Genomic DNA, 56623 nt, shown 5'->3' on the forward strand with positions numbered 1-56623 from the left:
CTGCCGGGGTGAGTGCCGGCCTATCCGGCTACGAGCCGCTCGGCCGCTTCCGCGCCGGCCCCATCGGTATGGCGCAGAAGGAAGACGAACTGCAAATCAGCCTGCGTTACAGCTTCTGATCAACCACGAGGGACAGATATGAATAACAAGACAACACTCCGCCTTGCCGCCCTGAGCCTGGCCCTGGCTGCTGCCACCACAGCCGGCGGCGCGCTGGCTGCCGACGAGGCGGTGATCGACAAAGCCTTCCACCCCTATAAAACCGAGAAGCCCAGCTTCAACGGTTTGAGCGCCGGCATGACCATCAACAAGGGCAACGTCGCCCAGTTCAAGGAGATTCTCGACCCGGCCTTCTACGGCTTCATCGAGAAAGGTTGGGCGGAGCTGAAGGTCGGTGAAACCACCTCCTTCGACCTCCCTGCCAGCTACATCGAAGCCACCCGCCAGCACATGGACAAGGTCCAGCTGGGCGCCAAGCCCGGCGAGATCAGCGGCGCCGTGGCCGGCCGGCCCTTCCCTCAAGAGCCGGATGCCAGCGACCCACGTGCGGGTGAGAAGCTCGCCTGGAATTTCAAGTACGGCTACAACTGGGGCGACGGCGCCGCCGTCTCGCCGTTCTACTGGAAGTTCCGCGACATGAACTCCGGCAAGGTCGAGCGCACCATCAAGTTCGACTTCCACTACCTCAACTTCACCCGCCGGGTCGACCAGGATCCGAAACCGGCCATCACCCCGAACCCCTCGCAGCTGTTCCGCGGCATCTACGTCAAGGTGCTGGAGCCGTATGACGTACGCAACACCCAGCTGTTGATCCACCGCGCCGAAGACGACCTCAAGCGTGACAACTCCTGGCTGTACCTGGGCTTCCAGCGCCGCGTGCGGCGCCTGGCCACCGGCCAGGTGACCGATGCCTTCCTCGGCTCCGACTTGATGATCGAGGACTTCGAGGGCTACAACGGGCGCATCTCAGATATGAAGTGGACCTACAAGGGCACCCGTTTCATGTTGATGCCCTTCTACAATCACAACGAGCTGGCACTGGACAGCGAGACCCACAAGGACAGCGACGGTTACCAGATGGTGGCGTTCGGTGGCCAGGGCGGCTGCTTCCCCAACATTACCTGGCAATTGCGCAAGGTCTACGAAGTGGAAGCGGCGCCGGTGGAGGCCAGTCATCCCCTATCCAAGCGGGTTCACTACTTGGATGCACAGACCTTCGCCGTGTCTCGCACCATTTCCTACGACCGCAAGGGCGCGCAGTGGAAGACATTCACCATCGGCAAGGCGCATCCCGACCACCACCTGCCCAAGAACAAGGGCACTGGCGTCGCACTGGATGACAGCTTCTCGATGATCGACGTACAGGCTATGCACTGCACCACCGGGCAGCTCAAGGGTCAGGTCGACCCGACTCTCAGTCCGCCGGAGATATTCAGCGTGCAGCACATGCGCGCCACCGGTAACTGAGCCCCCGCGGCCGTTGCTCTGCCAGGCCGCAACCTTTTGTCATGTCGAGCAAGGCGCACTGGCGGTTTCCCGTCGGTGCGCCTTGTTTCGCTCCTGCCGCGTACGAGGAAACCATGCAAAAGAACCACCACGAACCGGACCCACTTCGCGACCAACTGGTGCTGCTGACCGACAGCAAAGCCAACATTCTCTACGCCAGCCCGGCGCTGTGCCGGCAACTCGGCGCATCCGCGGCGTCGCTGGAAGGGCGTCCGGCATCCCTGCTGCGTCATCCGGACATGCCGGCCGGCCCGATCGCAGACCTGTGGAATACCCTGGGCCGCGGCCAGCCGTGGATGGGCATAATGAAGAACCGTAGCGCCGATGGCCGGCCATTTTGGGTCGATGCCTTCATCAGTCCGGTGTTCGATGGCGATGCGGTCAGCGAATACCAGGCGATCTATCGCTTGCCGGACGCCGACACCATCCAGCGGGCGGCGGACATCTACCGGGTCCGCAGCCAAGGCAAACAACCGGCGGCGCTGCGCTGGCAATGGCTGGGCCGCACCCGTGTCCAGGTGCTGCTGGCCGCGCTATCGTTCACCCCGCTCGGCCTGCTGGCCGCGAACACCGCGCCAGCCTTCGCACTGGTGCTGCTGGCGGGCGGCGTCGGCTTGTGTTGGCTGCTGCTGAGTCTGCATGCGCGCCCCTTCGCCCAACTGGTGGCTCACAGCAGACGGCTCGTCGAACATCCGATCAAGCAACTGATATACACCGGGCGGATCGATGAAATCGGCCAGTTGCAGCTGGGCAATCGCCTGCTGGAGGCACGCCTGGCATCGATGGTGGCGCGCCTCGGCGACAGCAGCGGCCGGGTCGCCAGCCATGCCGAGCGTACCCGCGAGCTGCTCGGCAGCGGCAACCGCGCGGCCGAGCGGCAACAGCAGGCCCTCGATGCGATCAGTGCGGCGGTGGAACAGCTCGGCGCCACCATCCGTGAAGTGGCCCGCAGTACCAGCGATGCCGTCGGGCTTACCCTGCAGGCGCAGGCACTCAGCGCCGAGGGGCAGCGGCGGGTGGAGGCTGCGCACCAACGTATTGGCGCCTTGGCCGGGACGCTGGATCATTCGGCCGAGGCGATCGGCGTCCTGAGCCGGCACAGCCAGACCATCGGCGGCATTCTTGCGGTGATTCGCGGTATCGCCGAACAGACTAACCTGTTGGCGCTGAATGCCGCCATCGAAGCGGCGCGGGCCGGAGACAATGGTCGTGGATTCGCCGTAGTCGCCGACGAAGTGCGTTCCCTGGCCCGGCGCACCCAGGCGTCCACCGACGAGATCCAGCAAATGATCGAAGCGCTGCGCCAAGGCACGGGCGAGGTGGTCAGTCGTATGCAGCAGGGCTTGGAGCAGTCGCGAGCCAGCGTCGAGCAGGTCGAGGCCACCTCTCAGGCCCTCACCGACATAGCTCGTCACGTCAGCGAAATCGCCGACATCGGCGGCCAGATCGCCGGGGCGGGTACGCAGCAGGAGCTGGCGGCCGAAGAGATCAGCCAGAAGCTTTGTGCTTTGCAGGAGCTGGCCCGCCATGGCCTTCAGCTGCAGCACGACACCTATGGTGTGGCGGACGAGGTGAGCCGCCAGGCGGGAAGACAGCGTGCCTTGCTCGCGCAGATGAATTAACGACCAATACGGAGAAACCGAGGATTCGTTCGGAAAACGTTACGTCTGGCGTAACGCTTGCTCGCTCAACTTGATTGATGACCTGTCGGTCATCTCCCTACTGTGCGCTCCACATCGCGGAAATCTGTGGAGTCGTCATGACAACAACAATATCCCCACCGCCGCAATGGTCGCGTCGTCGTGCTGAAAAAGCCCGCCGTCTCGACCAGGTGCGCAGCCTCGCCGATGGCGTGGTATTGCCGAGTGACAAGATCGTCGCGGCGCTCGAAGCGTTGATCGCTCCGGGTGATCGGGTGGTGCTCGAAGGCAACAACCAGAAGCAGGCGGACTTTCTCTCCCGTTCGCTGGCCCAGGTCGACCCAGGCAAACTTCACGATCTGCACATGATCATGCCCAGCGTCAGCCGCGCCGAGCATCTGGATCTGTTCGAGCGGCAGATCGCGCGCAAGCTCGACTTCTCCTTTGCCGGCCCGCAGAGCCTGCGCATCAGCCAGTTGCTGGAAGACGGCCTGCTGGAAGTCGGCGCCATCCACACCTACATCGAACTCTACTCGCGCCTCTTGGTGGACCTGATCCCCAACGTCGCGCTGGTCGCCGGCTTCCAGGCCGACCGCCACGGCAATATCTACACCGGCCCCAGCACCGAAGACACCCCGGCGCTGGTCGAGCCCACCGCCTTCAGCGATGGCATCGTCATCGTCCAGATCAACGAGATCGTCGACGAGCTGCCACGCGTGGACATCCCGGCGAGCTGGGTCGATTTCGTCGTGGTGGCGGACAAGCCCTTCTACATCGAGCCGCTGTTCACCCGCGACCCGCGCCACATCAAGCCGGTGCACGTGCTGATGGCGATGATGGCGATCCGCGGCATCTACGAAAAACACAACGTGCAGTCGCTCAATCACGGCATCGGTTTCAACACCGCGGCCATCGAGCTGATCCTGCCGACCTACGGCGAATCCCTCGGCCTGAAAGGCAAGATCTGCCGCAACTGGACGCTCAACCCGCACCCGACGCTGATCCCGGCGATCGAGACTGGCTGGGTCGAGAGCGTGCATTGCTTCGGCACCGAGCTGGGCATGGAGAACTACATCGCCCAGCGCCCGGACGTGTTCTTCACCGGCCGCGACGGCTCCATGCGCTCCAATCGCATGATGTGCCAGCTGGCCGGGCAGTACGCCGTGGACCTGTTCATCGGCGCCACCCTGCAGGTTGATGGCGACGGCCATTCCTCTACCGTTACCCGCGGGCGTCTGGCCGGCTTCGGCGGCGCGCCGAACATGGGCCACGACCCGCGCGGTCGCCGTCACCCGACCCCGGCCTGGCTGGACATGGCCATGCCCGGTGGCGAAGCGCCGGTAACCATGCTCGAGCGCGGCAAGAAGCTCGTGGTGCAGATGGTCGAGACCTTCCAGGAAGGCGGCAAACCCACCTTCGTCGAGCAGCTCGATGCCATCGAGGTGGCGAAGAAGAGCGGCATGCCGCTGGCACCGATCATGATCTACGGCGACGACGTCACCCACCTGCTTACCGAGGAAGGCATCGCCTACCTGTACAAGGCGCGCTCGCTGGAAGAACGCCAGGCAATGATCGCTGCGGTGGCCGGCGTCACCAGCATCGGCCTGCGGCACAACCCGAAGGACACCGAGCGCATGCGCCGCGAAGGGCTGATCGCCCTGCCGGAAGACCTCGGCATCCGCCGCAACGATGCGACGCGCGAACTGCTGGCGGCCAAGAGCATCGCCGAACTGGTCGACTGGTCCGGCGGCCTCTACAACCCGCCCGCCAAGTTCAGGAGCTGGTGATGAGTGCCCTCATTGCAAGACAACAGCCCTCGCTGGCCGAGCGGCTGGCGGATCTGGCGGTGCAGGCGCTGGTCGACGAGGCCGACCTGTCGCCCAAGCCCGGCCTGGTGGATCGGCGCGGCAATGGCGCGCACGACGACCTGCATCTGGGCCTGATGCACGCCTCGGCGAACGCCTTGTGGCCGACCTTCAAAGCCATGGCCGACGCAGCGCTGGTGATTGGTGAAGTCGGCCAGCCACTGCGCGAGACGCTCGGCCAGCTGGGGCGTGATGGCGAAGCCGAGATGCTGCGCGTCACCGGCGGGGTGAATACGCACCGTGGTGCCATCTGGGCGCTGGGGCTGCTCAGCGCGGCAGCGGCACTCGAGAGCGCTGCGCGCAGCGCTCGGCCGATTGCCGCCAGCGCCGCAGCGCTGGCGCGCCTGAGCGATCCGGCCGCGCCGGCCAACCCCGACAGCCATGGTGCACGGGTCTGCCGCACCTACGGCGTGCTCGGTGCCCGTGAACAGGCGCAGCACGGCTTTCCCGCGGTCATCGAACAGGGCCTGCCGCAGCTGCACGCCAGCCGCCGCGCCGGTGCCGGCGAGCAGAACGCCCGGCTCGATGCGTTGCTGGCGATCATGAGTGACCTGACCGACACCTGCGTGCTGCACCGCGCCGGCCGCGAAGGTCTGACCCGCATGCAGGCCGGTGCCCGCGCCGTGCTCGATGCCGGCGGTTGCGCCAGCCTGGCCGGCCGTCGTCGGCTGCGCGCACTGGAAGGCGAGATGCTGAGCCTTCGCGCTTCGCCGGGCGGTGCCGCCGACCTGCTCGCCGCCACCTTATTCCTCGACCGCCTGACGCCAGCCGCGTCGGCGCCGATTGGGAGCTATTGATCATGGAAACCCTGTCTTTCGAATTCGCCGCCGGGCAGCCCGCCCGCGGCAAGGCCCTGGTCGGCGTGGTCGGCTCGGGCGATCTGGAAGTGCTGCTCGAACCCGGCCAGGCCGGCAAGCTGGCGATCCAGGTGGTTACCTCGGTCAACGGTGCCGAGCAACGCTGGCAGCAACTGTTCGAGCGGATGTTTCGCGAACAGACGCCTCCGGCATTGAACATCGATATTCACGATTTTGGGGCCACACCCGGCGTAGTGCGTCTGCGCCTGGAGCAGGGACTGGAGGAGGTCGGCCATGACTGATGTGTCCGCTAACACCGTGGCCCGTCTGCTGCAATCGCGCAGCTTCGTCGAGCTCGGTGCTCGCCAGCGTGCCCGCGCACTGCTGGATGAAGGCAGCTTCCGCGAACTGCTCGATCCGTTCGATCGCGTCACCTCGCCCTGGCTGCCGAAGCAGGGCATCGTCACCCAGGCCGATGATGGCGTGGTGGTTGCCAAGGGCACGATCGACGGCCAGCCGGCGGTGATCGCCGCCATCGAAGGCGCTTTCCAGGGCGGCAGCATGGGCGAGGTCGGCGGCGCGAAGATCGCCGGCGCGCTGGAGCTGGCCGCCGAAGACAACCGCAACGGCATTCCCACCCGCGCCGTGCTGCTGCTGGAAACTGGCGGCGTGCGCCTGCAGGAAGCCAACCTGGGGCTGGCCGCGATCGCCGAGATCCAGGCCGCCATCGTCGAGCTGCGCGCCTACCAGCCGGTGATCGGCGTGGTCGCCGGCTCGGTCGGCTGCTTCGGCGGGATGTCCATCGCCGCCGGGCTGTGCAGCTACCTGGTCGTCACCCGTGAAGCGCGGGTCGGCCTCAACGGCCCGCAGGTGATCGAACAGGAAGCCGGTATCGAGGAATACGACTCGCGTGACCGTCCGTTCATCTGGAGCCTGACCGGCGGCGAGCAGCGCCACGCCAGCGGTCTGGTGGACGCCTACGTCGCCGACGACACCGACGCCCTGCGCGCCGAGCTGCGGCGGTTGTTCGCCCAAGGCAAGCCAGCGCAGCCGCGCAGCCGCCGGCATACCTGGTTCCTGCAACGCCTGGCCGATGCCGACACCCGCGCGCAGCTCGATGCCGCGGCGGTGCGCGCCCTCTATCAAGGAGATGCCCAATGAGCCGTGGACTGAACTGGTTGCAAGCCCTGGCCGGTGGTCAGGCCCTGGCGGGCTATCCCGCCTCGGTGAAGGTGGTCGACGGCGAACTGGCCGGCCGCGCCGCGCGCTACATCGCCGTGGTGCCGGACGCCGAGAGCCCTTTCCCACGTGCCCGTCATGGCGAAGTCGGCCTGCTCGAAGGCTGGGGTCTGGGCAAGGCCGTGGATGAAGTCATCGAGGCCGACCGTGAGAAGAGCGACAAGCGCGTACTGGTCGCCGTGGTCGACGTGCCGAGCCAGGCCTACGGCCGCCGCGAGGAGGCCCTGGGCATTCACCAGGCGCTGGCCGGCGCGGTGGACGGCTATGCCCGTGCCCGCCTGGCGGGGCATCCGGTGGTTTCGCTGCTGGTCGGCAAGGCCATGTCCGGCGCCTTCCTCGCCCATGGCTATCAGGCCCAGCGGATCATCGCCCTGCGCGATCCGGGCGTGATGGTGCATGCCATGGGCAAGGCCGCCGCGGCGCGCATCACCCTGCGCAGCGTCGAGGAACTGGAAGCGCTGGCCGAGTCGGTGCCGCCGATGGCCTACGACATCGACAACTACGCGACCCTCGGCCTGCTTTGGGAAACCCTCTCGGTGGACAACATCGAGCAGCCCGCCGGCGGCGACCTGCAGCGGGTGCGCGAGTGCCTGCACAAGGCCGTCGAAGACATCGGCAGCAGCAGCGACCTGCGTGGCCGCCTCGGTGCGGCGAACCGCGAGGCGTCGTCCAGGGTGCGCGAGCTGTTGCGCGCGCAGTGGTAACGGCTGGCGGCCGTCGAAGCGGCCGCTGACCCCGCCGGTAACCCGGCAACCAACAACAAGAGCAGGAGACTGCCATGTACCAGCCTCAACATCCGCGGCCCCACGACCTGCTCTGGGGCATGCGCCCCGAGGAGTTGCCCGCCGATGCCCCGGCCTGGGCGCTCGCCGTGCTCGCCGCCGGCCAGCCGGTGGTGGTGCGGCGTGCGGTCGTCGCGGCCGGGCAGGTAGCGGTCGGCCTGCGTGGTGCCACACGCGACCAGCGCCTGGCCGCGACGATGCCGCTCACGGCGATCAGTCGCCGGCTTGCGCCGGAGGATTTGCGCGGACGCCAGGCGAGCGAGGACCTACCGGTGTTCCTCGTGCTCGCCGAACTGCGGCCGTTGCTCGATGCGCTGGGGCACGTCTGGGGCGTCACCGGCTCGGCGGGCTTCCAGCTCGCCAGCGGGCTGCCTGCGGTGCATCCGGACAGCGATCTCGACCTGCTGCTCAGAGCCGAACAACCGCTGCCGCGCAGTGAGGCGCGCCCGCTGTTGCAGCTGCTGGAAGGTCGCGCCTGCCGCGTCGACCTGCAGCTGCAAACCCCGCTCGGTGGCGTCGCGCTCTCTGAATGGGCCGGCGGCGCCGCGCGGGTGCTGCTCAAGAGCGCCACCGGGCCGCGCCTGGTCAGCGATCCCTGGGCCGAGGAGCGTGCCGCATGAGCAGCCTGTTTGCCTTTCCCGGCCAGGGCGCGCAGAAGCCCGGCATGCTCCAGCGTCTGCCGCAGGAGCCTGAAGTGCTCGAATGCCTGGCGCAGGCCAGTGCGGTGCTGGGCGAAGATGCGCGGCTGCTCGATTCGGCTGAGGCGTTGCAATCCACGCGTGCCGTGCAGCTCTGCCTGCTGATCGCCGGTGTGGCCGGAGCGCGGCTGCTGATGCGTGATGGCCAGCGGCCGGACTATGTCGCCGGGCTGTCCATCGGTGCCTACGCCGCGGCGGTGGTCGCCGGGGCGCTGGACTATCGCGATGCGGTGCGACTGGTTGCGCTGCGTGGCGAGCTGATGCAGCGGGCCTACCCACACGGCTACGGCATGACCGCCATCCTCGGCCTGTCGCTGGGCACGGTCGAGGGCCTGCTGACGGAGGTCGCGGAGCCCGCCTACCTGGCCAATATCAACGCCGACAACCAGCTCGTCATCGCCGGCAGCGACGCCGCCATGGCCGCAGTCGCCGCCCGCGCCAAGGCTCTCGGCGCCTCCTGTGCGCGGCGCCTGGCGATGAGCGTGCCCTCGCATTGCGCGCTGCTTGAGCAGCCGGCACAGCGGCTGGCCGAAGCCTTCTCCGACGTCAGCCTGCGCGCTCCGCAAGTTCGCTATCTGAGCGGCTCATCCGCACGCCCGATATTCGATAGCGAGCGCCTGCGCGACGACCTGGCCTTCAACATGTGCCGCGTCGTCGACTGGCACGGCACCCTGCGCACCGCCTACGAACGCGGCGTGCGTCTGCATATCGAACTGCCCCCGGGCTCGGTACTGACCGGCCTGGCACGACGGGTTTTCGAACAGGGTACGCTGGCCGCATTCGACGGCGCCCGGCTCGATACGCTGGACGCCTTGCTGCGTCAGGAGGTAGGTCGAACCGAGTAGAGCGTGCACGGGCTTGCCGGACCGGACGGTGCGGCAGGCTGCGGGAAACGGTCGACGCCGGCCGTCCCGCTCGATGGATAACAACAACTCACTTCGACAACAGGCGCATCGGGCCGGTACTGCCGGGCATCGGGCGCCACTGGAGGACAACAACAATGATCATCTTCGGTGTGGCCTTTCTGGCCTTGTGCACGCTGAGCGGGCTGTTCGCCGGCGAACTGCTGGGCAAGCTGCTCGGCGTGCCGGCCAACGTCGGCGGCGTCGGCATTGCGATGGTGCTGCTGATCCTGCTCGGCAGTTATCTGAAGAACCGTGGCCTGTTCAAGGCCGATACCGAACAGGGCGTGAAGTTCTGGAGCGCGGTGTACATCCCCATCGTGGTCGCCATGGCCGCGCAGCAGAACGTCTACGGCGCGCTGTCCGGCGGACCGATGGCAATCCTCGCCGGCGTCGCGGCGGTGGTGCTGGCCTTTGCCCTGCTGCCGGTGCTGGACCGCATCGGGCGAAAAAAGCCTGAGGCCGAGCCGGCCGCAGCCGTCAAACCTGTCGTCGGCGCGCGGGGGTAACGGCCATGTACGAATCTCTGATGAAAGTGGTGTCCGGCTACGGCCTGATCAGCGGCTTCGCCCTCATCGGCGCGACCATGTGGCTGTCCTACTGGCTGTCGGACAAGCTGACCAAGGGCCGTCTGCACGGCTCGGCCGTGGCGATCCTCATTGGCCTGTTGCTCTCCTACATCGGCGGGGTGGTGACCGGCGGGCAGAAAGGGCTGGTCGATATCGCGCTGTTCTCCGGCATCGGCCTGCTCGGCGGCGCCATGCTGCGCGACTTCGCCATCGTCGCCACCGGCTTCGGTGTGAGTGTCGATGAACTCAAGCAGGCCGGCTTCGTCGGCGTGCTGGCGCTGTTCGTCGGTGTGTTCGCCTCGTTCGTCGCCGGTGTCGGCGTGGCGCTGGCCTTCGGCTACACCGATGCGGTGAGCCTGACCACCATCGGCGCCGGCGCGGTGACCTACATCGTCGGCCCGGTGACCGGCGCGGCGATTGGCGCCAGCTCCGAGGTGATGGCGCTGTCGATTGCCGCCGGTCTGGTCAAGGCGATTCTGGTGATGGTGGCGACGCCCTTCGTCGCGCCGCTGATCGGCCTGAACAACCCGCGCGCGGCGGTGATCTTCGGTGGCCTGATGGGCACTTCCAGCGGCGTCGCCGGCGGCCTGGCGGCGACCGACGCCAAGCTGGTGCCGTATGGCTGCCTGACCGCGGCGTTCTACACCGCGCTGGGCTGCCTGCTCGGACCGTCGCTGCTGTACTTCGTCATGCGCGGATTGTTGGGCTGAGCTGCCCCCCGCTGTAATTCCCCGCCATACGCAGCGCGCCCTTCAGGGCGCGTTTGCGTTCATCAAGGAATGCCGAAAGATGAACTCTCTCAAGGTCAGCCACAAACTGGCCCTTGGCTTCGCCGCCGTTCTGGCGCTGACCATCGCCGTCGCACTGATCGGTATCTATGGCATGGATGCATTGATCTCTCGCAGCGACAAGGCGCAGAGCGCAGCCAAATTGCTCGACGAGGCCAATCGCATCCGTTACGCCCAGGTCAGCTTCGAGACCCGCGGCGATCCCCGTCATGTGGAAGTGGTCGAACAGTCCGTGGCCCGGGTTGTCGAGCTGGTGCAGGAGCAGAAGGCTGAATTCAGCGATCCGCAGGACCTGCAGCGCCTGGACGTCATCGCCAGTGAGGCCCAGCACTACCGCCAGCGCTTCCTTGAACTGGCCGGGCTCTGGGAGCGCAAGGTGAAGACGCGTAGCAGCTGGGTCGCGGCTGGCAACACGTCCGATGCACTGATCGCCGAGCTGGAGGCGCGCTGGGCCGGCACGCCGGACGCACCGGTCATGCATGAGGATCCGCGTAGCGCAGCCATCGGCCTGCAGGCCGGTGAAGTCTCCAAGCACAACCGCATGGTGCGCTTCATGGTACGCGGCTACCTGATGACCGAGACCGAGCAGTCGCTGCAGCAATTGCAGCAACAGTTCAGCACGCTGCAAGCGGCGGTGGACAGGCTGGATGCCCAGCTGGCCGGTACCCCCGGCGTCGATCTGCAGCCTCTGCGTGACTCGGTGGCGACCTATATCCGCCAGTTCGGCCAGCTGCCGCCGATCGTCGCCGCCCAGGCGCAGGCGCGCGAAGAGATGCAGAGCATCTTCGACAGCATCTACCGCAACACCAGCGAAATCGTGCAGACCCAGACCGACAAGCGCAGCGCCGAAGCCGGACAGAAAAAGGCGCTGCTGCTGGCAATCACGCTGCTGGCGGTGGCGCTGGGATCGCTGATCAGCTGGCTCATCGTGCGTCAGCTGACGCAACCGCTGGCCCAGGCCGTGGCGATCGCCGCGCGCATCGGTGCAGGCGACATGACCGAGCAGCCGCGGCAGCGGCGCAGCGACGAGTTTGGCCAGCTGCTCGATGCGCTGGACCGCACCCGTGACAATCTGCGTGACCTGATCGGCCGCATGAGCGGCATCACCGGCCAGCTGGCCAGCGCGGCGGAGGAGCTTTCGGCGGTGACCGAACAGACTAGCGCGGGCATCCAGAGCCAGCGCCTGGAAACCGATCAGGTCGCCACCGCCATGCACGAGATGGCCGCGACCGTGCAGGAGGTGGCGCGCAATGCTGACGAGGCGTCCAGCGCCGCGCAGCATGCCGACCGCCAGGCGGCGCAGGGTGATGTGGTGGTGCAGCGGGCCCTGACGCAGATAGACCGCCTGTCCTCCCAGGTCGGGCTGTCGGCCGAGGCAATGGCGCAGCTGAACCAGGAAACGGCGGGTATCAGCACCGTGCTCACGGTGATCAACGGCATTGCCGAACAGACCAACCTGCTCGCCCTCAATGCCGCCATCGAGGCGGCCCGCGCTGGTGACGCCGGTCGCGGGTTCGCCGTGGTGGCCGACGAGGTGCGCGGCCTGGCGTTGCGCACCCAGCAGTCGACGGCGCAGATCGAGGAGCTGATCGGCAATCTGCAGAAGGGCGCGCTGCATGCCTCGTCGCTGATGGACAGCAGCCGCGGCCTGGCCGATGAGACGGTCAGGCTGGCGCGTGATGTCGGCGACGAGCTGCAGGCCATTACCCGCACGATCTCGACCATCCAGGCGATGAACATGCAGATCGCTACGGCGTCGGAAGAGCAGAGTTCGGTGGCCGAAGACATCAACCGCAGCGTGCTCAGCGTGCGCGATGTGGCCGAGCAGTCGGCCGCGGCCGCGCAGCAGACCGCGGCCTCGACGGTGCAGCTGGCGCGACTGGGCAGCGAGCTGCAGGAGCTGACCGCGCGCTTCCAGGTCTGAAGCGATCCGCACAGCCGGTGCGGGGTGCGAGCTGCTGCGCCCTTCGCCCGGCCTCTCGTCTCCTCGGCCCAACGTCGGGGGTTACAGCGGTAGGTTTTTCTGGCAGGGTGTCTCTGCGATTGCGTGACGATTTGCCACAGCTGGCGGTCGACGCGAATCGATGTGATTGCGGGAGAGACTGCCGCATGGCAGCGCCGAAGGAGCAACCGCCCCGGAAACTCTCAGGCAAAAGGACCGCTATCACTGCTGACACTCTGAAGAGCCGCCCGGTTTTCGTCGCCGGGCGCACCGAAGGAGCAAGCGAGCCGTCACGCGCTCGTGAATCTCTCAGGTCCAGAACAGAGGGGGCGCCCGCCGCGCGTTGGGCGCACGGGCTATGACCCCCTTGACGTTCTGGAGCGACAACAATGAAAACAATCGCAGTCATCGGTGGCGGTATCACCGGCGTCACCACCGCCTATGCCCTGGCCAAGCGCGGCTTCTCCGTCACCCTGCTGGAAAAGCACCGCTACGCGGCGATGGAAACCTCGTTCGCCAACGGCGGCCAGCTGTCCGCCTCCAATGCCGAGGTCTGGAACCACTGGTCGACCATCGTCAAGGGCCTCAAGTGGATGCTCAAGAGCGATGCGCCGCTGCTGGTCAATCCCAAGCCTAGTTGGCACAAGCTGTCCTGGTTCGCCGAGTTCATCGGCTCGATCCCCAACTACCGGCAGAACACCATCGAAACCGCACGCCTGGCCATCGCCGCGCGCGAGCACCTTTTTGCCTGGGCCGAGGCGGAAGGCATCGACTTCGACCTGAAGAAGAAGGGCATCCTGCACATCTACCGCGACAAGGCCGGCTTCGAGCATGCCGGGCTGGTCTCGCGCCTGCTTGCCGAAGGCGGCCTGCCGCGGCGCAGCGTGACGCCGGAAGAGATGCGCGCCATCGAGCCGACTTTGGCCGGCACCTACTACGGTGGCTACTTCACCGAGTGCGACTCCACCGGCGACATCCACAAGTTCACCCATGGCCTGGCCATGGCGATCGAGCGCCTCGGCGTGCGTTGCCTGTATGGCGAGGACGTGCAGGCGGTGGCTACCGACGGCAAGCGCGCGACCGTGACGCTGGGCGGCGTTGCCGGTGGCGAGCGTCTGGAGTTCGACGGCCTGGTGATCTGCGCCGGCACCGCCAGCCGTGGACTAGCCGCGCAGCTCGGCGACCGGGTGAACATCTATCCGGTCAAGGGCTATTCGATCACGGTCAACCTGGCCGACGAAGTCAGCCGTGCCTCGGCACCCATCGTCAGCCTGCTCGACGACGAGACCAAGCTGGTCAGCAGTCGCCTCGGTGATGATCGCTTCCGCGTCGCTGGCACCGCCGAGTTCAACGGCTACAACCGCGACATCCGTGCCGATCGCATCCGCCCGCTGGTGGACTGGGTCAACCAGTGCTTCCCCGGCGTCAACACCCGCAGCGTAGTGCCCTGGGCCGGCCTGCGGCCGATGATGCCGAACATGATGCCCAAGGTCGGCCGCGGCAGCGCGCCATGCGTGTTCTACAACACCGGCCACGGCCACCTGGGCTGGACGCTGAGTGCAATCACCGCGGACATGGTCGGTGACGTCGTGGCGCAAAGCCTGGGCCGGCCGGCTCCGGTTGCGTCCGGGCAAACAGCCGTCGCATAACGCAGTCGGCCGTAGGGTGGAAGACGGCGAAGCCTCTTCCACCGTTGCGGCGCCGGCTCTGCACCCACGGTGTGGCTACCTTCACGCTCGGCGCAGGCCGTGCTTTCCGGCGTGCGGTTTTGAGTGGCCGTATCGCGCTCGGCGTCGTTGCGAAAGACTGCGTGGATAAGCTTCGCGTTATCCATCCTACGTCGCCCAACACAGCGGTCGTAGGGTGGAAGACGGCGAAGCCTCTTCCACCACTGCGCCGCCCATCGAATCATCTTTCCGTCCCGCTCGGCCGCATGCGGACGCTGCTTCAACTCGGGTGTTTCAGGCTGTACATCCGGCATTCGGCGAGCAGCGCCAGTAGGTTGGGGTCGCGCTCCTTGGCCTTGAGGAATACCACGCCGATATGCTGCTGCAGGTGATAACGCGCCTGCAGCGGGATCAGCCGCACCCGCGATTCGTAGACCATGCCCACGCGCCCCGGCAGCAGCGCGTAGCCGACCCCGGAATTGACCATGCTGAGCAGGGTGAAGATGTCGTTCACCTGCATCGCCACCTTCGGCTCGAAGCCCGCCAGCTGGAACACCCGGTTGCCGTCCTGGTGGGTGGCGAAGCCCTGCGACAGGGTGATGAAGGTGGCGTCGCGCAGGTCGCTGAGGTCCACCTCGCTCTGATTGGCGAAGGGCGAGTCGGCCGGCGCGGCGAGGAAGATGTCGTCGGAAAACAGCTGCACCTGCGCGCAGTCCGGGTCTGCGACGCTTTCGTTGAGCGACACCAGAATGGCGTCCAGCTCCATGTTCTTCAGCTTGTAGAGCAGGTCGACGTTGGAGCCGAGGATCAGGTCGATGTTGAGTTCGCTGCGGCGCAGTTTCAGACCCATGATCAGCTGCGGCACGGTCTTCACCGTCAGCGAATACAGCGCGCCGAGCTTGAAACGCTCGGCCGAGAAGCCGGCGGCTTCGCGGGTCTGGCGCACCGTCTCGAGCACGTCCTTGACCAGCTGCTGGGCGCGCTCTTCCAGCACGTAGGCGCTTTCCAGCGGGATCAGGTTGCGCCCCTCGTGCTTGAACAGCGGGCAGCGCAGCGCGCTTTCCAGGGAGTGGATGGCGCGGTGCACGCTGACGTTGCTGGTGTTCAGCTCCACCGCGGCCTTGCCCAGATTGCCGCTGCGCATGAAGGCCAGAAAAACTTCCAGCTTCTTCAGGGTCAGTTCTTCGTCGATCTGCATGGCTTCGGCTCCGCGGGCGGGTCGACGATTATGCCGGACGAGGGCGCACTGCGGCGCCTCACCAGCGCAGCAGGCGCGGCCCGAGGAGTGTACCGAGCACGCCGGGCAGCAAGATACCGAGCAGGTACCAGAGCGCCCAGAACGGCACCGCCATCTCCGGGCAGTGCAGGCTGTAGGCGAGGGCTGCGATGCTACCGGCGAGCAGGCCGGCAGCGCCGCCGGCCAGGCGCGGGCGCGTCGGCGCCAGCCCGCGCAACGCCCAGAACGCGGCGATGAAGGCGGGGATCGACAGCAGCGCGATGTTTGCCAGGCACTCGCGCCAGGTTTTGCCGAGCAGCAGCGGCATGCGTGCGTCGGCCGGGGCGGTAATCAGAATCACCACTGCGGCGACCCAGACGATCACTACCGGCGCCGCCAGCAGCAGCCAGCTGCGATCTACCCGCGTGCCGGGGCGGGCCATGCGCATGGTCAGCAACAGCGCACCGAAGAGCAGGGTCGCCGGCAGTGCCAGCTTGGCCCAGAACAGCGGCGTGGTGGCGATCACCGCCAGGTCTGCGCGGATGTCATAACCCGTCCCGATCAGCAACAGCGCGCCGGCCAGGCCGCACAGCAGCGCCGTGGCGAAGCGCTTGGCGACGACGTGCCGGTCCACCGGTGCAACCTCGCTGGCGAGTAGGGCGATCAGGTCATCGGTTTTCATGCGCCACCTCGAATCTTCTCCGCCAGGGCCTTGAGCCCGCGATGGATGCCGACCTTGATCGCCGAGCTGGAAGGCCCGGTCAGACGCGCAGTTTCTTCCACCGAGCGGCCCTCCAGTTTGACGTGAACGATGGGTAGTCGCTGGCGTGGCGGCAGCTGCTGGAGCAGTTTGCCCAGGTCGCGGCGGGCCTCGGCCTGCGCGTTGTCCTGTACGGCCAGCAACTCGTCGGCCTCGTCCAGCCAGCCCCTCTGCGCGGCCTGACGGCCACGGGTGCGGTAGTGGTCGGCCAGCTTGTAGCGACAGATCGCCTGCACCCAGACCGTCAGCGGCTGCTCAGCGCGATAGGTCTGCCGCGCATTGTGCACCGCCAGCAGTACCTCCTGCAGAACGTCCTCCAGCTCGCTCGACTGCGACAGGCGGCGACGCAGAAAACCGCGCAGATGGCCGCCGAGCTGATCAAGGAATGCCCGATAGGCCCTCGCATCGCCATCCAGCCCGCGCAGCAGCAGCGCGCGCAGCTCGTTCTCGCGGGCCTGGAGTGTCTCCTGAGAGGTAGTTCGTTCCATCGGCTGCTCTGGTTACAGGTGGAACCGCGAAATGTCCGCCGCCCGTCGGCCAGGGTCACGGTAGGGACGTCGCGAGGAAATCTCAAAATTATTTTTCGCTGGCTGTAACCACCACGACTGACGCAGCGAATTACCTGACGAGCCATCTGCAGATTCGCCGATGGCCACTCAACGATTGCGGAGAATCCAACATGAAGACTCTCAACCTTGCGGCCGCCGCCATTGCCCTGGCTTCGATCGCCGCGGGCGCTCAGGCAGGCGAGAACGACAAAGGCGATATGGAGAAATGCTACGGCGTCGCGCTTGCCGGACAGAACGATTGCAAGGCTGGTGCCGGCACCAGCTGCGCCGGCAGTGCCAAGCGCGATTATCAGGGCAACGCCTGGAAACTGGTGCCCGCCGGCACCTGCACCTCGATCGAGACGCCCAAGGGGATGGGCTCGCTGACGCCGGTCGAACGCTGAGCGTAGCGTGCCGGCCATGCAGATTCTCGGAGCAGGACTAGGGCTCAAACCCGAGCATTACACGGACGCCTGCGACTGCGTGGCGGACGGGCTGTGGTTCGAGGTCCATCCGGAAAACTACATGGTCGGCGGCGGCCCACGGCTCGACTGGCTGGAAGCAGTGGGCGCGCGGCACCCGCTGTCGCTGCACGGTGTGTCGCTGTCGCTGGCTGCCGACTGTGCGCCGGATGAGACGCACCTGCAGCGGCTCAAGGCGCTGGCCGAGCGTGTGCGGCCTGCGCTGATCTCCGAACACCTGGCCTGGTCGAGCTGGCGCGGCAATTACCATCCTGATCTGTTGCCATTTCCGCGGAAAACGGCGGTGTTGATGCGAATCGCGGCGAACATCGAGCGCACCCAGGAGGTGCTTGGGCAGCGCATCGCCATCGAGAATCCCAGCCATTACCTGCGCTTCGAGCAGCATGAGTGGGACGAGATCGATTTTCTCGCCGAACTCAGCCAACGCAGCGGCTGCGGCCTGCTGCTGGACGTCAACAACGTGCAGGTCAGCGCGCACAACCTGGGTTTCGATGCGGCGGCCTATCTAAAGCGCTTTCCGGCCGCGCCGATCATGGAGATCCACCTGGCCGGGCACAGCCGGGATGACGCGTCTTCGCTGCTGGTCGACTCGCACGATGCGCCGGTGGACGCGGCGGTCTGGGCACTCTATCGGCAACTGATCGAGCGTATCGGCCCGCGCCCGACGCTGATCGAGCGCGACGACAAGCTGCCCCCCTTCGAGACGCTGCTGGCCGAGCGCACCCGTGCCCAGCAGGTGCTCGATGAAGTGAGGGCCTGGCAATGAGCGGCTCGCTGGCGGCATTTCAGGACGCCTTCGTCGCCGCGCTGACCGACGCGCCCGATAGTGCAGCGGGCGAGGTCGCTGCGCTGGTCGCGCAGCCCGGTTTCGCGGTGTACCGCAATACGCTGGCGAAGGGTTGTGTCGATGCGCTGCGCGCCAATTTCCCTGCCATCGAACGACTGGTGGGGGAGGAGTGGTTTGCTGCCGCCGCGGCGCTGTACGCGCGCGAGAAGCCGCCGCGCCGTGGCCCTTTGCTTGAGTACGGTGAGGATTTTCCGGCCTTCCTGCAGGATTTCGAACCGGCGCGCGAGCTGCCCTATCTGTCTGGCGTCGCGCAGTTGGAGCGGCTCTGGCTCGAGGCATTCAGCGCCGTGGAGCAACCCGTTCTCGCCCTCGCTGCCCTGGCGACGCACACCCCGCAGCAGCTGGCCCGGCAGACGCTCGTTCCGCGCGCTGCGCTGCGTTGGCGGTGGTTCGCCGAGCTGCCGGTTTTCAGCATCTGGAGTTGCACCCGTGAAGGACGCCAGCTGCCGGCAGAGCTGGTCTGGCAAGGCGAAGGGGCACTGCTGAGCCGAAGCGCCGGCCGCATCGGCTGGCAGCCACTCGAACGCGGCGGCTGTGCATTTCTCGACGCCTGTGCCGCTGGCCGCTCGCTGGAGCAGGCCTCGGAACAGGCGCTGGCGGCTCAACCGCAACTCGACTTCAACGACCTGCTAGGCCGGCTGCTGGCGGCAGGCGCGTTCGCCGCGCTGGTGCCGACGACGCCGTCCACATGAGGAACCGTCATGAACGCCATGCACAACCTGCCGCTGCGTCTGCGTCAGCAATGGAACGCGGTCGCGCAGCGGTTGCAGCAACTGCTCGGCGATTCGCTGCTGAATCTGCTGGCACGCTTGGCCATCGCGGCGATCTTCCTGCTCTCCGGGCGCACCAAGGTGAGCGGCGTGCTGGACATCACCCCGGGCACGTTCGAGCTGTTTCGCAGCGAATACGCCTTGCCGTTGCTACCGCCGTCCATCGCGGCGCATCTGGCGACCTATGCCGAGCATCTGTTCCCGCTGCTGCTGGTGCTCGGCCTGTTCACGCGGCTGTCGGCGCTGGCGCTACTGCTGATGACGCTGGTGATCCAGCTGTTCGTCTACCCCGACGCCTGGTCGACTCACCTGAGCTGGGCGGCGCTGCTACTACTGCTGATCGGCCGTGGGGCCGGCCGACTCTCGCTCGATCACCTGTGGAGAATTCGCTAGCACCGACCTTAATCGCCACCTCAGGCAGGCACGACGTCCTCATCCTCGGGAATCTCATCGGTGACGAACACAGTGGCGTGATCGCTCTGCGCGTCTTCGATGCGCAGACCAAAGTAAAGGGCATCATTGGCGTCCCAGAACGCCTCGACCTGCTCAAGCGAGGCCTGCTCGAGCAGGACCTGGCCGGTGTGTTCGAGAATGATGGAATAGCGGCGATTGGCGGACATGAAAGTGACTCTGATCATCGGAAGGGCTGCATCCGCAGCTGTGATGTCATTTTGTCACTTCAGCAGGCTTAATCCCTGCCCGTTCATCGGCCGCCAGCCTTTGGCTGCCGAACGGTTGTGCCTGCTTGGATGGGTAACCTTCGAATCGCTAGTCGCGCGTTCGGTTTTCAGCTATTGCGCCAGAAGAAGTTAAACCTGCCGATTATAGAAGTGTCGCTAACGTATTTTCTGATAGCAATTCAATTCAAGATGCTTATTCCAAATTGATGGCCAAGAAAACCAATAAACATGCTGATCCAATAAACTATAAGGCTAATGCAAGTGAAGTAAAGCCATACGGCTAGGCCGTTACCAATAGCTGGTCGTTTTAAGCCGAGGGTATATTGAAAACTATATCTATGCATTCGGCAAAAACTATCAAAGGGACTATGCGACTCCCATTCTACATTGCGTTTAGTAGAAAAATATGGGTCGAGTCGGCGAATTCCATGAAAGCAAATATATATTCCGTTAAAGCCGCCGGAAAGCGCAAGAAACACCCAAGAAAACACTAAGATACGTTCTAATAGCGTTGCGTCATTCATGATTTATCCACGTATAAATTTCATTGCCTAAATACTCGCCGAAAGCACCGCCGCTAGAACCGGCTAAATATGCTCCTGTGGCTGCGCCAGTAATTGCTATTACCGCTAGAGCAGGCGCTCCAACCGTAACGCCGAATGCGATTGCTACCCCGCCTAATACGGCCGTAGCCAGTTTGGCACCTGCAATACCACCCACCGCGCCACCGCCGGCGCTCCATGCAAAGCCGCCCACCTGTTGATAACTAGTCTGGCTACAAGTTTGGCTGCTCCCCACGGAACAGGCGTCATGGATTCTGTTCAACCGAACGCCGCCGTCGATGGCGATGCCCAAATAGCCCAAGCGGCCGGCGCCTTTTGCCCAATTTGAAACCGTATTGATCCGTTGCCCAAGCTTCGGAATTTCCCCTCTATCAGCAATCGCAGAGGCGTTATGCAAAATCGATTTGGTCGATAGGCCGAGCGTGGTCTTGATGCTGTCGTAATTACGGATATTGACGGTTGAAAGGGTCAGGCGGCCAAGGGAATGATTCAGCTGGCCGAAGAGTTGCTGACGCTTTGCATAGAACTCCGGCGAAAATCGGTTGGGGTTTCCGGCGTGGCGCAGCTCCTCGACATACGCGACATTGATCTTCTCCAGCATGCTTTTGACGTCCCCTAGCTGGCGTCCGGCTGCTGCACTCAGTACACCCAACGCAGTGCTTTGATGGGATGCAACGGTTTCCAGCGAGACGTAGTCCAGAACTTCCAGGTGTCGCTTGACCGTCATGGCTTCGGCGGGTGTCAGCTGTTGGATGCCTTCACTTGCAAGCCGCGCCTGTTCCCTGAGGGCTTCCAGGCGTTGTCGGTCGGCGTCGGTGCGCGGCATGTTGGAGATGATCACGATCTCGCCAGGCAGTACCGTCTCGTTGAGATGCTCGTTGTTACGCTGGAACAACGAGCGGTGGAGGAAGTGCATTTCACGTCCGTAGATCGCCTCATAGATCGCTTGGCGGCTCTGCACCTCTTCGTTCCAGTAGAAGGCGACGTCGAATGCAGCCCCGCTACATTGGCTGTCCTGCATGATCTGTCCCGCGGTGCAGCCGGGGCGTGCCGGGCTGCTCGTTGCAGGCATGCGTAACATCTGGCCAGCCTGGATCTGGTTGGGGTCTTCAATCTGCGGGTTCAGGCGTAGCAGGCTGCTGACGGTGGTGCTGTGATCGCTGGCGATCCGGGTCAGGGTGTCGCCCCTCTGTATCGTGTATTCCATTCGCTTTATCCATGCAGTCCAAGCAGGCAGGCTTCGATACGAGCCAGCCGGTGCTCGGCAGGTTCTTCCTTGTTGGTCAGCCCCGTTCGAACCTCGGGGCTGTCGATGGCATCGGGAAACTGCAGCGCCAACTCAACGTAGGCGAACAGGTGCTGTTCGGCCTCGATACCGAATGCCTCGGCTTCGTGCACGCGCTGCTTGACGACCGCTTCCAGGTCCGGGGCGGACTTTTCATGAAAGTCATCCGCAGAAAAGTGGTTGATCAGGCGCTGGATGAAGCGCTGTCGTTCCTGTTGTTGCCAATGAACGAGGTGCTCGGGATGGATCGAAAACCAGCCCTCGTCGTCAGCAGTTCTGCCGGGAGAAATCTGGTTTGTGGTGAAACCTCGCCATTCGCTCTGCTCGGTGGTCAGTAAGATGCCGCTGACAGGGCCGAGCCAAGCGCTCAGCTCCTCTTGCGTGAGGCTGTCGAAGAAGCGTTCGCTCAAGGCCGGGTCGTAGAATCGGCAGAACGCCAGTTCACCGGAGGGCAGACTGACGCTCAGCAGGCTGCGCAAATGGTTCGCCAGGTCATTGATGCTTGCGGCGCTTTCCAACAGTAGCCCTGCCGATTGCCAGCGCTCCCGGTTCTGCCACATCAGATGCTGCCCCGCGAGGCTGTACAGGACGGGGCTGCATTCCAGCATGGACTCATGGCGCGTACCTCGGTACAGCGGCTCCAGGCGGGGTTCGTCGTCGTGCTGGTAGATGATCTGCAGAGCCGGTAATGCGGCACCATCGAGCAGCAGGTAGAGGTCGTCTCGCTCGATATCCGGTTCTTCTACAGCCTGCATCAGGCGGTGCTCGCGTTCTTGCCGCATGGGCAAACCTCCAACTGGCATGAGCCATCGGCTTGCATTCCGCACTGCTTGACCAACAGCAGTTTGGCGGCCGCGGCCTGTTTGAGTTGCCGCGACATGTTGATCAGGGCAGGCAAGGTGAGGCTGCCGGCAACGGCGCTGGTTGCCAGCCATGGCATTACCGGCGCCAGAATCTTCAGCCCCGACCCCTTTCCGGCAGCGCCACCCGAATTCATCCGGATCGTCGCACCGCTCAGCGTCACGCCGCTGGGGTCGAGCTTGAGAAAACTGCCGCCGCCGGAGGCGGTGAGCTCCATGCCGGCGTCGATGACGACCTTGCTGCCGGCGTAGTAGTGGATCTCGTTGCCCGCCTCGATGAATTGCCCAGTGCCGATCTTCAGGTGCTGGGTATTGCCCACGGTGAGGTGGTCGTTGGCGCGGATTTCAGTTTTGCGGTCGGCGTGGGTGGTGCGGTGTTCTTCGGCGCGGAACTCGCTGTAGCTATTGGCCTCCACCGTGTCGTGACGCTCGTGGCCAACGCGGATCTTCTGGTCGTGCTCGATGTTCTCGTCCCAGTCGCGCTGGGCGTGGAGGTAGATCTGCTCGGCGCCCTTGCGGTCTTCGATGCGCAGCTCGTTGTAGCCGCCACCGCCTGGGGAACTCAGGGTCTTGAACACCGTGCGGGTCTTGTTCGCCGGCAGGTCGTAGGGGACCTGGTGTTCCTTGTGGTACAGGCAACCGGTCACCAGCGGTTGGTCGGGGTCGCCTTCGAGGAAGGTCACCAGCACTTCCATGCCGACCCTCGGAATGGCAATGCCGCCATAGCGGTCGCCGGCCCAGCTGGAGCCGACGCGCAGCCAGCAGCTGGTCTTGTCGTCGGCCTGGCCTTCACGATCCCAGTGAAATTGAACGCGTACTCGGCCGTACTCGTCGCAGTGGATTTCTTCGCCGGCCGGGCCGGTGACCACTGCGGTCTGGCTGCCGAGGACCTTCGGTTTCGGATGGTTCAGCGCCGGGCGGAAGGGGATGTCCCAGGGGGTGGCGGTGAAGTGGTTGCGGTAGCCTTGTTGGAAGTCGGAGCTGGTAAGAGCCCCCTCACCCCAGCCCTCTCCCCATAGGGGAGAGGGGGCCAGTCCGTGGTGAGCTGGGACATTGGTAATTGATTCCTCCAGCACCTGTGGCTGCTTACCTTCATGCAGCACTTCGGTCAGCAGCCAGAGCTGGTTCCAGTCGCTGCGGGGGTGTTCGCCGAGCGGGAGGAAGTGCCCGCTCGCCAGCCGCGGCTGGTCGCTTTCGCCTTCGGCCAGTTCGTAGTCGTGGCGGTGGCGCTCCAGGGCGCGTTGCGACAGGTGCTTGCCGCGGGCGCGCTCGGTGAAGCGGCCGGGGTAAACGTAGTCTTCAAGGTCGGGCTGGAAGTCGCTATGAAACGCGGCCTCCATGGTCAGACGTGGCTTCTCGAAATCGTAATCGCGGCGCGTGACGCGGCTGGGGCGGGTTTCCAGGCGCAGGCCGAAGCGCTTGATCACCGGCTGGTCGGCGACCAGGCCGCTGTCCTGCTGATAGGCGGTGGCAGCGAGCCTGGGGAAGACGGTCTGGTCATCGCCGAAGACCAGGGCATGACCGGCCGCGCTGTGCTGGAAGTGATAGTGGATGCCCTCTTCCTCGCACAGGCGCTGGATGAAGTGCAGGTCCGATTCGTCGTACTGCACGCAATATTCGCGCGGCGGATAGATCACCGGGCCGAGCTGGAAGCGGTAGGCATCGGCCTGGATGCCATGCTCTTCGAGCACCTGGGCGACGATCTGCGGCACGCTAAGGTGCTGAAAGATGCGCTGGTTGGTGCGATGGGCGAGATAGGCCAGCTGCGGCACGAGCGTGAGCCGATAGCGGGTCAGGCGCTGGCCGGATTCACCCTGAGCGGCCTGATGCACCAGCCCATGAATGCCGCTGCCGTCCGGGGCGAAGGCGAGGAAGGCCCGGCGATGCAGCAGGCTTTCCAGGTCCAGATCGGGGCGCTCGCTGACCAGTTCCAAGTCGAAGCGATAAGGCTGGCTGATGGCCTCGCGACCTTGGAATTCGAGCACCTTGAAGTCGTGCTCGATGCCTTCGAGGGAAAGCGTGAAGTGGGCCTGGTTGGCGGGGTTGAACATGGCGTCTTTCCTTCCTTAGAGATCGGCCGGGCTGATATTCAGCCGCTCCATGCGATACAGCAGCGTGCGCCGCGGCAGGCCGAGTTCGCGGGCGGCCTGGCTCTGGTTGCCGCCGTTCTTGCGCAGGCAATCCATGAGCAGGCTGCGTTCGACCCGCTCCATGCGTTCGCGCAGGTTCAGGCTGCTGTCCAGGCTCGCCTCCACATGCAGATTGAAGTGCTCCGGCAGCAGTTCACCGCCTTCGCAAAGCAGCACCGCGCGCTCCACCAGCCCCTTCAATTCCCGCACGTTGCCGGGGAAGGCATAGCCTGCCAGACGTTCGAGCGCGGCGTCGGACCAGCGACACAGATCGCGCTGCAGGAAGGCGCAGGCCTTGTCGGCGAAATGCCGGGCCAGGCGCAGGATGTCCTCGTCACGCTCGCGCAGCGGCGGCAGTTCGATGGGGAAGTGCGAGAGGCGGTAGAAAAGATCCTCGCGAAACAGGCCGTTCTCCACCTGGCTGCGCAGGTCACGGTGGGTGGCGGCAACGACGCGCACGTCAACCTTGTGGGTCTCGGTGGAGCCCAGCGGGCGCACTTCGCCTTCCTGCAGCACGCGCAACAGCTTGGCTTGCAGCAGCAGCGGCATGTCACCGATCTCGTCGAGGAATAGCGTGCCGCCGTTCGCCGCATCGAGCAGGCCGCTGCGGTCGCGGTCGGCGCCGGTGAAGGCGCCCTTGCGGTAGCCGAACAGCTCACTTTCCAAGAGCTGCTCTGGCAGCGAAGCGCAGTTTTGCACGATGAATGGCTTGCTACGGCGGAAACCGCAGTCATGGATGGCGCGCGCCACCAGTTCCTTGCCGGTGCCGGTTTCTCCCGTGAGGAGCACATTGACCGGGCTGTGCAGCACCTTGCCGATCAACTGGTAGACCGTGCGCATGCGCGGGCTGTCGCCGATCAGGCCGTAACCGCTGGCGCAGGGGCTGACCGGTGCGGCGGGCGGCGCGGTGCTGCCGGGTGAACGCAGGCGCTGGAGCAGATGCAGCTGGGCGAGGCCGAAGGCACCGAGTTGGGCCAGCGAGCCGCTGAAACCGTGCAGCTCGCGCGACTCGGTATTGGCCGTGAGCAGCAGGCCGGCGACGCGCTGTTGCTCGTCCTGCAGCGGCAGGCAGAGCAGGCTACGCCACGGTTTCGGGCTATCCGGCAGGAAACCCGAAGCATGCAGGCTGCTGTCCAGTTCGCTGAGGCAAAGGGTCTGGTTCTGGCACAGGCAGTATTGCAGCAGCTGCTCACCGTCATAATCGCTCGGCAGACTGGTGGCTTCACGTGGCTGCAACAGGCCGTTGTGCCACTCGGCCGAGAGCGTCAGGCGGGTATGGGTGGCGTCGAGCAGATAGAGTTGGCTGAGCTGACAATCGCTCAGCTGCGCCGCGGTTTCCACCAGCCCACCGAGCAGGCTGTCGGCGTTCGCTGCGCGTGCCAGCCCGGCGAAGCGACCGAGCAGGGCTTCGGCATAGCGCAGCGGCTGTGGCACCTGATTGAACATCGCGGACATCTCAGGCGAACTCACAGACCAGCGCGCCGTCGCCATCCAGCGTGGCATGCACCCGCTGCAGCGGCTCGCCACTGGCCATGGCATCGAGCAGGCGGTCCACCACCAGTGGTTGCAGGTGCTGCTCGATCAGATGGTCGATCAGGCGCGCACCGCTGTCGCTGTCGCAGCAGCGCTCGGAGAGGTGCGTGACCAGCGCCGGGCAGTGGCTGAACTGCAGCTGGCGACGCTGCAGGCGCTCACCGAAGCGTGCCAGCTTGAGCGCAACCAGCTCGTCGAGCACCTCCCCGGCGATCGGGTAATAGGGCACCACGCGCATGCGCCCGAGCAGGGCCGGCTTGAAGTGCTGCGACAGTTGCGGGCGGATGGCCAGTTCCAGATCCTCGGCTGCCGGCCGCTGCCCGGCGGTGCAGAAGCTGGCGATGCGCTCGCTGGCAAGGTTGCTGGTCATGAGGATCAGGGTGTTGCGGAAGTTGATCTCGCGGCCTTCGCCGTCATTCGCCACGCCCTTGTCGAAGATCTGGTAGAAGACGTTCATCACATCGGGATCGGCCTTCTCCACCTCGTCGAGCAGGATCACTGAGTAGGGTTTCTGCCGCGCCGCTTCGGTGAGCATGCCGCCTTCGCCGTAGCCGACATAACCTGGAGGCGCGCCGATCAGGCGGGAAACGCTGTGCTTCTCCTGGAACTCGGACATGTTGATCACGGTGAGGAAGCGTTCGCCGCCGTACAGCAGGTCGGCCAGAGCGAGGGCGGTCTCGGTCTTGCCGACGCCGCTGGGGCCGACCAGCAGGAAAACGCCCACCGGAGCGTCGGGCTTGTTCAGCCCGGCCGCTGCCGCGCGCATGGCACGATCCAGCGCCTCCACGGCCTGTTCCTGACCGCGCACCCGGGCGCGCAGATCGGCGGCGAAATTGGCGACCTGGGCGTTGTGTTCACGGGCCAGCTGCGCCAGCGGCACGCCGGTCCAGTGGCTGATTACCTCCGCCACCAGGCGCGGGCAGACCTCATAGCTGACCAGTCGCTGCTCGGCCTGGACTGCCGCAAGTGCGGTCTGCAAGGCGCGCAGCTCGGCCTCCAGTTCATCGAGCGATGTGGCCACGCCGTCCTCGATCGCATCGCCGCGGGCTTCGGCCGTGCGCTTGCGCAGGTCGAGCAGTCGCTCAGCGAGCTGGCGCTGCTTGGACCAGCGGGATTCGAGCAGCTCGATCTCGTCCCCCGCCGCGATCAGGCGTTGCTCCAGCCGCTCCAGGGCAGCCGTGTCGACCGGCAGGCCGGCGGCCAGATCGCGCCGCATGGCTTCACGCTGGCGCTCGCCTTCGGCGATTTCGCCACGCAGGCGTTCCAGCGCCTCGGGCGCGGCGGCGAGACTGATGCGCACCCGCGCGCAGGCGGTATCCAGCACATCGACGGCCTTGTCCGGCAGCTGCCGGCCGGCCAGGTAGCGTGCCGACAGCTCGGCGGCGGCCGTGACCGCATCGTCGCGCAGGTAGATGCCGTGGCTCTTTTCATAGACCGGCGCCAACCCGCGCAGGATGGTGACGGCTTCCGGAACGCTCGGCTCGTGCAGTTGCACCGGCTGGAAGCGCCGGGCCAGCGCCGGGTCCTTCTCGAAATATTTCTTGTATTCGCTCCAGGTCGTCGCCGCGATGGTGCGCAGCTCGCCGCGTGCCAGGGCCGGCTTGAGCAGGTTGGCCGCATCGCCACTGCCGGCCTGGCCACCGGCGCCGATCAGCGTGTGCGCCTCATCGATGAACAGGATGATCGGCTTGGGCGAGCCTTTCACCTCGTCGATCACGTCCTGCAGACGGCGTTCGAATTCGCCCTTCACGCTGGCGCCGGCCTGCAGCAGGCCGAGGTCGAGGCACAGCAGCTCGACGCCCTTGAGTGCCGCCGGCACTTCGCCGGCGGCGATGCGCAGTGCCAGGCCTTCGACGATGGCAGTCTTGCCGACCCCGGCCTCGCCGACCACGATCGGATTGTTCTTCCGCCGCCGGGCAAGGATGTCGATCATCTGGCGGATCGCCGAGTCGCGGCAGAGCACCGGATCGAGCTTGCCGTCGCGGGCCTGCTGGGTGAAATTGTGGGTAAAGCGCGCCAGGCTGGATTCGCCGCTGGCTGCCGGCTTGCCGTTCGCGGCCTGCGGCTGCTGGCTTAGGGCGAAGTCGCGCAGGCGCTCGGCATCCAGCCGGGCCAGCAATGGCTGGTAGTGGCTGCCGGCATAGCGCAGCGGATTGCGCAGCAGCGCGAGAATCAGCGCGGCCTGGTCGATCTGGCTCTGGCCGAGCTCCAAGCTGGCCACCAGCAGGGCATCCTGAAGCCATTGCACCAGTTCGGTGGAAAACACCGGGTTGCGCGACTCGCTGTGCTCACCTCGCGGTTGCAGCGCCTGCGCCAGTGCGCCGGCATCCACTTCGGCATCCAGCAAGGCTCGCTTGAGCAATCCATCGGGACGCTCTAGCAGGCCGAGCAGCAGATCCTCGACGAGAATCTTGCTGCCGCCACGTACCACGCAGCGTTCGGCTGCGCCTTCCAAATCGCGCTTGGTTTCGGCGTCCAGCGCCTGTACCAGCTGTTGCAGATCGACATTGATCATTTTCATCTTCCTTAATGGGTCTGGCTGCCGAGAGTGACCAAGCCGTCGGCGCGTTCGCGTCCGAGCCAGCTGGTCCAGCCGAGGCGGCAGTTGTTGTCGGCGCCGATGCGCAGCTCACGGATCTCGTCCGGGCGAAGCTCCAGGCGCAGGTCGTAATCCAGCGGATCGCGCAGGGTGAAGCGCACCAGCGCACAGAGCGGCTGGTAGCCGCTGCCGATAGGCAGGAATTCGTGGAAGCGATTCCAGTCCAGCTGGCGGATATGGATGCGAAACTTGCCGCCGCGGTCGCGGACCCGCTCGCCGAGCACCAGGCTTTCGCCCAGCTGGCTGTTGGCCTGGCCGAGACGGTTGCGTTGCTCGCCGAGGATTTCCACCTGGCGCTCCAGGCATTGCTCGATGTTCAGCTCGGCGTGCTTGAAGTAGTAGCGCAGCACCGATTCGATCAGTGCTGCCGAGTGGGCGCGCAGGCTGAGCAGACCGAGATAGGGCAGCAGGCGCTTCCAGTTCAGCTCTGGCGCGTTGCGGATGGCCTCGCCGCTGAGTCCGACCAGAGCGAACAGCTGCTCCGAGAAGGGGTCATGGGCGCCGCTGGTGAAGCGGGCCCGGTAGCGGTATTTCTGCCAGATTGGCAACAGGAGGCGCTGCAGGCGATTGTTGAACAGGTCGAGAAAGTCGCGGGTCGGGTTGCCGTCCTCGCTGTCGCCAAGTGCCTGTTCACCGTAGAAGGCCGGTAGCGGCGAGCCGGCGCCGAACAGGCTGACCAGGTTGATGCGCAGGCGCGCGCGCCACTCGCCATGCTCCTGGAAGAACTGCACCTGCTCGATATCGCTGCCGGGAAAGCCCAGGCTCGGATTGGCCTGGAACTCCAGGCGCTCGTAGAGCGATTCTTCGTCCAGGCCAGGGTTGAGCTGGCGCAGGCGATCGAGCACCAGCAGCACGCCCTGGAACAGGCTGTACTCGCGAATGCCGCGGTTGAGCGGTTTCAGAGCAGCGGTTGCTGACCCATGCGCGGCGTCCATTGGTACACCTCTCCCTGTGTGCTCTGCACGCGCAGCTCGTGATACGAGTTGAGGCTGGCGTAGAGGGCGAAGAATTCGTTGAGCACCGAGGCGAAGAGGAACAGGTCGCCCTCACCGATGAAGCCGTCCTGGTTCATGGTCAGTTCGGTGCGTACGCCGCGCACCGGCAGCCCGCGATGCAGGCGATCGACGTGCTGGTGGGCGATGTGAGTCAGGCCGCCGAGGCGCCGCCGGCTGACGTTCTCGGCGTGCTTGTCGTAATAGCGCGGCAGGTCGTAAGTCTCGAGGATCACCTTGAGCGCCTCGACGTTGGCCAGCGACAGGTAGTTCAGCGACATGTTGCTGATCAGCTTCCACAGATAGTCACGCTGCAGCGGCGGCGCGTAGCTCGGGGTGACCGCCGAGATGTTGCGGAAGCTGAGGAATTCCGGCGTGTCTTCGCAGGGCTTGCAGATGTCGCCGAGCTTCAGCTGGCGCGGCAGGTTCTGGTTGGTACAGGTCAGCTCGATGGACAGCGTCTCGTGCTGGTCGAGGTTGCGCAGGCCGAAGCTGAGCCAGGTTTCCTGCCCTTCTCCGAGCAGCGAAGGTTGCTGGCGCACGCTGTAGTGCGGGCGCGCCACCGGCACATCGAAGCTGGCGTCGTGCTCGAAGGATTCGAACGGCACGTATTCTTCGTAGCCCATGCCGCCGGGTTTCCAGCCGGTCACCCGGTCCACCGAGAACACGCCGCATTGCTGCGCATCGTACTCGGCTGGCAGCAGCAGGTACTGGTCCTGCTTGCCGTCCAGGCGGATCGGGATGGCATCGTGCGGGAACAGGTTGACCACCGGCGTGCAGTACAGGCGCACGTTGTCCAGCGTCGGGCGGATGCGCTGCACGCCGGCCTTGTGAATGTCGAAGCGCAGCTCCAGGCCGCGGGCCTGCTTGAGCAAATCCTCCGGGATGCGCTGGATGACCTCCAGACCCTTGAGGTCGACGAAGAGGAACTTGTCCGGGAAGGCGAAATATTCCTGCAGGTAGCGATAGCCGCGGAATGTATTGAGCGGGTAGGGGATCAGCGCCTCATCCTCGGCGAATCCCACCGGTTCGACCTGCTTGGCGTTGAGCTGCAAGGGGGTCAGCGGTCGGCCATCGGGACCTGTCAGCGGTTTGCCCTGCGCGTCCAGCGGCACCAGCTCGATGCCGCCCAGATGCCGCAACAGGCTGAGGTAGAGCAGCTGACTGATGTAAGGCTCGCCCGCCAGGTGCAGGCGCAGATGACTGAGGCCGATCTCGCCGAGATGACCATCGGCGCTCATCTGCAGGCGCAGGCTGAGCAGCGCGCCGGTGCCCTTGACCGAATACTCCAGCGCCTGCAGCGCCAGTGGCAGCACTTCTGTGGCGTAGGCTGTGCGAAAACAGCAGCTGACGCCTTGCACAGGATTGGATTCCACCGGCGTGTTGCGTGGCACCGTCAGCGCCGGGCCCGGGCGTTTCAGCGGATCGAACTGCAGCATGCTGAACGCCGGCAGCGGGCGCATGTAATTCGGCCACAGCAGATGCATCAGCGAGTGAGTCAGCTCCGGCAACTCGTCATCGAGCTTCTGCCGCAGCCGCCCGGTGAGAAAGGCGAACCCTTCGAGCAGCCGCTCGACATCCGGATCGCGCCCGGCCTGCCCGAGGAATGGCGCCAGTGCCGGACTGCGCTCGGCGAAGCGCTTGCCCAGCTGGCGCAGGGCGGTGAGTTCGCTCTGGTAGTAGTGGTTGAAAGACATGTCTAACGATTCATCCTTGTCGTTCCGTGTCCGGCGCTGTGCGGATTGCACCTAGCGTCGGCGGTAGCATCCCGTGGTGGTGTCCATGTTCACGAGCAGGCAGTTGCCGCTTGGCACAAGTCTCATCCCGTCGAAAAAGGCCCTCGGCCCGCGTTCGCGTAACTCGATCTGCCCGTCCACCATTGCCCAGCGCCCTCGACCCTGGATGTCGAGGCTGCCGTAGTAAAGCACCGCCTCGAACGTGCCCTGTTCATGGAGCAGCAGCTGTGAGCCCATTTCCATCACGCCGACCAGTTCGTAGCGCCCGGCCAGTTCGCGTGGTGGCGGCGTGGAAGTGTTGGTGCAGGCGGCCAATGTCAGCGCGAGGGCGGCGAGTGCCAGGCGGGCGCGGCGTGGGGAGGGTTTACCACGAGTCATAGGGCACCCCGTGTTGCTCGACATAGGCCTTGGCCTCGTCCGAGATGAAGTAGTAGTGCCCATCGGATTTCCCGCCATAAGGTCCGACTTTGCTGATCGCGGCGTGGAACCGACCGATTTCGATGGACCGGACGCAGGGACCGCCGACCCAGGCCTTGGCGACACCGCCGGGGGCCAGCCCAATGGTGATGTCTTTGCGAAATTGTCCATCCAGCCACTTGCCCTGAAAGTGACAATAGCCGCGTTGAGGCTTGAGCATTTCCTCGCGCACCCACTCGGGAATATTGATGCGTACGTTGTAGGTCTGCGGTTCGACCAGCGATTGCCAACGCACGAAAATGATCTCCGGCAGATCAATACCTGGCAGGTCCTTGCCTGCGCCTCCTGCTGGATGTTCAGGCCAGCCGCTGACCTTGCCGGAGTAGGAAGGGATCCCGCCACTGACGCGCTCGTAGGCCAGCCCCCTGCGGTCGATCACATCCACGCTTTCCACCCAGATTTCCATATGCTCAGGCGCAAAGACACCCACAAACCAGGCGTTATAGGGGAGTTTCGGCTGGGCGTGGCTGTTGGTGCAGCCGCTGAGCAGAGCGAGTATGCAGGCGAGAAGGAGTTTCTTCATTCGGGATAGCCTTGCTGTGGCTTATTGTTGTAGACCAGCCGTACATTGGGTGCCGGCTTGCTAATAAGCAGTCCGCTGGTGGGTTTCCAGTGCGCGGATAAGTGGATATAGCGCGACCGAAGCAGATGCTCCTCATGTACATCAAGCTCGTACCGGCCGCCCTCGGCATAAGTCATTAACTTGGAGTGGATCTGCTGGAGTTCGGAAGGGAGAGCCAATACGGGATCTCTGTCCTGTATAGGCCGTAACGGTACTCCATGATGCGAAGCGAGGTTTCGCATCACACGCAAATACACCAGCGCAAGTTCACTGCGTATTGGGCGCTCAATGGCTACCAGGCCTAACACCCAATCCTCCGGCGGATGGTTGACACCGCGGGGGTGGAGTTTGCGGATGCGGCGAACGTCTTTTTTAATCTGATCATCCGGCAGGCCAAAAGCCTTCCACTTTTCGTATTGGCGCTCGGTTTCGCGCCAGGCGTGAGTACGTTCAGTTGGTGTGTCCGCGGGCACCGTGGAGCTGACCGGGCGACTTAGGATCAGCTTTTCCTGCACAACCGGAAGATAGCCGCCACCGATATCCGAGTGCGCGCCGGGGAGGGTTATCTCTTGATGATGTGGGGTCACGCTATTGAGCGCGAAGTTCCAGCGCATCTCATCACGGGCCTTCAGCTGAAGCACTTTGCGCGCACAATCTGGCGGGAGGTACAGGTTGACACCTGGATTGTGGTGGTCCGCAGGGCTGAAGTCCCAGCTCAACGGGTCGGCCACGGCCGCCACCGTATCGAACAGACCGATGAAGTTAATCTGAACGTTGGTGGCCCAGTCGAATTTCGCGTTAAACCCCGGCGCCTGCGCATTGAATAAACTCGCCAGGATGCCGCTTTCCGATTTGAGTATTTCGTTGGCGAAGTGACGGGCCGCAGCAGCCCCGCGACTGAATCCAAAGATGTCGAGTTCCAACCCTTCGATTTCCAGATTGGGGTTATTACCCAGCAGGCGACCCAGCGACTCTTGGATCTTCTGCGGACTTTGCATCACCCGGGCCACTACGCCGGTATCGCCCATACCAGTCCCTTGCCCGTACACCGAGTCTTCTTCCCCGCTGCTGGTGCCGATGCCTTCGAGATACGCCTTGATGCTGGCGCTACGCTCGTCCTTAGCCAGGCTCCGGGTCGCATCGTCCTTGTACAGGTCGAACAGCCGCGCTACGTTGCTCGGCGCGTTGCCGTAGCTGTTGTCCGGTGTCTGGGTAAAGAAGCCGTTGCCTTCGCTACCGCCGAAACCATGCGCCCTACAATACTCGACGACCTCCCCGAGGGTGCGCTCGTCCAGCAGGGTCAGGTCGTCCTGACGACACTTTTCGGTCACGGCAGCATTAGCCAGGTTGTTGCCGGTGCCATCGAAGAACACGCCGATTCGCAGGGTGATGCCCTGGCGCGCCTGTTGCTGCGGCTGATCGACCAGCTCCTCTTCTTCGTCTTCTTCTTCCAGGCCCAAAGGCGCTAGGTCCCCCGGCTCTTCCTGCCAGGCGCGGGCCACCGGTGCAGATGAGCGAAAGGCCTCGGCGGCAGCGGCCGCTGCAGTAACTGTCTTGGCAACTCCAAGGACGGCAGGCGCGAGGAAGGGCGCCGCGCTATGGCTGCTGCCGATGACCACCGTACCCGAACCGGCGGTGACGACATTGCCGTGGTTACCCACACTGCCCACCACCGCCGCCGGCTTGCCGTCGATCAGCACATTGGGAATCACGGCGCTGGCCATTGCGCCGCCGCAGGCGGAAGCGTCGCCCATGCGTGCGGCCGGCAGGCCGTCGAACAGCACGTCGGGTGAGCCGACGGCGATGGGGTTGGTGCCGTGGCCCGTCTTCGGGCAGGCGGTAGGATCGCCGAGGCGGGCTGCGGGTTTGCCGGACATCCGTTGTCTCCTTACTGGACCTTGACCTGTCCGCTGCCATCCAGGCTGGCGGAAAAGCTGACCTGGCGCTTGAGGCCATCCACTTCCAGCAGGCCTTCGATGGTGAAGGCGAGGGTCAGTGGATCGTGGGTGCGCGGCAGCGACAGCACGCGCACCTGGGTCAACCTGGGTTCGTACGCTTCGATGAAACGTTCGATGGCGATACGCGCCTGCTGCAGCGAGTCGTGCAGCGACAGGCGCATATCGTTGAGATCGGGCAACCCGTAGTCGGGCAGCGTCTGCACGCTGCCCGCTCGGGTGCTGAGCATCTTCGCCAGATGGGCAGCCACCGAGGCCATTGCCGCGACTTCGCGGCTCCAGCCGGAACGTCGCGCGGCGTCACCGCCGAGGCGTTCGAAGAGGCTGCCGTATCCGTTCAAGTGCTTATTCCTTGTCCAGCTTGCCGACCAGCGACAGGGTGAAATCCGCGCCCATGTATTTGAAGTGCGGACGCACGCTGAGGCTGACGCGGTACCAGCCCGGTTCGCCCTCGACGTCGCTGACGTTGACCTGGGCGGCGCGCAGCGGACGACGGCTGCGTACTTCGGAGCTCGGATTCTCCTGGTCGGCGACGAACTGGCGGATCCACTTGTTGAGTTCCAGTTCGAGGTCGGTGCGCTCCTTCCATGCACCGATCTGCTCGCGCTGCAGCACCTTCAGGTAGTGCGCCAGGCGGTTGACGATGAACAGGTAGGGCAGCTGGGTGCCGAGCTTGTAGTTCAGCTCGGCGGTCTTGCCTTCTTCGCTATTACCGAAGAACTTGGGCTTCTGCGCCGAGTTGGCGGAGAAGAACGCGGCGTTGTCGCTGCCCTTGCGCATGGTCAGGGCGATAAAGCCTTCCTCGGCCAGCTCGTACTCGCGACGATCGGAAACCAGCACTTCGGTCGGGATCTTGGTTTCGATCTCGCCCATGCTTTCGAAATGGTGCAGCGGCAGGTCTTCCACTGCTCCGCCGCTCTGCGGGCCGATGATGTTCGGGCACCAGCGGAACTTGGCGAAGCTGTCGGTCAGGCGGCTGGCGAAGGCGTAGGCGGTGTTGCCCCACAGGTAGTGTTCGTGGCTGCCGGCGACGTTTTCCTTGTAGACGAAGCTCTTCACCGGGTTGTCTTCCGGATCGTAGGGGTTGCGCAGCAGGAAGCGCGGGACGGTCAGGCCGACGTAGCGGGCATCTTCCTGTTCGCGGAAGCTCTGCCACTTGGTGAACTGCGGGCCCTCGAAGTGATCCTTCAGGTCCTTCAGGTCCGGCAGGCCGGTGAAGCTTTCCAGACCGAAGAACTTCGGGCCGGCAGCGGCAATGAATGGCGCGTGGGACATGCTCGCGACGCTGGCAACGTACTGCATGGTCTTCACGTCTGGTGCGCTGGGGTCGAAGAAGTAGTTGGCGATCAGCGCACCGACCGGCTGGCCGCCGAACTGGCCGTATTCGGCGGTGTAGATGTGCTTGTACAGGCCGGACTGAACGATCTCCGGGCTGTCCTCGAAGTCGTCGAGCAGGTCCTGCTTGGAGGCGTTGAGCAGCTCGAGCTTGATGTTCTCGCGAAAGTTGGTGCGATCGACCAGCAGCTTCAGACCGCGCCAGGAGGATTCCAGGGCCTGGAACTGCGGGTGGTGAAGGATTTCGTCCATCTGCTGGCTGAGCTTGGCGTCGATCTCCGCGATCATGCGGTCGACCATGGCCTTCTTCACCGGCTCGTTTTCGTTCTGCGGCTTGAGCAGTTCTTCGATGAAGGCCGAGACGCCGCGCTTGGCGATGTCGTAGGCCTCGTCGTCCGGGGTCAGGCGGGTTTCGGCGATGATGCGGTCGAGGATGCCGCCTTCGGCGAGGTGGTTGCCGTGCTCGACGGCGGCTGCGCTAGTGGTCATGTAGATGTGCTTCCTTGTCGGTGATATCAGGCGTCCAGCTTCTCTTTGGCCGCCAGGCCCAGTTCGCCGAGTACGCGGTCACGCGAATCGTCGTCGGCGAGTACGCTTTCGATGGCCTTGCGGAAGGCCGGGGCGTTGCCCAGTGGGCCTTTCAGGGCGACCAGGGCGTCGCGCAGTTCCATCAGTTTCTTCAGCTCCGGGACCTGCTCGACCAGATTGGCCGGGTTGAAGTCCTTCATCGAATTGATGCGCAGCTGCACGGCCAGCTCGTCATCGGTCTGCTCGTCCTGCAGACGGTTCGGCACGCCGAAGGTCAGGTTCAGCTCCTGCTTGGCCAGGACCTCGTCGAAGCTGTTCTTGTCGATGGCGATGGGCTTGCGGTCTTCGATCTTGCGATCGTCGGCGCGCTGGGTGAAATCGCCCAGCACCATCAGCTTGAGGGGCAGCTCGACCTCTTCCTGAGCATTGCCGGTGGCCGGCTTGAACGTGACGTTGATGCGTTCCTTGGGTGCAACCGAGCCTTCTTTGGCCATGGTGTTCTCCTTTGCGGTTAATCCAGCACCACTTCGAGATCGAGGTGGCACAGCCTGCGGTAAATCTCATCCTTGCTTTCACGCACGGCGTGGTTCTGCGGCAGCAGCTCGCAACAGCTGTGCAGCAGGCGCAGTACCTCGAGGGCGAGATCGGGTTCCCAGCTGCCCAGGCCACTGGCTTCGAGCTGCTGGTCGAGTGCTTCGAGCTGGGTTTTGGCCAGCTCGTATTTCTTGGCCTGGTAGCACAGGCGGGCGAGGCTCAGCTGCCAGAAGAAGCGCTCGCGGCCACCTCGGGCGCGAGCCAGGCCCTGTTTGAGCTGCTGCACGGCGGGCTTGAGGCCGTCCTTGCGCAGCAGCGGCACAGCTTCCTGCAGCGCGAGCTCCCAGCTCGGTTGCAGGGTGCCGGCTACGGGCGGCTCCTCCTGTCTGGCGGCCGTTGTCGGCTGCACATGGGGCATGACCTGGCCACTGATCCAGGCACGGGTTTCGGCATCGGCAAACGGGGTGCCGTCGTGAAAGCACAGTTCTTCCAGACGCGGTACGCGTTGCAGGAACAGCGCGAGCTGGATCTCCACTTCGCGCATGGCCTGCGCGGCGTCCAGCTCCTGCAGGCACTCCCAGGCCAGGCGCTGGCCGTCCAGCCAGAACGGCGCGCGCGCGGTGCTGTTTTCCAGATCCACCAGCAGGTCGGCGTACTGCCCTTGAGCGAAGCGTTCGCGGTAGCTGGCGAGCTTGTCGGCGGGCACGCCACGTAGCGCGGTAATCTGCTCGCTGTTGTGCTCCGGCTGGCTGTCGATGCTCAGCCAGAGCAGGGTTCGCGCGAGGCGCAGGGGGCGCAGATCGCTGGTGCGCTGCTTGAGCCACCAGGCGGTCAGTGGGCGCGCCTGCTCCTGCAGGTTGCGCACGGCCTTGAGCGCTTCCTTGTCGTTCTCTATCGGCGAGCCGGGAGCGAAGACCTGGCTGGCGACCTGCTTGACCTGGGCAATGGCCGCCCCCACCGTACCTGGCTGCGCCTGTCCCTGACTGGCGCGTTTGACCATGCCGTCGAGCTGGCGGCACAGCGGCAGCAGCAGCGGTGCGTCTTCGCCCAGATGGCCGGACAGGCACTGCTCCAGCGCATGCAATTGCTCGGCGAGGCTGCGAAACAGTGGCAGCTGTTCGCCAACCGGCACGTCTTCGGAAAAGGTCTGCTCCAGGCGCGGCAGCAACCAGTTGATCGCGGCGGCGCGGGTGCGTGGCTTGCGTGGGTGCAGCTCGTCCCAGTGATTGCTGCACAGGTATTGCAGCAGGCTCAGGCCAGCCTGCAGCCCAGCGAAGGATTCGCGTTGGAACAGGCTCCATGTGAGCCAGGCTGCAGCACGCAGGTCCTTGGACAGCGAAGCGAGCAGCACTTCGCTGCCTTCGCGGACCTTCTGCCAGTCGATGCCGGTGGTCTGATGCAGTGCCCCCGCCTTGGCAAGTTCAGCCTCGAGCAGTTCGAATTCGCTGCTGTAGCGAATATCGTCGCCAGCGAAATTGCTGTCATTGACCGGCTTTCTGGCAAGTTCCAGATAATGCTTGCTGAGTGCGCTGGCGTGCATTGGGTCTTCCGTGACGCTCAAGTTCGATCCGTGAACTTTGAAACATGCCGCCAATATCAAAAGCGGAATGTTTCCGAGAAAAGGGGTGCGCAATTTGTTGCACACCGTCCCTGCGCAACAAATTGCACAGGGCCTTATGGGGTGGGCATCCTAGACGTGGGGTATGTGTCGTTCAAGGCGAGAAGTGTGATCTCCGTTGCAGCTGGGAATATTAACCAGCTGGCGACGGAGCTAATTCAAAACGGGGGATTAAGTTGCCTTTATATAACAACTTACTTCGTAGGAAATATGCCGGTTGCTTGTAAGAGAATACTTACGTGCAACTTTCTACCCGGTCACAGAAACGGGGTCGATAAATGTTATAGGTCGCTGGTAGTTGCCGATATGGACACAGTCAGGATGTGGCGCTGACCCGGCTGGAGCACCACCGCGTCGTCCAGAACGTTGGCCGTCTCGATGCACAGCATCCGCTGCCAGGCATCGTCGGCGAAGCTCGTCAGGCGCCGCGCCTTGTCGATCCACGGATTCCACAACACGGCGGACATCGACCCGCTGGTGGTCAGTCGGATGCGCCGCTGCCACGCCGGATCGACGAGATTCAGGGTGGCCGGCAGCTGCTGGTAGACACGATCGGTTTCGCCGCTGAAATGCAGGTCGTCCTGTTGCTGGCATTCTTTCCAGTCCAGCAGGGTGTCGATGTACGGGCAGCCGGCGAGGCCCTCCACACGCACCTGATGGATGTCGCTGACGGCGAAGTAGCTGTGCAGCGCCTGGCTGATGGCAACGCTCTCGTCACCGTCGTTGCGGCTGCTGAGGCTGAGCTGGAGATCATCGGCGAGGCGAATCCGCAGCGTCAGTTCGACCCGATGCGGCCAGCCCGGCAACGCGCCGAGCGCCTGCGGACAGTCGAACTCGAGAATAGCCGCATCGCCATCGCTGCGTTGTTCGCGCAACTGCCAGGGCAGCGTGCGTACCAGGCCATGGAAAGGTGCGGGTTGTTCGCCGTGGTAGCTCGCCTGCACGGCCTGCGGATTGCGCGCCAGGTCGCCGAACCACGGCCAGCAGATCGGCACGCCGCCGCGTACCGACTGACCCTGCTGGAAGGCTGCCTCTTCGCTGAGCCAGATGATCGGTGGTGCGTCGCCCTGGCGATAGCTGAGGATCTGCGCGCCCTGTTCGGCGATCAGTAGTTCGTCCTCGCCGCGGCGGACTCGCCAGACGGCGAGCTGGTCCATTTCGATGCGTTGGATATCGACAGGCATGGGCAATCTCGTGATGGACTCGGTTTTGCGTCTGACAACGGTCGCAAGGCGGGATTTCATCCGCCTCCGGGCGTGGGGTGGATGTTGCTTACATCCAGCGTGGCTCCGTTCGATAGGGGCCACTCGGTGGATCGCCAGGGTGGATCGCCGACGCGCGATCCACCCTACAGGTCGCGCGGTCAGCGACCCTGGCAGGCGTCGACCCGCAGCCAGCGTTCCAGCAGCTTGAAGCCCTGCATCAGGATGAAGGCGATCAGCAGGTAGATCAGGCCGGCGGTGAGGAACATTTCCTCGTGCAGGTAGGTGCGGGCGGCGATCTTGCGCGCCATGCCGGTCAGTTCCAGCAGCGTGATGGTGCTGGCCAGGGCGCTGGCCTTGAGCATCAGGATCACTTCGTTGCTGTAGGCCGGCAGGCCGATGCGCGTCGCGCGCGGCAGGATGATGTGCAGCAGCGCCTGGGCGCGTGACATGCCCAGCGCCCGTGCGGCTTCGACTTCACCTGGCGGCACGTTCTGGATCGCTCCGCGGATGATCTCGGCGATATAGGCGGCAGTATGCAGCGTCATCGTGATGATCGCGCACCAGTACGGGTCACGCAGGTATGGCCAGAGCGCGCTTTGGCGCACCACCTCGAACTGCGCCATGCCGTAGTAGACCAGGAACAGTTGCACCAGCAGCGGGGTGCCGCGGAAGAAGAAGATGTAGCCATAGGGCAGCGCGCGTATGGCCAGCAGGCGGGAGGAGCGGGCAATGCCCAGCGGCACGGCGAGGATCAGCCCGGCGACGACCGAAACGCCGACCAGTTGCAGCGTCAGCCAGGCGCCTTCGATGAAGCTCGGCAGCCACTTGATGAAGATTTCCCAGGTCATGCTGCGCTCCGCACGAAGCCGCGGCCGGCACGTTTTTCAAGAAAATACATGCCGATCATGGCGACGATGGTCAGGCACAGGTAGATGAAGGCGGCGACAAGGAAGAAGGTGAAAGGCTCCTTGCTGGCGGTCACGGCGATCTGCGAGCGGCGCATGATCTCTTCCAGGCCGATGACGGATACCAGTGCCGTGTCCTTCATCAGGATCATGAACAGATTGCCCAGCCCCGGCAGCGCCAGGCGCCACATCTGCGGCAGGATCAGCCGCGTGAAGATCCGCCGTTTGCCCAGCCCCAGGGCCAGGCCAGCCTCACGGTGTCCCTTGGGAATGGCCAGCAGCGCCCCGCGGAAAACTTCGGTGGCGTAGGCGCCGAAGCACAGACCAAGGGCGATGGTGCCGGCGGCGAACGGGCTGAGGGCCAGGTTCTCGATGCCGAACAGCTCGCCGATACCGCGAATCAGGCTGATGGTGCCGAAATAGATAAGCAGTACCCAGAGCAGTTCGGGTACGCCGCGCACGATGGTCGAGTAGGTGCCGCCGAGCCAGCGCAGCGCGCTGTAGGGCGAGGTCTTGGCGAGAGCGCCGAGCAGACCGAGCACCAGCCCCAGCGCCAGGGAAGCGAGGGCCAGTTGAATGGTCATCCAGGTGCCGGCGATAAGCGCCGGACCGAATCCGTGAAGGTCAGGAATCATAGAAACTCAAACACCGAAGCCCGGTCGGCCAGTTTAAGGCGACCGGGCTTCGGCTCGGTTGGATCAGTAAATGCTGAACGGGAAGTACTTGTCGTTGATCTGCTTGTAGGTGCCGTCAGCGATGATCTCGGCCAGCGCCTTGTTCAGCTTCTCACGCAGCTCGTCGTTGCCCTTGCGCACGGCGATGGCGATCTTGTCGTCATCGAATACCGGCTCGCCCTTGAACTCGAAGCCCTTGCCAGCATCGCTCTTGAGCCATTCCCACTGCACGAAGGTATCGGCCAGGATGCCGTCGACGCGGCCAGAGGCCAGGTCCAGGTAAGCGTTTTCCTGGGTGTCGTAGAGCTTGATGTCGACCACGCCGTCCAGGTTGTCTTCCAGCCAGGTGCCGGCAATGGTCGCACGCTGGGCGCCGATCACCTTGCCGTCCAGGTAGCCCTTGTCGGTCTTGAAGTCGGTGGACTTGGGCGCCACGAACTGCAGCTTGTTGGTGTAGTAGTGGTCGGTGAAATCGACGGCGTTCTTGCGCTCTTCGGTCACCGACATCGAGGCGGCGAGGAAGTCGAACTTGCCGGCATTCAGCGCCGGGATGATGCCGTCCCAGTCCGAGGTGACCACTTCGCATTCGGTTTGCATCTTGGCGCAGAGGGCGTGGGCGATGTCGAGGTCGAAACCGACCACCTTGCCGCTGGCATCGATCAGGTTGAAGGGCGGGTAGGCGCCTTCGGTACCAATCCGTAGTTTTTCCGCGGCGAATGCCTGGGTGCCGATGATCAACGATGCAGCAGCGGTCAGCAGGATCTTCTTATAGCTCTTCATGCGGTGTTGCTCCATTAGCGATGGCTGGACATGAATTGTTTACAGCGCGCCGATTGAGGATTGTCAAATACCTGCTCGGGCGTTCCTTGCTCCTCGACCAGGCCCTGGTGGAGGAATACCACTTCGCTGGATACCTGCTTGGCGAAATTCATCTCATGGGTGACGAGCAGCATGGTGCGGCCTTCTTCGGCGAGCGACCGGATCACTGCAAGCACTTCTTGTACCATTTCCGGATCGAGTGCCGAGGTGGGCTCGTCGAACAGGATCACCTTGGGCTGCATCGCCAGCGTCCGCGCAATGGCCGCGCGCTGCTGTTGACCGCCGGAAAGCTGATTGGGATAGACGTGGCGTTTGTCGGCAATTCCGACCTTGGCCAACAGCGCCTCGGCCACCTCGGTGGCTTCGGCCTTGCTCTGGCCGAGCACACGGCGCGGTGCCTCGATGATGTTGTCGAGGATGGTCATGTGCGGCCAGAGGTTGAAGTTCTGGAACACGAAACCCAGTTCGCTGCGAATCCGATTGAGCTGCCTGCCGTCGGCGGCGACCAGGTCGCCCTGCTTGTCGCGCTTGAGCTTGAGCTGCTCGCCGGCCACCAGAATCTCGCCCTCGTGGGGGTTTTCCAGCAGGTTGATGCAGCGCAGAAAGGTGGATTTTCCGGAGCCTGAAGAGCCGAGGATGGAAATCACATCGCCATCGCGGGCGGTCAGCGAAATGCCTTTGAGAACTTCCAGATCGCCGTAGCGCTTGTGCAGATTGCGGATTTCCAGTGCAGGGATGGCCTCGGCCATGAGGGGTCCTCTTACAGACCGGCGAAGGCCGCCATGGTCGAGATATCTGATGGTGCGCTCCGCGCGAACTGCTCGCCGTCCTGGCGAGGCGCAAACCTAGCATGCGATGCGGCATGCGCCAAGCGCGATGCGGCGTTGAGCGGTGTGACCAGTCGGTCACGTTTAGCTGGCCGCCGATGCGCCCCTATCTATATAGATGAAATCGGCGCTGTACGCGCAGGCACACTCCGGTGCCTTGCGTAAACGGCAGGCTCGGTCCGCTTCCGTGCGGCCCGAAGCGGCCACGGTCTCAGCTCGCTTCCGGCTTGGGCGTGTTTTGGTCGTCGGAGAGCATTTCGTCGTGCTCGGCCATCTTCCACGGCAAGCTGCCCGGCGAGATGTGCAAGAAGTGCAGGTACTTTTCGAATTGGTCGAGTATGTCGCTGATGATGTCCGCCTGGTCGTATCCGTAGACGTCGTAATGCTGGCCGCCGCGGCGCAGGAACACCTCGGCACGGTAGTACTGCTCGTCGGCCTCCGGCCCTTCGGTCAGCGCGAACGCCGGCATGGCGTAACCGACCGCACGGATCTCGTAGATGAAGTCCACCTGGTCGTCCTTGATGACCTCCAGGTAGAGCCGCGAGTGGGCTTCATCGGTATGCACTTCAGCAGCCCATTCCTGGCCACTGAGTTCGCGCTGCACGCGGCGCATCGCCTTGAGCACCGTGGTGTTCATGAAGTCGTCGACCTCTTCCCTGCTGGGAAAGCTGACCATCCCCGCCAGGCGCTTCTTCCACAGGCCGGGACCGGCGTTGCTCGCCAGCCGGCTGCCCTGCATGTGACTTTGCAGGCTGGTTTCGTGGTGGCCTTCGATCACCAGAGCGCGCCACATGCCCAGCGCGGCGATCATCATGATGATTGCGAAGGGCAGCGCGCTGGCGATGGTCATCGTCTGCAGCGCGCTGAGGCCGCCGGCGAGGAGCAGGGCGGACGCAACTACGCCCTCGATGCTGGCCCAGAACACACGCTGCCAGACCGGCGTGTGCAGCGCGCCGCCGGCGGCCAGCGAGTCGATGACCAGGGAGCCGGAGTCCGACGAGGTAACGAAGAAGGTGATGATCAGCACCACCGCCAGGAACGAGGCGATGGACGTCATCGGTAGCAGTTCGAACAGTTTGAACAGCGCGATGGCGTTGTCCGCCTGCACATCCGAGATCAGCGAGGTGTAGCCTTCGACCATGATCATGTGCAACGCGGTATCGCCGAATACCGAAAACCAGAGGAAGGTGAAGATGGTCGGCACGAACATCACGCCGAAGACGAACTGGCGAATGGTCCTGCCGCGGCTGATCTTGGCGATAAACAGGCCGACGAAGGGCGACCAGGCGATGGTCCAGCCGAAGATGAACAGCGTCCAGTTGCCGATCCAGTCGCTGCGGCTGTAGGCCTGTAGGTTGAAGGTGCGCTCGATGATGTTGTTCAGATAGCTGCCGGTGTTCTGCAGAAACGTTTCGAGGATGAAAATGGTAGGCCCGACCAGAAACACGAAAAGCATCAGGCCGATCGCCAGGATCATGTTCAACAGCGACAGGTTCTTCACGCCCTTGTCCAGACCGGCGACCACCGAGCAGATCGCCAGGCCGGTGATGATCGCAATGGCGATGATCTGCACGTTGATGCTGATCGGTATCGACGGCCAGAGGTAGTTGATGCCCGCGTTGATCTGCGTGACGGACAGACCCAGCGTGGTGGCGATGCCGAACAGCGTGCCGAGAATCGCGAAGACATCCACCACATGGCCGATCGGCCCGTAGATGCGTTCGCCGATGATCGGGTACAGCGCCGAGCGCATCGACAGCGGCAGGCCGTGGCGGAACGAGAAGTACGCCAGCACCAGACCGGTCAGTCCGTAGATGGCCCAGATATGAAAGCCCCAGTGGAAGAAGGCAATCTGCATCGCCTGCTTGGCCGCGTCGACGGTTTCTCCGGCTCCGGCGGGTGGCGAGGCGTAGTGCAGCACGGGTTCGGCCACGCCGAAGAACAGCAGGGCGATGCCGTAGCCGGCTGAAAAGAGCATGGCGAACCAGGCTGGAAAGCTATATTGCGGCTCGGCGTGATCCGGGCCCAGCTTGATGCTGCCCCAGGGCGTCATGGCGATGCCGACGATGAACACCAGGAAAAAGGCCACCGAGAGCATGTAGAACCAGCCGAAGTTGGTCGTGATGAACGCTAGCGTCGAGCTGAACACTTCACCGGCCATTTCCGGATTGCTGATGGTTCCGATCACCAGCAGCAGTGTGACGATCACTGCTGGAATGAACACGGGGAACAGAATGATGGCCTTGGGTATTTTCTTGGCGGCGTCCATGGACGGTCAGCCTCCGTTTGCGCGGGTGATGAGCGGGATGTACGCGGCGAAACCTCCGGATTGCCCGAACGCTGCCTTTGGGGTAGACGGTCCGAAGCGCAGAATGATTCAGCGAAAAGATGGGTTGGGTGTCGATTGACCGATAGCGCCGGTGTTAGAACGCGGGCTCCAGACCGTGGTGCCGCAGGATGGCCGCAACGCTGCCGTCGACGATCAGCGCCTCGAGCGTGTCGTTGAAACGTTCGAATTCGGCTTCGCTGACCGCGGCGCGGGAAAGGCCGATCGCGTAGGACACCGGTTGCAGCTCGCCCGCCTCATGAATATTGGCGAGCCTTTCCTGATCAATCAGATGCCAGGCGACGTCCTGATTGACCACAGCGACGCCCTGTTCGCCGAACCTGCCGGCCTCCAGCATGCGCAGCAGCCGCCGGTTATCCGCCTCCAGAATCAGCGTCACGTCGCCGACCTCAGCCAGATGCTGACCGAGCACGAAGGAGGTTCCGGAGGGCCCATACACGGCGACACTGCGTCCCGCCAGGTCCTCGGGGCGATGGAAGACGAAGCGGCTCGCCGACCGTGCATAGACCCCATAGCGGGAGGTGACGAGCATGCGGGTGAGGTGGAACGCGCGCTCGCGATCCGGTGAGCGGATCACGGTGAAGATCCCCTGCGCTTCACCGTCCTCGGCCAGCGCCAGTGCGCGTCGCCAGGGCAGCAGCTGCACCGGACAGTCGATTCGTAGCCGCGCGCAGACGGCTGCAACGATCTCGACGAAAGGCCCGGCTGCACGGTCCTCGGTACCGGTGGCCGCCGTGGCATAGCTGAACGGCGGGAAGTCCTCGGTGACGAAGCGCAGCTCATCGGCTTGGCAATTGCCCATGAGTGCCAGGCCGACGACTATCGCAATCCATCGAGTGGGCATGCTGCAAGCTCCAGGCGATCGGCAGAGCGGCAATACGCTCCACGCCCTTGCAGGCTAGCGTGTCGCCGTCCGTGGCGCGACCCCGACTCCGCGAATCGAGCAGCCAGCGCAGCAGGCCGGACCTCCAGGCGAGTGACGTCGATCGATGCGAGCGCCCCCGGCTATCGCGCTCTTCGCATTTGCTCGCGCCATTCCCATGGCGGTTGCTGTTCGGTCTTGTTCAATGACCACAGGCCGCGCCGGAACTCCCGGGCGACCGCCTCCAGATCGAGCAGCGAGCGGTCGTCAAGGTGACCGCGATACGCCCAGGCTGCGCCAGACCTGACCATCTCCGAATTGACGTCGATGTTGCCAACGCCGACTCGCGCCAGGGTCCGTCCCAGGTCATCGCGGCCCTTGACTACGAGCGTCACGTTCTTGCCGAAGATGTGGTCGGAGAGCGCTTGCCGGGCCTGGCTGCCGTAGGGTTGCTTGAGCTCCGGGGTGTCGATTTCCGCCAGCCGGACCCTGAAACGTTCACCCGCGTTGGTCCGGCAGCTGAAGGTGTTGCCATCGGCGATGCCGATCACCCGGCAGTCGAACGATTCGGCAGAGGCAGGCATGGCAGTTATGAGCAGGGCGGCAAGCAGGTAGCGCAGCATGAGGGGGCATCCATGCGGTTCGGGGCGGGCGAGGGTAGCAGGCCGGTCGCCGCCCTGATTGGCGCCAGGTCTCAGATGGTCCGTCTGCGTTGGCGAAATGGCGGCCGGTCACGCATGCCGAGAAATACGCCGAACCGCCGCCTTGCCATGGCGCGCGCAACGCTCAGAAGGCGGCTTCGAGTTGGTGCTGGCGCAGGATCTTCGGCACCGTGCCATCGGCTATTGCGGCGTCCAGCGCCTGCTCGAACGCTTCGAACTGTGCCGCGCTCACCGTCTTGCGCGAAAGACCGATGCCATAGCTGATCGGGCCCATTTCGCCAGCCTCGCGCACATCGGCAAGTTGCTCTTCCTCGATCAGGTGCCAGGCAACATCCTGATTGAGCACCGCCAGGCCGTCCACACCGAAGCGCCCGGACTGCAGCATGCGCAGCAGTCGGCGATTGTCGGGAGTCAGGTGCAGGCGTACGTCGGGCACCGACTTGAGGCGCTCGGACAGCACGTAAGAGGTGCCGGATGGGCCATAGACGCCAACCAGCCGGCCCGCCACATCACCTGGTTGGTTGAATACGAAGCTGCTCTCGGCCTGGGCGAAAACACTGTAACGAGAAGTGACCAGCATCCGGCTGATGTGGAACATCTGCTCGCGCTGCGGTGAAGGTGTCAGTGTGAATATTCCGTCCACCTGTCCCTGTTCGGCCAGGCGGAATGCGCGCTGCCAGGGATACAGGGTGATCGTGCATTGGTGCTGCAAGCGTGCGCAGATCGCATGTACCACCTCTACAAACGGGCCGGCCGCACCAACGCCTGCGGTTTCGCTGGCCGGGGCGTCAGCCGGATAGGTGAACGGCGGGAAGTCTTCGGTCACGAAACGCCACTGCGCCGCGCCGGCCGGGGCGGCGTTCGACAACAGCCATATCAGCAGAATCGAGAGAATCCTGTGCACCGTTCGGCTCCTTGCGCTGTGCGGCATTCCTTGGCAGTTCACGCGGCCGGGCAACATCCCGCTCAGGCCCGCTCCGTTAGCAGCAGCCTAGCGCAGAATGAAGTCGGAGCGATGAAGTGATAAGGCCTGGCCGTGCATGCGTGGCACGTGCGGCGATTCGCCGAGGGACACTTCTGCAGTGGCCCCGTTGAGGCTTGCCAGCTCGCCGGGAGCGCAGGGGAATATCACGTGATGCGTCGCTACGTTTGGGCACTGCTCCCTTGCGCACCATCGTAAAGATGCTTCTGGAAGCCGAAAAACAGACTCTTGATCAGTTCCGGCCTACCCAGATCTGCAACTGCATCGTTAATCGCATTCTTGTAACGAAGCTTCAGCAAAGGGGAGAGCTTTTCCGGCCCCAATTCCTCCACACCCTCCTTCACGTATTGCGACAGTACGAAGTCAAGAAAGGCTTCTTGCTTGTCTGTGAATTGCCCATGCAGCGTGCTGCGAGCTCTGCTGGCGCGCTCCTCTCGGGTCTGTGGTTCGGTGGAGAAGGCGACGTACGTCAGCACATCGAACAGGTCACTATGCTCGGCGTCGATGATGCGCTGCATTTCGTGCAGTACCTCGTTGCTAAAGCCACGTTCAGCCAGGCCCTGTAGGAGAGAAGTGCGAGTATCCGGGGCGCTCCAAAGCCCGCGTAGCTGGTCCTCATCTTTAAAAAATTCCGGCAGATTACCGAACAGGCTTTCCAGGAACTGCGCAGCAGACATCGGTTTGCCATCGGCGCCGAGGTACATCGTCGCCATCATGCTCTTGATGCGGCGCACCGAGCCGTTGCTGAGTCTGACCTCGAGCACGTCCGGGCGTGGATCGCGCGGTGGCTTGGGCGGCCTGGGTTCGTTTTCATAGCCGCCTCTGTCCTCTCCGGTGGCGACGCCTCCGGTCACGGTAGGCTCTATCGGTTCGCCATCCCATTCGGGATCGCTGAATAGGTGATGAGCTTTCACGAAGTCATAGATCGTGAAGTAATCCTTGCCGTCGAATAAGCGCGTACCACGACCGATGATCTGCTTGAACTCGATCATGTTGGTCACCGGCCGCATCAGCACAATATTGCGGACGTTACGCGCATCCACGCCGGTGGAGAGCTTCTGCGAGGTAGTGAGAACGGTCGGTATGGTCTTCTCGTTGTCCTGGAAATGCCGCAGGTGTTCTTCCCCCCGCGCACCATCATCGGCGGTCACCCGCACACAGTAGTCCGGCTCGCTGCTGCGCTTCATCTGGTTGATCAGGTCACGTACTTCCAGCGCATGCTGTTGGGTGGCGCAGAACACCAGCGTCTTCTCGTTTGGCGCGATCTGCTCCATGAACAGTTTGACCCGATAGGCCTCCCGCTCCGGGATCTTGATGACTCGATTGAAGTCCGCCTCGAGATAGCGCCGTCCCGCCTCAACCTCGCCTTTGATGACTATTCCGTCGCCTGGCACATGCACGTACTCATCAAGCGTTGTAGCGATCTGCTTGACCTTGAACGGCGTGAGGAAACCGTCGTTGATGCCTTCCTTCAGCGAATACACATACACCGGCTCGCCGAAGTAGGCATAGGTGTCGACATTGTCCTTGCGCTTGGGCGTGGCAGTCAGACCGAGCTGCACCGCTGGGGTGAAATACTCAAGGATGCTGCGCCAGTTGCCCTCGTCGTTGGCGCCGCCACGGTGGCATTCATCGATGATGATGAAATCGAAGAAATCCGCCGGGTACTCGCCAAAGTAAGGCGTGCCGTTCGGCCCGCTCATGAAGGTCTGGAAAATGGTGAAAAAGATGCTGCCGTTCTTCGGCACCTTGCCCTTTTTGCGAATTTCGTCCGGGGCGATGCGCACCAGCGCGTCTTCGCTGAAGGCCGAAAACGAGTTGTAAGCCTGATCCGCAAGGATGTTGCGGTCCGCCAGGAACAGAATGCGTGGCTGACGCTGGGCGTCGCGCTTGAGGTTCCAGCGACTTTTGAACAGCTTCCAGGCCAGCTGAAAGGCGATAAATGTCTTGCCTGTGCCGGTCGCCAGCGTCAGCAGAATTCGCGACTGCTGCGCTGCGATTGCTTCCAGCACCCGCTTGATCGCAATGTCCTGATAGTAGCGCGCACCCCAGGTGCCTCCCTTGTCTTCGAACGGAATGGCGGCGAAGCGCTCGCGCCATTCATTGTGCTCGGCGAAGGTCAGGTTCCACAGTTCTTCCGGCGTGGGGAAGCTGAGCAAGTCGCCTTCGGCACCGGTGAGCATGTCGATGGCGTAGATACGTTGGCCATTGGTTGCGTAGGTGAAGCGGATTGCCAGCTTCTTTGCATAGCATTTGGCCTGGGCTGCGCCTTCTGTGTAGTGCTTGTTCCAGGCTTTCGCCTCGATAACGGCCAGCTGAGTGTTGCGGTATACCAATACGTAATCGGCGATCTCCGCCTTGCCGCGTTGTCCCGAACCCTGAATGCGGCCATGGGTGATTTGAAACTCGCGCTGTACGCGACTGCCATCGACCACGCCCCAGCCAGCTTCACGCAACGCGGGGTCGATATGTTCGGCGCGGGTTTCAGCTTCGTTCACGGCAATATCCTTTTGGCATCATGCCCGGAGCATAACCCTCGGCGGCGTGGGTTTAGAAGGCGGAATCAACCCGCGAGCATGTTCATGATCAGGCGAATCAGAGTGTCTTTCTGCGCCGGGTCTGACTCCGCTACGAGCAAAGCGAGGGCGGCAAGGCCGATATCGTTGATCACTGGCTGGTTGGTAGCGTCCAGCAAGCGCCCATTGCGGTTGAGAAAGTCCACGAACAGAAACGCACCGCTGCGCTTGTTGCCGTCGGCGAACGGGTGATTCTTGATCACGAAGTACAGCAGATGCGCAGCCTTGGCCTCCACGCTGGGGTAGGCCGGCTCGCCGAACACCGTCTGATCCAGATTGCCCAGTAGGCCCGCCAGCCCGTCGCCGCGTTCCAGAGCGAATAGCTCGGTGGCTTCGCCGCGAGCCATCAACTCGGCTTTCAGGCGAGCCAGCGCCTGGCGGGCTTCGTCCAGCGTAGGCAGCGCGCCGCCGGCGATAGTGGGCGGGTCGGTCAGCAGGCCTTCGTCATACCGCTGAAGCAAGAGGAAGGTCTGCGCATAACGGGTAACGATATCCACCAGCCCTCGGCCGGTGTCGCTGAGTAACTCAGGGCTTTGCGCCGCCTTTCTCACCAGCTGTAGTGCAGCTTCCAGCTCCAGAGCATTGGCTTCGAAGCGTTGGCGATTAAGGGTGTAGCCCTGGGTGAGGTGTTCGCGCAGCAAGCGTGTAGCCCATTGGCGGAACGACACGGCGCGCTTGGAGCTGACCCGATAGCCCACCGAGATAATGGCGTCGAGGTTGTAGTGTTTCACCACGCGGCTGACCTGCCGCTTGCCTTCTTGGCGAACTACCGAGGAATCCTCGGTAGTTGCCGCCTCGGCCAATTCGCCATCGGCAAAGATATTCTTCAGGTGCAGGCTGATGTTGTCGTTCGAGGTCTCGAACAACCCAGCCATCTGTCGCTGAGTCATCCATACCGTATCGCGCCCTGCATCCAGCCGAACCTCGACCGGCTGGCCGGCTTCCTGAAAGATCACCAGTTCCTGCTGAGTGTTATCCATCGTGTGCGCCTTGCGTCGATGCAGTTATAGCTGACCGCTGAAGGCCTGGTGTAGCAGGGATTGCTTCAGTTCGTCGAGGGCAACGATTTTTCGTTGGTAGATGGATTCGAGGCGTTGGGTTTCTTTCGCGAGAGCATTGATCTTTTGGACTATTGCCAACTGCTCGGCTGTGTTTGCGGGAAACGGCACGACAACATCACCCATCTTGCTGGGTGATGTGTGGCGTACTTTTACACCAGACGCGCTGTCGTGTATTTCTTTCCTAACTCGCTGCGTATTGAAAACGTGAAAAAAGAACTCATTGCACCAAGGCGCTCCATTCTTCGCTGCGACTAACCCTAAACGCTGGTTATGTAGGAATCTACCAACCTTGGGCACCAGTATCGGGCTGCCGAGTAATCCTGCAGCCTGCTCAGTCATAGCGATCAGCAAATCGCCCTCAGCAAGTATGTAACCGGCAGGTATAGCGCCTTCGTAATATTTTTGCTTTCCGCCCCGATCCTTGTATCCGCCGCGCTCATGAAAATTGCCAGGGCTTAGCAGTATGTAGTCGCCCTTGGTCGAAAAGTATTCACTTTTGAATGCAAAACCATGTTTAAACTCGCACAGCTCATTTAACGGTTTCTCCAGCCAACCCTCTCCCTTTCGTATGAAAAGCGAATTCAAATAGCTTTCGAAAACCTCACGGGAGTTTTGCAGGTTCTTTTTGGCGTTGGCGCGGGCCTTGGCAATCTTGCCAAAGGCTTGGGCAAGGGTGGAGACGATGCGGCGCTGCTCGGGAATTGTCACGAGAGGGACATACATGTCCCGGATTTTTTGCTGTGAAATATTAGGCTGAGCGTTTCCGACTGCTTGGGCCACCAATTCACTCTTTCGTGACAGCAACAGGTAGTAAAGAAATTCAGGGATAAACGTTTTGTTAGGAAGAATCCCGCATACCGCCTGATTTGTCGCGGATTCAAAGCGCAATATGCCCACTTGTCCAGCTGTAGCCCCGTACATGGCGACCAAGACTGTGTTGGCCGGAAATAATTTGGCCGATGATCTTTTTAATCCGAGCTCTGTAATAAAGGTTTTTGCCGCTGAAATTTCGCGCTGACTTACTTCGCCACTCTGAAGCCAAGGGACTTTTCCTCCTTCGTAAAAGTCCTTATTAGACTTCAGCGGAGTACCGCCGGACGCTGTCTGGCAGACTTCGGCCAATCGGGTAGTTTGCCAAACTGCTTTCACAGCAGCCCCCTGATAACCGCCAGCACTTGCGCGCTCTCTGCATCCAGTGCCGCAATCTCGCCCAGGATTTCCTGAGGACTGCGGAAGGCTGCGTCTTGAGCGCCATTGGGATTTTTCACCGACAGGTCGTAGCTCGCCTGATCAATGTCGGTCGCATTGACACTCCAGCTCTTCGGCGAATCGGCAAAGGTCTTTTGCAGCTCTATAAACTCAGCCAGGTCAGTGTCCGCCAGCGGGTTGGTCTTGCCCATATTGCGGCCGGGGTCGAGCTGGTAGTACCAGACCTTGCGCGTCGGCGCGCCCTTGGTAAAGAACAGCACCACGGTCTTGACGCCTGCGCCCTGGAAGGTGCCGCTCGGGCAGTCGAGCACGGTATGCAGGTTGCAGCTTTCCAGCAGCAGTTTGCGCAAGCTAACCGAAGCGTTGTCGCTGTTGCTGAGGAAGGTGTTCTTGATGACCACCGCGCCGTGGCCGCCGGCCCTGAGGATTTTGATGAAGTGCTGGAGAAACAGGAATGCGGTTTCGCCGGTCTTGATCGGGAAGTTCTGCTGGACTTCCTTGCGTTCCTTGCCGCCGAACGGCGGGTTGGCCAGCACGATGTCGAAACGGTCCTTGTCCTGAATGTCGCTGAGGTTTTCCGTCAAGGTATTGGTGTGGATGATGTTCGGCGCTTCGATGCCATGCAGGATCATGTTCATGATGGCGATGACGTAGGCGAGGCTCTTTTTCTCCTTGCCGTAGAAGGTGTGCTTTTGCAGGGTTTCCTGCTGGCGGGTGGTCAGGTTCGGCTGGCTGCTGAGGTAATCGAAGGCTTCGCAGAGAAAGCCTGCCGATCCGACCGCGCCGTCGTAAATGCGTTGGCCGATTTGCGGATTGACCACCTTGATCATGGCGCGGATCAGCGGGCGCGGGGTGTAGTACTCGCCGCCGTTGCGCCCGGCGTTGCCCATGTTTCTGATCTTGACTTCATAGAGGTGCGAGAGCTCGTGTTTCTCGGTCTGCGAGCCAAAGCGCAGGCCATCGACGATCTCCAGCACTTCGCGCAGGTTGTAACCGCTTTGAATGCGGTTTTTCAGCTCGCCGAATATCTCGCCGATCTTGTACTGGATGGTGTCCGGACCTTCGGCCTTCTGCTTGAAGCCATGCAGGTAGGGAAACAGCTTGGTATTAACGAAATCCTTGAGGTCATCACCGGTCAGTGCGCTGTTGTGGTCGATCTGGCCATTCGCGGTCTTGGGCGCCGCCCAGCGCTCCCAACGGTATTCCGGGTCGAGTATGTACAGGTAATACTTGCCCTCAAGCTGTGCCTCCACGGCTTTTTCCTGCTCCAGCGCGTCGAGGTACTTGAGAAAAAGCAGCCAGGAGGTTTGCTCGGTGTAGTCGAGCTCGCTGGTACAGCCGGCATCCTTGTGCAGGATGTCGTCGATGTTCTTGAAGGCCTGTTCAAACATGGCGGGCAGCTATTCCGTGAAGTGCCGGCTGGATCATAGCGGGCCGCTGGCACAAATCGCAGGCAATAAAAAACCCCAAGGAGGTTAATTTCGCTTGGGGTTTTTCGGTATTAGTGGTGCCCAGGGACGGAATCGAACCGCCGACACGGGGATTTTCAATCCCCTGCTCTACCGACTGAGCTACCTGGGCAACGGGGCGCTATTAGACGGATTTGGCTTTTGCCTGTCAAGCGTGGTCCGGAAAAATATTTAATCCGGACGGGCGCTTAGCGCAGCCGACGGTCATTCGCTCGGCGGCACGTAGCCTTCGGCCTTGGCGTAATCTTCGCCGGAGAAGAACTTGTCCATCTCGCCCTGAAGGAACTTGCGGTCTTCGGCGTTCATCATGTTCAGTCGGCGTTCGTTGATCAGCATGGTCTGGTGCTTCTGCCAGTCGTCCCAGGCCTGTTTGGAAATGTTGTTGTAGATGTCCTCGCCTTTCTGGCCTGGAAATGGCGGGCGCTCGAGGCCGGGGAGTTCTTCGTTGTACTTGCGGCAGTTCACGGTGCGGGTCATGAGGTTTCTCCTGCATTCAATTCAACGGCGGCGCGCTTGAGCAGTGTCTTTACTGGCGCGGCAAGGCCGAGGCGCGGCGGGGTGGCGAGGTTATACCAGAGCCAGTCGGCCTCGGCCACGGCGTCGGGCGCGGACTTGACCCTGATCAGCCAGGGCTCGATGGCCAGCTGGAAATGGCTGAAGGTGTGGGTCAGCCCCTGCAGCTCGCGGCGCTCCTCGAGCTGCAGGGCATGCCTCGCGGCCAATGGGTCGAGGGCGGCGAGGTCGTCCAGTTCCGGCAGGCTCCAGAGCCCGCCCCACAGGCCCGTCGACGGGCGCCGATAGAGCAGGATGGCACCGTCGCGATTGGCCAGTAGCGGCATCAGTGTGCGTTTCTGCGGCAGCGCCTTGCGTGGCTTGGGCACCGGGAAGTCGGTTTCGCGCCCGAGCAGATGGGCGCGGCAGCCGTCCTTGAGCGGGCAGAGCAGGCAGCTCGGGCGGCTGCGGGTGCACAGCGTGGCGCCGAGATCCATCATCGCCTGGGTGTAATGGTTGACGCGCTGCTGCGGGGTGAAACGTTCGGCCACCTCCCACAGCTGGCGGGCCACCTTCGGCTCGCCGGGATAGCCGTCCTGCGCAACGTAGCGGGCCAGCACGCGCTTGACGTTGCCGTCGAGGATCGGCGCGCGCAGGCCCAGGCTGATGCTGGCGATGGCGCCGGCCGTGGAGCGGCCAATGCCCGGTAATTCGGCGAGCTGGTCGACATCCGCCGGAAACACGCCGCCGTATTCGGCCACGATGAGTTTCGCGGTCTTGTGCAGATTGCGTGCGCGACTGTAGTAGCCGAGCCCGGTCCACAGGTGCAGCACCTCGTCTTCCTCGGCGGCGGCGAGCGCCTCGACGCTGGGCAGCGCCTCCATGAAGCGGTCGAAGTAACCGAGCACGGTGCTGACCTGGGTCTGCTGCAGCATGATCTCCGACACCCACACCCGGTACGGCGTGATGTTCTGCTGCCAGGGCAGATCCTTGCGGCCGTGGCGGTCGAACCAGTCGAGGACCGCCGCGCCGAACTGCTCGGGGCTCATCGGTTGAACAGGCCTTTGAGCGCGTCCTTGAGCTCGGGGCTGACCTTGTCGCCGAGCTTCTCTTCGATCTTTTCGTTGAGCTTCTCGCCGGCCAGCCGCGCTGCGACCTTGCCCAGGGCGTCGTTGTCGAAGCGGCAGGCCTTGGCGCCCAGCTCCAGCGGGCCGCGGCAGCGCAGCGGCCATTCGATGCCGACGTAGCGCTCGTTGACCTGGCAGGCCGGGTCCGGCATGGCGCCCTTGTCGCCTTCGATGACGATGCCGACGCGGTAGTCCATGCCCAGCACGCGCAGATCGACGTCGCCGTTGCCGTTGACGGTGAGCCCAGGAATGCTGGCCTTGAGGTCGGGGTTGCTGGCCACGCCGTTGCGCAGCGTCAGGTTGCCCTTGAGTTCGCGGAACGGCGTGTCCTTGCTGCGTGGTTCGCTGGTGAGCGGCTTGCGATTGAGCGTGGCGATGGCACGGCACAGCTGCTGCTCGAGGTTGGCATCGACCAGCACGCCGTTGTCGATGATGAAGCCGACCTTGCCGTTGAGGTTGTCGATCCAGGCCTTCTCGCTGTTGCCCTGGGTGCGCAGGTCGGCATCCAGGTTGAGCAGCCCCTTGACCACCACGTCCTCGCCCTGGCTTTCCAGCAGGCGCTCGACCGGCACGCCATTGAAGCGGTTCTGCACGGTCAGCAATGGCAGTGCCGGGCGTACGTCGAGGCTGGCCGAGCCGTCCAGGCGGCCGCCATACAGCCCGCCGCGCACTTCCTGCAGGGTCAGCAGGCCGTTGCGGGTGCGTGCCTTGAGGTTGAAACCGTCCAGCGGGATTTTCATTGCGGTCAGGCTGCCGATGGCCAGGTTGACCTCGGTGTCGAGCTTGCGCAGCTGATCCAGCGGCAACACCGAAGCTTCGCTCCAGGCCTGCTGGGTCGGCGCGTTGGGCAGTGGCGTGGTGCCGCTGCCGACCGCGCTGGCCTGGGTGCTCTTGACCTCGCTCTTGCGCGCCGCCTCGGCCGGTTGCTCCTTGCTCGGTGGCGGCAGGTAGCGGTCGAGATTGAAGCGGTCGCCTTTGAGGTCGACGCGCAGTGCCTGGCGG

General features: G+C 63.6%; 53 protein-coding genes, 1 tRNA gene and 1 riboswitch (2 of these 55 cut by a window edge). Of the genes, 18 read left to right on the forward strand and 36 right to left on the reverse strand.

What is annotated here, in order from left to right:
- The 14 genes from CW305_RS19820 to CW305_RS19885 all read left to right on the forward strand — a co-directional run.
- Positions 1-119, forward strand: the 3' portion of a protein-coding gene (locus CW305_RS19820; protein ID WP_104098736.1) for a DUF1302 family protein. Its footprint begins 1777 nt before the window's first position; the window shows 119 of its 1896 coding nt (coding positions 1778-1896); its start codon lies beyond the left edge, outside the window; its stop codon occupies positions 117-119.
- Positions 120-138: 19 nt separating this feature from the next.
- The gene (locus tag CW305_RS19825) at positions 139-1467 is read left to right on the forward strand and encodes a DUF1329 domain-containing protein (RefSeq protein ID WP_104098737.1); all 1329 of its coding nucleotides are present in this window, start codon (positions 139-141) and stop codon (positions 1465-1467) included.
- 113 nt (positions 1468-1580) lie between these two features.
- Positions 1581-3128 (forward strand): methyl-accepting chemotaxis protein, encoded by a 1548-nt coding sequence (locus CW305_RS19830; protein ID WP_181063924.1) that lies wholly within the window; start codon positions 1581-1583, stop codon positions 3126-3128.
- Positions 3129-3265: 137 nt separating this feature from the next.
- Entirely contained in the window at positions 3266-4933 is a 1668-nt protein-coding gene (mdcA, locus tag CW305_RS19835; protein ID WP_104098739.1) for a malonate decarboxylase subunit alpha, read from the forward strand.
- Positions 4933-5808 (forward strand): triphosphoribosyl-dephospho-CoA synthase, encoded by an 876-nt coding sequence (locus tag CW305_RS19840; RefSeq protein WP_104098740.1) that lies wholly within the window; start codon positions 4933-4935, stop codon positions 5806-5808. Before mdcA ends, CW305_RS19840 begins: the two co-directional genes overlap by 1 nt.
- Before the next feature lie 2 nt (positions 5809-5810).
- Positions 5811-6110 (forward strand): malonate decarboxylase subunit delta, encoded by a 300-nt coding sequence (locus CW305_RS19845; RefSeq protein WP_003296879.1) that lies wholly within the window; start codon positions 5811-5813, stop codon positions 6108-6110.
- Positions 6103-6969, forward strand: coding sequence for a biotin-independent malonate decarboxylase subunit beta (locus CW305_RS19850; RefSeq protein ID WP_104098741.1), 867 nt, complete (start codon positions 6103-6105; stop codon positions 6967-6969). Before CW305_RS19845 ends, CW305_RS19850 begins: the two co-directional genes overlap by 8 nt.
- A complete protein-coding gene (gene mdcE / locus CW305_RS19855) occupies positions 6966-7751 on the forward strand; it encodes a biotin-independent malonate decarboxylase subunit gamma (RefSeq protein ID WP_104098742.1) in 786 nt (261 codons plus the stop codon). The genes CW305_RS19850 and mdcE overlap by 4 nt, the downstream gene beginning before the upstream one ends.
- A 74-nt stretch (positions 7752-7825) precedes the next feature.
- Positions 7826-8449 (forward strand): malonate decarboxylase holo-ACP synthase, encoded by a 624-nt coding sequence (locus CW305_RS19860; RefSeq protein ID WP_104098743.1) that lies wholly within the window; start codon positions 7826-7828, stop codon positions 8447-8449.
- On the forward strand, positions 8446-9372 hold the full coding sequence (mdcH, locus tag CW305_RS19865) for a malonate decarboxylase subunit epsilon (RefSeq protein WP_104098744.1): 927 nt from the start codon (positions 8446-8448) through the stop codon (positions 9370-9372). Before CW305_RS19860 ends, mdcH begins: the two co-directional genes overlap by 4 nt.
- Positions 9373-9527: 155 nt before the next feature.
- Positions 9528-9938, forward strand: a complete 411-nt coding sequence (gene madL, locus CW305_RS19870) for a malonate transporter subunit MadL (protein WP_104098745.1) — start codon at positions 9528-9530, stop codon at positions 9936-9938.
- A gap of 5 nt (positions 9939-9943) precedes the next feature.
- Complete coding sequence (madM, locus tag CW305_RS19875) at positions 9944-10708, forward strand: malonate transporter subunit MadM (RefSeq protein WP_104098746.1); 765 nt, start codon at positions 9944-9946, stop codon at positions 10706-10708.
- A 79-nt stretch (positions 10709-10787) separates the two neighbouring features.
- Positions 10788-12710 carry a methyl-accepting chemotaxis protein gene (locus tag CW305_RS19880; protein ID WP_104098747.1) on the forward strand — a complete coding sequence of 641 codons (1923 nt, stop codon included), beginning with the start codon at positions 10788-10790 and terminating at the stop codon, positions 12708-12710.
- Positions 12711-12869: 159 nt separating this feature from the next.
- Positions 12870-12957, forward strand: a riboswitch (glycine riboswitch).
- A 160-nt stretch (positions 12958-13117) separates the two neighbouring features.
- Positions 13118-14377, forward strand: coding sequence for a D-amino acid dehydrogenase (locus CW305_RS19885; protein WP_044316024.1), 1260 nt, complete (start codon positions 13118-13120; stop codon positions 14375-14377).
- A 298-nt stretch (positions 14378-14675) separates the two neighbouring features.
- Here CW305_RS19885 and CW305_RS19890 read toward each other — a convergent pair whose 3' ends face one another.
- From CW305_RS19890 to CW305_RS19900, 3 genes are read right to left on the reverse strand one after another with little or no spacing between them, the layout of a single operon-like run.
- Positions 14676-15593: a LysR family transcriptional regulator gene (locus tag CW305_RS19890; RefSeq protein ID WP_003303887.1), complete on the reverse strand. Its 918-nt coding sequence runs from the start codon at positions 15591-15593 to the stop codon at positions 14676-14678.
- Between the two features lie 58 nt (positions 15594-15651).
- On the reverse strand, positions 15652-16293 hold the full coding sequence (locus CW305_RS19895) for an NrsF family protein (protein WP_104098748.1): 642 nt from the start codon (positions 16291-16293) through the stop codon (positions 15652-15654).
- Positions 16290-16859 carry a sigma-70 family RNA polymerase sigma factor gene (locus CW305_RS19900; RefSeq protein WP_104098749.1) on the reverse strand — a complete coding sequence of 190 codons (570 nt, stop codon included), beginning with the start codon at positions 16857-16859 and terminating at the stop codon, positions 16290-16292. Before CW305_RS19900 ends, CW305_RS19895 begins: the two co-directional genes overlap by 4 nt.
- 191 nt (positions 16860-17050) lie before the next feature.
- On the opposite strand from CW305_RS19900, the gene CW305_RS19905 reads away from it, so the two are divergent.
- The 4 genes from CW305_RS19905 to CW305_RS19920 are packed head-to-tail and all read left to right on the forward strand — an operon-like array spanning position 17051 to position 19411.
- On the forward strand, positions 17051-17323 hold the full coding sequence (locus tag CW305_RS19905) for a BufA1 family periplasmic bufferin-type metallophore (RefSeq protein WP_104098750.1): 273 nt from the start codon (positions 17051-17053) through the stop codon (positions 17321-17323).
- 16 nt (positions 17324-17339) lie between these two features.
- A complete protein-coding gene (gene bufB, locus CW305_RS19910; RefSeq protein WP_104099114.1) occupies positions 17340-18167 on the forward strand; it encodes an MNIO family bufferin maturase in 828 nt (275 codons plus the stop codon).
- Entirely contained in the window at positions 18164-18940 is a 777-nt protein-coding gene (locus CW305_RS19915) for an HvfC/BufC N-terminal domain-containing protein (RefSeq protein WP_023444058.1), read from the forward strand. Before bufB ends, CW305_RS19915 begins: the two co-directional genes overlap by 4 nt.
- 9 nt (positions 18941-18949) lie before the next feature.
- A complete protein-coding gene (locus tag CW305_RS19920) occupies positions 18950-19411 on the forward strand; it encodes a DoxX family protein (RefSeq protein ID WP_023444057.1) in 462 nt (153 codons plus the stop codon).
- Between the two features lie 20 nt (positions 19412-19431).
- Here the strand turns inward: CW305_RS19920 and CW305_RS19925 are convergent, their stop codons facing one another.
- From CW305_RS19925 to CW305_RS20085, 33 genes are all read right to left on the reverse strand, one after another.
- Positions 19432-19638 (reverse strand): hypothetical protein, encoded by a 207-nt coding sequence (locus tag CW305_RS19925; RefSeq protein WP_041013889.1) that lies wholly within the window; start codon positions 19636-19638, stop codon positions 19432-19434.
- 239 nt (positions 19639-19877) lie between these two features.
- Positions 19878-20222 (reverse strand): hypothetical protein, encoded by a 345-nt coding sequence (locus CW305_RS19930; RefSeq protein ID WP_104098751.1) that lies wholly within the window; start codon positions 20220-20222, stop codon positions 19878-19880.
- Positions 20215-21468, reverse strand: coding sequence for a LysM peptidoglycan-binding domain-containing protein (locus CW305_RS19935; RefSeq protein ID WP_101276808.1), 1254 nt, complete (start codon positions 21466-21468; stop codon positions 20215-20217). Before CW305_RS19935 ends, CW305_RS19930 begins: the two co-directional genes overlap by 8 nt.
- A gap of 5 nt (positions 21469-21473) precedes the next feature.
- On the reverse strand, positions 21474-22328 hold the full coding sequence (locus tag CW305_RS19940) for a DUF4123 domain-containing protein (RefSeq protein WP_104098752.1): 855 nt from the start codon (positions 22326-22328) through the stop codon (positions 21474-21476).
- Positions 22301-24457, reverse strand: coding sequence for a type VI secretion system Vgr family protein (locus CW305_RS19945; RefSeq protein ID WP_104098753.1), 2157 nt, complete (start codon positions 24455-24457; stop codon positions 22301-22303). The genes CW305_RS19940 and CW305_RS19945 overlap by 28 nt, the downstream gene beginning before the upstream one ends.
- A gap of 15 nt (positions 24458-24472) precedes the next feature.
- Entirely contained in the window at positions 24473-25981 is a 1509-nt protein-coding gene (locus CW305_RS19950; RefSeq protein ID WP_104099115.1) for a sigma-54 interaction domain-containing protein, read from the reverse strand.
- Positions 25982-25991: 10 nt separating this feature from the next.
- Positions 25992-28583 (reverse strand): type VI secretion system ATPase TssH, encoded by a 2592-nt coding sequence (gene tssH, locus CW305_RS19955; protein WP_104098754.1) that lies wholly within the window; start codon positions 28581-28583, stop codon positions 25992-25994.
- A gap of 11 nt (positions 28584-28594) precedes the next feature.
- On the reverse strand, positions 28595-29602 hold the full coding sequence (gene tssG / locus CW305_RS19960; RefSeq protein WP_104098755.1) for a type VI secretion system baseplate subunit TssG: 1008 nt from the start codon (positions 29600-29602) through the stop codon (positions 28595-28597).
- A complete protein-coding gene (tssF, locus tag CW305_RS19965; protein ID WP_104098756.1) occupies positions 29566-31356 on the reverse strand; it encodes a type VI secretion system baseplate subunit TssF in 1791 nt (596 codons plus the stop codon). Before tssF ends, tssG begins: the two co-directional genes overlap by 37 nt.
- A 51-nt stretch (positions 31357-31407) precedes the next feature.
- Complete coding sequence (locus tag CW305_RS19970) at positions 31408-31773, reverse strand: hypothetical protein (RefSeq protein ID WP_104098757.1); 366 nt, start codon at positions 31771-31773, stop codon at positions 31408-31410.
- The gene (locus CW305_RS19975) at positions 31760-32395 is read right to left on the reverse strand and encodes a DUF2931 family protein (protein WP_104098758.1); all 636 of its coding nucleotides are present in this window, start codon (positions 32393-32395) and stop codon (positions 31760-31762) included. The genes CW305_RS19970 and CW305_RS19975 overlap by 14 nt, the downstream gene beginning before the upstream one ends.
- The gene (locus CW305_RS19980) at positions 32392-34311 is read right to left on the reverse strand and encodes a PAAR domain-containing protein (protein WP_104098759.1); all 1920 of its coding nucleotides are present in this window, start codon (positions 34309-34311) and stop codon (positions 32392-32394) included. The genes CW305_RS19975 and CW305_RS19980 overlap by 4 nt, the downstream gene beginning before the upstream one ends.
- Positions 34312-34322: 11 nt before the next feature.
- Positions 34323-34730, reverse strand: a complete 408-nt coding sequence (gene tssE / locus CW305_RS19985; RefSeq protein ID WP_003303358.1) for a type VI secretion system baseplate subunit TssE — start codon at positions 34728-34730, stop codon at positions 34323-34325.
- A gap of 4 nt (positions 34731-34734) precedes the next feature.
- A complete protein-coding gene (gene tssC, locus CW305_RS19990) occupies positions 34735-36213 on the reverse strand; it encodes a type VI secretion system contractile sheath large subunit (protein ID WP_023444045.1) in 1479 nt (492 codons plus the stop codon).
- A gap of 26 nt (positions 36214-36239) precedes the next feature.
- Positions 36240-36746 carry a type VI secretion system contractile sheath small subunit gene (gene tssB, locus CW305_RS19995; RefSeq protein ID WP_008567243.1) on the reverse strand — a complete coding sequence of 169 codons (507 nt, stop codon included), beginning with the start codon at positions 36744-36746 and terminating at the stop codon, positions 36240-36242.
- Between the two features lie 17 nt (positions 36747-36763).
- Positions 36764-38326 carry a type VI secretion system protein TssA gene (gene tssA, locus CW305_RS20000; RefSeq protein ID WP_104098760.1) on the reverse strand — a complete coding sequence of 521 codons (1563 nt, stop codon included), beginning with the start codon at positions 38324-38326 and terminating at the stop codon, positions 36764-36766.
- A 359-nt stretch (positions 38327-38685) separates the two neighbouring features.
- Positions 38686-39588: a D-hexose-6-phosphate mutarotase gene (locus CW305_RS20005; RefSeq protein WP_104098761.1), complete on the reverse strand. Its 903-nt coding sequence runs from the start codon at positions 39586-39588 to the stop codon at positions 38686-38688.
- Between the two features lie 179 nt (positions 39589-39767).
- On the reverse strand, positions 39768-40457 hold the full coding sequence (locus tag CW305_RS20010) for an ABC transporter permease (RefSeq protein WP_014818613.1): 690 nt from the start codon (positions 40455-40457) through the stop codon (positions 39768-39770).
- Entirely contained in the window at positions 40454-41149 is a 696-nt protein-coding gene (locus CW305_RS20015) for an ABC transporter permease (protein ID WP_104098762.1), read from the reverse strand. The genes CW305_RS20010 and CW305_RS20015 overlap by 4 nt, the downstream gene beginning before the upstream one ends.
- A gap of 63 nt (positions 41150-41212) precedes the next feature.
- On the reverse strand, positions 41213-41968 hold the full coding sequence (locus CW305_RS20020) for an ABC transporter substrate-binding protein (RefSeq protein WP_104098763.1): 756 nt from the start codon (positions 41966-41968) through the stop codon (positions 41213-41215).
- A gap of 14 nt (positions 41969-41982) precedes the next feature.
- On the reverse strand, positions 41983-42756 hold the full coding sequence (locus CW305_RS20025; protein WP_014818616.1) for an ABC transporter ATP-binding protein: 774 nt from the start codon (positions 42754-42756) through the stop codon (positions 41983-41985).
- Positions 42757-43045: 289 nt separating this feature from the next.
- Positions 43046-45103 (reverse strand): BCCT family transporter, encoded by a 2058-nt coding sequence (locus tag CW305_RS20030; RefSeq protein WP_104098764.1) that lies wholly within the window; start codon positions 45101-45103, stop codon positions 43046-43048.
- A 154-nt stretch (positions 45104-45257) separates the two neighbouring features.
- Positions 45258-46025, reverse strand: a complete 768-nt coding sequence (locus CW305_RS20035) for a substrate-binding periplasmic protein (protein ID WP_104098765.1) — start codon at positions 46023-46025, stop codon at positions 45258-45260.
- A 161-nt stretch (positions 46026-46186) separates the two neighbouring features.
- A complete protein-coding gene (locus CW305_RS20040; protein WP_104098766.1) occupies positions 46187-46666 on the reverse strand; it encodes a thermonuclease family protein in 480 nt (159 codons plus the stop codon).
- A gap of 163 nt (positions 46667-46829) precedes the next feature.
- The gene (locus CW305_RS20045; RefSeq protein WP_181063928.1) at positions 46830-47609 is read right to left on the reverse strand and encodes a substrate-binding periplasmic protein; all 780 of its coding nucleotides are present in this window, start codon (positions 47607-47609) and stop codon (positions 46830-46832) included.
- 239 nt (positions 47610-47848) lie between these two features.
- On the reverse strand, positions 47849-50185 hold the full coding sequence (hsdR, locus tag CW305_RS20050) for an EcoAI/FtnUII family type I restriction enzme subunit R (protein ID WP_104098767.1): 2337 nt from the start codon (positions 50183-50185) through the stop codon (positions 47849-47851).
- A 65-nt stretch (positions 50186-50250) separates the two neighbouring features.
- Positions 50251-51243, reverse strand: coding sequence for a virulence RhuM family protein/type II toxin-antitoxin system death-on-curing family toxin (locus CW305_RS20055; RefSeq protein ID WP_042927595.1), 993 nt, complete (start codon positions 51241-51243; stop codon positions 50251-50253).
- Between the two features lie 24 nt (positions 51244-51267).
- Positions 51268-52473, reverse strand: a complete 1206-nt coding sequence (locus CW305_RS20060; protein ID WP_104098768.1) for a restriction endonuclease subunit S — start codon at positions 52471-52473, stop codon at positions 51268-51270.
- Positions 52470-53924 carry a class I SAM-dependent DNA methyltransferase gene (locus tag CW305_RS20065; protein WP_104098769.1) on the reverse strand — a complete coding sequence of 485 codons (1455 nt, stop codon included), beginning with the start codon at positions 53922-53924 and terminating at the stop codon, positions 52470-52472. The genes CW305_RS20060 and CW305_RS20065 overlap by 4 nt, the downstream gene beginning before the upstream one ends.
- A 114-nt stretch (positions 53925-54038) precedes the next feature.
- Positions 54039-54114 (reverse strand) — tRNA-Phe (locus tag CW305_RS20070).
- Between the two features lie 92 nt (positions 54115-54206).
- Positions 54207-54479, reverse strand: a complete 273-nt coding sequence (locus CW305_RS20075) for an oxidative damage protection protein (protein ID WP_003280779.1) — start codon at positions 54477-54479, stop codon at positions 54207-54209.
- Positions 54476-55543, reverse strand: a complete 1068-nt coding sequence (mutY, locus tag CW305_RS20080) for an A/G-specific adenine glycosylase (RefSeq protein ID WP_104098770.1) — start codon at positions 55541-55543, stop codon at positions 54476-54478. Before mutY ends, CW305_RS20075 begins: the two co-directional genes overlap by 4 nt.
- Positions 55540-56623 carry the final stretch of an AsmA family protein gene (locus tag CW305_RS20085; RefSeq protein ID WP_044314860.1) on the reverse strand. Its footprint extends 1142 nt past the window's final position, so 1084 of the gene's 2226 nt are visible here — the last part of the coding sequence; its start codon lies off the right edge, out of view; it ends in the stop codon at positions 55540-55542. Before CW305_RS20085 ends, mutY begins: the two co-directional genes overlap by 4 nt.

Origin of the sequence: Stutzerimonas kunmingensis, assembly GCF_002929225.1 — a bacterium.
Taxonomy (GTDB): Bacteria; Pseudomonadota; Gammaproteobacteria; order Pseudomonadales; family Pseudomonadaceae; genus Stutzerimonas.

Excerpts from the sequence above, each read along its gene's own strand:
- CW305_RS19825 (WP_104098737.1), top strand. The coding sequence starts at position 139 with ATGAATAACAAGACAACACTCCGCCTTGCCGCCCTGAGCCTGGCCCTG.
- CW305_RS19830 (WP_181063924.1), top strand. The coding sequence starts at position 1,581 with ATGCAAAAGAACCACCACGAACCGGACCCACTTCGCGACCAACTGGTG.
- mdcA (WP_104098739.1), top strand. The coding sequence starts at position 3,266 with ATGACAACAACAATATCCCCACCGCCGCAATGGTCGCGTCGTCGTGCT.
- CW305_RS19840 (WP_104098740.1), top strand. The coding sequence starts at position 4,933 with ATGAGTGCCCTCATTGCAAGACAACAGCCCTCGCTGGCCGAGCGGCTG.
- CW305_RS19845 (WP_003296879.1), top strand. The coding sequence starts at position 5,811 with ATGGAAACCCTGTCTTTCGAATTCGCCGCCGGGCAGCCCGCCCGCGGC.
- CW305_RS19850 (WP_104098741.1), top strand. The coding sequence starts at position 6,103 with ATGACTGATGTGTCCGCTAACACCGTGGCCCGTCTGCTGCAATCGCGC.
- mdcE (WP_104098742.1), top strand. The coding sequence starts at position 6,966 with ATGAGCCGTGGACTGAACTGGTTGCAAGCCCTGGCCGGTGGTCAGGCC.
- CW305_RS19860 (WP_104098743.1), top strand. The coding sequence starts at position 7,826 with ATGTACCAGCCTCAACATCCGCGGCCCCACGACCTGCTCTGGGGCATG.
- mdcH (WP_104098744.1), top strand. The coding sequence starts at position 8,446 with ATGAGCAGCCTGTTTGCCTTTCCCGGCCAGGGCGCGCAGAAGCCCGGC.
- madL (WP_104098745.1), top strand. The coding sequence starts at position 9,528 with ATGATCATCTTCGGTGTGGCCTTTCTGGCCTTGTGCACGCTGAGCGGG.
- madM (WP_104098746.1), top strand. The coding sequence starts at position 9,944 with ATGTACGAATCTCTGATGAAAGTGGTGTCCGGCTACGGCCTGATCAGC.
- CW305_RS19880 (WP_104098747.1), top strand. The coding sequence starts at position 10,788 with ATGAACTCTCTCAAGGTCAGCCACAAACTGGCCCTTGGCTTCGCCGCC.
- CW305_RS19885 (WP_044316024.1), top strand. The coding sequence starts at position 13,118 with ATGAAAACAATCGCAGTCATCGGTGGCGGTATCACCGGCGTCACCACC.
- CW305_RS19890 (WP_003303887.1), bottom strand. The coding sequence starts at position 15,593 with ATGCAGATCGACGAAGAACTGACCCTGAAGAAGCTGGAAGTTTTTCTG.
- CW305_RS19895 (WP_104098748.1), bottom strand. The coding sequence starts at position 16,293 with ATGAAAACCGATGACCTGATCGCCCTACTCGCCAGCGAGGTTGCACCG.
- CW305_RS19900 (WP_104098749.1), bottom strand. The coding sequence starts at position 16,859 with ATGGAACGAACTACCTCTCAGGAGACACTCCAGGCCCGCGAGAACGAG.
- CW305_RS19905 (WP_104098750.1), top strand. The coding sequence starts at position 17,051 with ATGAAGACTCTCAACCTTGCGGCCGCCGCCATTGCCCTGGCTTCGATC.
- bufB (WP_104099114.1), top strand. The coding sequence starts at position 17,340 with ATGCAGATTCTCGGAGCAGGACTAGGGCTCAAACCCGAGCATTACACG.
- CW305_RS19915 (WP_023444058.1), top strand. The coding sequence starts at position 18,164 with ATGAGCGGCTCGCTGGCGGCATTTCAGGACGCCTTCGTCGCCGCGCTG.
- CW305_RS19920 (WP_023444057.1), top strand. The coding sequence starts at position 18,950 with ATGAACGCCATGCACAACCTGCCGCTGCGTCTGCGTCAGCAATGGAAC.
- CW305_RS19925 (WP_041013889.1), bottom strand. The coding sequence starts at position 19,638 with ATGTCCGCCAATCGCCGCTATTCCATCATTCTCGAACACACCGGCCAG.
- CW305_RS19930 (WP_104098751.1), bottom strand. The coding sequence starts at position 20,222 with ATGAATGACGCAACGCTATTAGAACGTATCTTAGTGTTTTCTTGGGTG.
- CW305_RS19935 (WP_101276808.1), bottom strand. The coding sequence starts at position 21,468 with ATGGAATACACGATACAGAGGGGCGACACCCTGACCCGGATCGCCAGC.
- CW305_RS19940 (WP_104098752.1), bottom strand. The coding sequence starts at position 22,328 with ATGCGGCAAGAACGCGAGCACCGCCTGATGCAGGCTGTAGAAGAACCG.
- CW305_RS19945 (WP_104098753.1), bottom strand. The coding sequence starts at position 24,457 with ATGTTCAACCCCGCCAACCAGGCCCACTTCACGCTTTCCCTCGAAGGC.
- CW305_RS19950 (WP_104099115.1), bottom strand. The coding sequence starts at position 25,981 with ATGTTCAATCAGGTGCCACAGCCGCTGCGCTATGCCGAAGCCCTGCTC.
- tssH (WP_104098754.1), bottom strand. The coding sequence starts at position 28,583 with ATGATCAATGTCGATCTGCAACAGCTGGTACAGGCGCTGGACGCCGAA.
- tssG (WP_104098755.1), bottom strand. The coding sequence starts at position 29,602 with ATGGACGCCGCGCATGGGTCAGCAACCGCTGCTCTGAAACCGCTCAAC.
- tssF (WP_104098756.1), bottom strand. The coding sequence starts at position 31,356 with ATGTCTTTCAACCACTACTACCAGAGCGAACTCACCGCCCTGCGCCAG.
- CW305_RS19970 (WP_104098757.1), bottom strand. The coding sequence starts at position 31,773 with ATGACTCGTGGTAAACCCTCCCCACGCCGCGCCCGCCTGGCACTCGCC.
- CW305_RS19975 (WP_104098758.1), bottom strand. The coding sequence starts at position 32,395 with ATGAAGAAACTCCTTCTCGCCTGCATACTCGCTCTGCTCAGCGGCTGC.
- CW305_RS19980 (WP_104098759.1), bottom strand. The coding sequence starts at position 34,311 with ATGTCCGGCAAACCCGCAGCCCGCCTCGGCGATCCTACCGCCTGCCCG.
- tssC (WP_023444045.1), bottom strand. The coding sequence starts at position 36,213 with ATGACCACTAGCGCAGCCGCCGTCGAGCACGGCAACCACCTCGCCGAA.
- tssB (WP_008567243.1), bottom strand. The coding sequence starts at position 36,746 with ATGGCCAAAGAAGGCTCGGTTGCACCCAAGGAACGCATCAACGTCACG.
- tssA (WP_104098760.1), bottom strand. The coding sequence starts at position 38,326 with ATGCACGCCAGCGCACTCAGCAAGCATTATCTGGAACTTGCCAGAAAG.
- CW305_RS20005 (WP_104098761.1), bottom strand. The coding sequence starts at position 39,588 with ATGCCTGTCGATATCCAACGCATCGAAATGGACCAGCTCGCCGTCTGG.
- CW305_RS20010 (WP_014818613.1), bottom strand. The coding sequence starts at position 40,457 with ATGACCTGGGAAATCTTCATCAAGTGGCTGCCGAGCTTCATCGAAGGC.
- CW305_RS20015 (WP_104098762.1), bottom strand. The coding sequence starts at position 41,149 with ATGATTCCTGACCTTCACGGATTCGGTCCGGCGCTTATCGCCGGCACC.
- CW305_RS20020 (WP_104098763.1), bottom strand. The coding sequence starts at position 41,968 with ATGAAGAGCTATAAGAAGATCCTGCTGACCGCTGCTGCATCGTTGATC.
- CW305_RS20025 (WP_014818616.1), bottom strand. The coding sequence starts at position 42,756 with ATGGCCGAGGCCATCCCTGCACTGGAAATCCGCAATCTGCACAAGCGC.
- CW305_RS20030 (WP_104098764.1), bottom strand. The coding sequence starts at position 45,103 with ATGGACGCCGCCAAGAAAATACCCAAGGCCATCATTCTGTTCCCCGTG.
- CW305_RS20035 (WP_104098765.1), bottom strand. The coding sequence starts at position 46,025 with ATGCCCACTCGATGGATTGCGATAGTCGTCGGCCTGGCACTCATGGGC.
- CW305_RS20040 (WP_104098766.1), bottom strand. The coding sequence starts at position 46,666 with ATGCTGCGCTACCTGCTTGCCGCCCTGCTCATAACTGCCATGCCTGCC.
- CW305_RS20055 (WP_042927595.1), bottom strand. The coding sequence starts at position 51,243 with ATGGATAACACTCAGCAGGAACTGGTGATCTTTCAGGAAGCCGGCCAG.
- CW305_RS20065 (WP_104098769.1), bottom strand. The coding sequence starts at position 53,924 with ATGTTTGAACAGGCCTTCAAGAACATCGACGACATCCTGCACAAGGAT.
- CW305_RS20075 (WP_003280779.1), bottom strand. The coding sequence starts at position 54,479 with ATGACCCGCACCGTGAACTGCCGCAAGTACAACGAAGAACTCCCCGGC.
- mutY (WP_104098770.1), bottom strand. The coding sequence starts at position 55,543 with ATGAGCCCCGAGCAGTTCGGCGCGGCGGTCCTCGACTGGTTCGACCGC.